Annotated in this window: 50 protein-coding genes and 7 pseudogenes (1 of these 57 only partly in view); 25 read left to right on the top strand and 32 right to left on the bottom strand. The window is 69.6% G+C overall.

The window, feature by feature from the left end:
* The 5 genes from ACWD6R_RS24470 to ACWD6R_RS24450 all read right to left on the bottom strand — a co-directional run.
* On the bottom strand, positions 1-573 hold the 5' portion of the coding sequence (locus ACWD6R_RS24470; RefSeq protein ID WP_451820650.1) for a siderophore-interacting protein. The gene continues 282 nt to the left of window position 1, outside the view; only the first 573 of its 855 coding nucleotides appear in the window; its start codon is at positions 571-573; its stop codon lies beyond the left edge, outside the window.
* A 91-nt stretch (positions 574-664) separates the two neighbouring features.
* Complete coding sequence (locus tag ACWD6R_RS24465) at positions 665-1,825, bottom strand: acyl-CoA dehydrogenase family protein (RefSeq protein ID WP_451820649.1); 1,161 nt, start codon at positions 1,823-1,825, stop codon at positions 665-667.
* A gap of 8 nt (positions 1,826-1,833) precedes the next feature.
* Positions 1,834-2,775, bottom strand: a complete 942-nt coding sequence (locus ACWD6R_RS24460) for a hydroxymethylglutaryl-CoA lyase (protein WP_451820648.1) — start codon at positions 2,773-2,775, stop codon at positions 1,834-1,836.
* On the bottom strand, positions 2,772-4,850 hold the full coding sequence (locus tag ACWD6R_RS24455) for an acetyl/propionyl/methylcrotonyl-CoA carboxylase subunit alpha (protein WP_451820647.1): 2,079 nt from the start codon (positions 4,848-4,850) through the stop codon (positions 2,772-2,774). The genes ACWD6R_RS24460 and ACWD6R_RS24455 overlap by 4 nt, the downstream gene beginning before the upstream one ends.
* Before the next feature lie 13 nt (positions 4,851-4,863).
* The gene (locus tag ACWD6R_RS24450; protein WP_376662685.1) at positions 4,864-6,471 is read right to left on the bottom strand and encodes a carboxyl transferase domain-containing protein; all 1,608 of its coding nucleotides are present in this window, start codon (positions 6,469-6,471) and stop codon (positions 4,864-4,866) included.
* 109 nt (positions 6,472-6,580) lie between these two features.
* Between ACWD6R_RS24450 and ACWD6R_RS24445 the strand changes: the two genes are divergently transcribed.
* Positions 6,581-7,204 carry an SACE_7040 family transcriptional regulator gene (locus ACWD6R_RS24445; RefSeq protein ID WP_451820646.1) on the top strand — a complete coding sequence of 208 codons (624 nt, stop codon included), beginning with the start codon at positions 6,581-6,583 and terminating at the stop codon, positions 7,202-7,204.
* A 221-nt stretch (positions 7,205-7,425) separates the two neighbouring features.
* Here ACWD6R_RS24445 and ACWD6R_RS24440 read toward each other — a convergent pair whose 3' ends face one another.
* Together ACWD6R_RS24440 and ACWD6R_RS24435 are read right to left on the bottom strand one after the other, a co-directional pair.
* The gene (locus tag ACWD6R_RS24440; RefSeq protein ID WP_451820645.1) at positions 7,426-7,845 is read right to left on the bottom strand and encodes a PIN domain-containing protein; all 420 of its coding nucleotides are present in this window, start codon (positions 7,843-7,845) and stop codon (positions 7,426-7,428) included.
* A 2-nt stretch (positions 7,846-7,847) separates the two neighbouring features.
* Positions 7,848-8,471, bottom strand: coding sequence for a type II toxin-antitoxin system VapB family antitoxin (locus ACWD6R_RS24435; protein WP_451820644.1), 624 nt, complete (start codon positions 8,469-8,471; stop codon positions 7,848-7,850).
* Positions 8,472-8,952: 481 nt separating this feature from the next.
* On the opposite strand from ACWD6R_RS24435, the gene ACWD6R_RS24430 reads away from it, so the two are divergent.
* A complete protein-coding gene (locus ACWD6R_RS24430; RefSeq protein ID WP_451820643.1) occupies positions 8,953-9,732 on the top strand; it encodes a phosphatase in 780 nt (259 codons plus the stop codon).
* Between the two features lie 157 nt (positions 9,733-9,889).
* Here ACWD6R_RS24430 and ACWD6R_RS24425 read toward each other — a convergent pair whose 3' ends face one another.
* The 3 genes from ACWD6R_RS24425 to ACWD6R_RS24415 all read right to left on the bottom strand — a co-directional run bounded on the left by ACWD6R_RS24425 (position 9,890) and on the right by ACWD6R_RS24415 (position 12,312).
* The gene (locus ACWD6R_RS24425; protein ID WP_451820642.1) at positions 9,890-10,765 is read right to left on the bottom strand and encodes an acyl-CoA thioesterase; all 876 of its coding nucleotides are present in this window, start codon (positions 10,763-10,765) and stop codon (positions 9,890-9,892) included.
* Between the two features lie 19 nt (positions 10,766-10,784).
* A complete protein-coding gene (locus tag ACWD6R_RS24420; RefSeq protein WP_451820641.1) occupies positions 10,785-11,942 on the bottom strand; it encodes an acyl-CoA dehydrogenase family protein in 1,158 nt (385 codons plus the stop codon).
* A gap of 70 nt (positions 11,943-12,012) precedes the next feature.
* Positions 12,013-12,312 carry a hypothetical protein gene (locus ACWD6R_RS24415; RefSeq protein WP_451820640.1) on the bottom strand — a complete coding sequence of 100 codons (300 nt, stop codon included), beginning with the start codon at positions 12,310-12,312 and terminating at the stop codon, positions 12,013-12,015.
* Here ACWD6R_RS24415 and ACWD6R_RS24410 point away from each other — a divergent pair.
* Together ACWD6R_RS24410 and ACWD6R_RS24405 are read left to right on the top strand one after the other, a co-directional pair.
* Positions 12,295-13,033 (top strand): annotated as a pseudogene (locus ACWD6R_RS24410) (IS200/IS605 family accessory protein TnpB-related protein); the annotation flags it as partial. The gene ACWD6R_RS24415 and the pseudogene ACWD6R_RS24410 overlap by 18 nt on opposite strands.
* A gap of 112 nt (positions 13,034-13,145) precedes the next feature.
* Positions 13,146-13,541 (top strand): VOC family protein, encoded by a 396-nt coding sequence (locus tag ACWD6R_RS24405; protein WP_451820639.1) that lies wholly within the window; start codon positions 13,146-13,148, stop codon positions 13,539-13,541.
* Between the two features lie 228 nt (positions 13,542-13,769).
* Here the strand turns inward: ACWD6R_RS24405 and ACWD6R_RS24400 are convergent, their stop codons facing one another.
* The 3 genes and pseudogenes from ACWD6R_RS24400 to ACWD6R_RS24390 form a co-directional block, all read right to left on the bottom strand.
* Positions 13,770-13,991 carry a DUF397 domain-containing protein gene (locus tag ACWD6R_RS24400; protein ID WP_451820638.1) on the bottom strand — a complete coding sequence of 74 codons (222 nt, stop codon included), beginning with the start codon at positions 13,989-13,991 and terminating at the stop codon, positions 13,770-13,772.
* A pseudogene (locus ACWD6R_RS24395) lies at positions 13,984-14,613 on the bottom strand (DUF5753 domain-containing protein); the annotation flags it as partial. The gene ACWD6R_RS24400 and the pseudogene ACWD6R_RS24395, both read right to left, overlap by 8 nt.
* A 155-nt stretch (positions 14,614-14,768) precedes the next feature.
* On the bottom strand, positions 14,769-16,253 hold the full coding sequence (locus ACWD6R_RS24390) for a PucR family transcriptional regulator ligand-binding domain-containing protein (protein WP_451820637.1): 1,485 nt from the start codon (positions 16,251-16,253) through the stop codon (positions 14,769-14,771).
* A gap of 128 nt (positions 16,254-16,381) precedes the next feature.
* Here ACWD6R_RS24390 and speB point away from each other — a divergent pair, with 128 nt between their 5' ends.
* From speB to ACWD6R_RS24355, 7 genes and pseudogenes are all read left to right on the top strand, one after another.
* The gene (gene speB / locus ACWD6R_RS24385) at positions 16,382-17,359 is read left to right on the top strand and encodes an agmatinase (protein ID WP_345518034.1); all 978 of its coding nucleotides are present in this window, start codon (positions 16,382-16,384) and stop codon (positions 17,357-17,359) included.
* 27 nt (positions 17,360-17,386) lie between these two features.
* Positions 17,387-17,707, top strand: a pseudogene (locus tag ACWD6R_RS24380) (thiamine pyrophosphate-dependent enzyme); the annotation flags it as partial.
* 27 nt (positions 17,708-17,734) lie between these two features.
* The gene (locus ACWD6R_RS24375; RefSeq protein WP_451820636.1) at positions 17,735-18,061 is read left to right on the top strand and encodes a hypothetical protein; all 327 of its coding nucleotides are present in this window, start codon (positions 17,735-17,737) and stop codon (positions 18,059-18,061) included.
* Between the two features lie 143 nt (positions 18,062-18,204).
* Positions 18,205-19,170 carry a serine hydrolase gene (locus ACWD6R_RS24370; protein ID WP_451820635.1) on the top strand — a complete coding sequence of 322 codons (966 nt, stop codon included), beginning with the start codon at positions 18,205-18,207 and terminating at the stop codon, positions 19,168-19,170.
* 156 nt (positions 19,171-19,326) lie between these two features.
* Complete coding sequence (locus tag ACWD6R_RS24365; protein WP_451820634.1) at positions 19,327-23,061, top strand: ABC transporter ATP-binding protein; 3,735 nt, start codon at positions 19,327-19,329, stop codon at positions 23,059-23,061.
* 357 nt (positions 23,062-23,418) lie between these two features.
* Positions 23,419-23,865, top strand: coding sequence for a hypothetical protein (locus tag ACWD6R_RS24360; protein ID WP_451820633.1), 447 nt, complete (start codon positions 23,419-23,421; stop codon positions 23,863-23,865).
* A 101-nt stretch (positions 23,866-23,966) separates the two neighbouring features.
* Positions 23,967-25,451: a S28 family serine protease gene (locus ACWD6R_RS24355; RefSeq protein WP_451820632.1), complete on the top strand. Its 1,485-nt coding sequence runs from the start codon at positions 23,967-23,969 to the stop codon at positions 25,449-25,451.
* Between the two features lie 76 nt (positions 25,452-25,527).
* Here ACWD6R_RS24355 and ACWD6R_RS24350 read toward each other — a convergent pair whose 3' ends face one another.
* Together ACWD6R_RS24350 and ACWD6R_RS24345 are read right to left on the bottom strand one after the other, a co-directional pair.
* Positions 25,528-27,357: a glycoside hydrolase family 3 protein gene (locus tag ACWD6R_RS24350; protein WP_406419621.1), complete on the bottom strand. Its 1,830-nt coding sequence runs from the start codon at positions 27,355-27,357 to the stop codon at positions 25,528-25,530.
* 214 nt (positions 27,358-27,571) lie between these two features.
* Positions 27,572-28,480, bottom strand: coding sequence for a LysR family transcriptional regulator (locus tag ACWD6R_RS24345; protein WP_451820631.1), 909 nt, complete (start codon positions 28,478-28,480; stop codon positions 27,572-27,574).
* 100 nt (positions 28,481-28,580) lie between these two features.
* Between ACWD6R_RS24345 and ACWD6R_RS24340 the strand changes: the two genes are divergently transcribed.
* Positions 28,581-29,489 carry an EamA family transporter gene (locus ACWD6R_RS24340; protein ID WP_451820630.1) on the top strand — a complete coding sequence of 303 codons (909 nt, stop codon included), beginning with the start codon at positions 28,581-28,583 and terminating at the stop codon, positions 29,487-29,489.
* A 14-nt stretch (positions 29,490-29,503) separates the two neighbouring features.
* Here ACWD6R_RS24340 and ACWD6R_RS24335 read toward each other — a convergent pair whose 3' ends face one another.
* Together ACWD6R_RS24335 and ACWD6R_RS24330 are read right to left on the bottom strand one after the other, a co-directional pair.
* On the bottom strand, positions 29,504-30,292 hold the full coding sequence (locus tag ACWD6R_RS24335; protein WP_451820629.1) for a sugar phosphate isomerase/epimerase family protein: 789 nt from the start codon (positions 30,290-30,292) through the stop codon (positions 29,504-29,506).
* Positions 30,293-30,411: 119 nt separating this feature from the next.
* Entirely contained in the window at positions 30,412-31,515 is a 1,104-nt protein-coding gene (locus ACWD6R_RS24330; protein WP_451820628.1) for a LacI family DNA-binding transcriptional regulator, read from the bottom strand.
* Between the two features lie 108 nt (positions 31,516-31,623).
* Here ACWD6R_RS24330 and ACWD6R_RS24325 point away from each other — a divergent pair, with 108 nt between their 5' ends.
* The 3 genes from ACWD6R_RS24325 to ACWD6R_RS24315 are packed head-to-tail and all read left to right on the top strand — an operon-like array spanning position 31,624 to position 34,744.
* Positions 31,624-32,775: a Gfo/Idh/MocA family protein gene (locus ACWD6R_RS24325; RefSeq protein ID WP_451820627.1), complete on the top strand. Its 1,152-nt coding sequence runs from the start codon at positions 31,624-31,626 to the stop codon at positions 32,773-32,775.
* Positions 32,772-33,917 (top strand): dihydrodipicolinate synthase family protein, encoded by a 1,146-nt coding sequence (locus ACWD6R_RS24320; RefSeq protein ID WP_451820626.1) that lies wholly within the window; start codon positions 32,772-32,774, stop codon positions 33,915-33,917. The genes ACWD6R_RS24325 and ACWD6R_RS24320 overlap by 4 nt, the downstream gene beginning before the upstream one ends.
* Positions 33,914-34,744 (top strand): sugar phosphate isomerase/epimerase family protein, encoded by an 831-nt coding sequence (locus ACWD6R_RS24315; protein ID WP_451820625.1) that lies wholly within the window; start codon positions 33,914-33,916, stop codon positions 34,742-34,744. Before ACWD6R_RS24320 ends, ACWD6R_RS24315 begins: the two co-directional genes overlap by 4 nt.
* A 267-nt stretch (positions 34,745-35,011) precedes the next feature.
* Here the strand turns inward: ACWD6R_RS24315 and ACWD6R_RS24310 are convergent, their stop codons facing one another.
* The 4 genes from ACWD6R_RS24310 to ACWD6R_RS24295 form a co-directional block, all read right to left on the bottom strand.
* Positions 35,012-35,491, bottom strand: a complete 480-nt coding sequence (locus ACWD6R_RS24310; protein ID WP_451820624.1) for a transglycosylase SLT domain-containing protein — start codon at positions 35,489-35,491, stop codon at positions 35,012-35,014.
* 530 nt (positions 35,492-36,021) lie between these two features.
* Positions 36,022-36,357, bottom strand: a complete 336-nt coding sequence (locus ACWD6R_RS24305) for a hypothetical protein (protein ID WP_451820623.1) — start codon at positions 36,355-36,357, stop codon at positions 36,022-36,024.
* Positions 36,358-36,598: 241 nt separating this feature from the next.
* Complete coding sequence (locus ACWD6R_RS24300; RefSeq protein ID WP_451820651.1) at positions 36,599-37,351, bottom strand: cache domain-containing protein; 753 nt, start codon at positions 37,349-37,351, stop codon at positions 36,599-36,601.
* 4 nt (positions 37,352-37,355) lie between these two features.
* Positions 37,356-38,177, bottom strand: coding sequence for a FadR/GntR family transcriptional regulator (locus tag ACWD6R_RS24295; protein WP_451820622.1), 822 nt, complete (start codon positions 38,175-38,177; stop codon positions 37,356-37,358).
* Positions 38,178-38,290: 113 nt separating this feature from the next.
* On the opposite strand from ACWD6R_RS24295, the gene ACWD6R_RS24290 reads away from it, so the two are divergent.
* The 4 genes from ACWD6R_RS24290 to ACWD6R_RS24275 all read left to right on the top strand — a co-directional run bounded on the left by ACWD6R_RS24290 (position 38,291) and on the right by ACWD6R_RS24275 (position 42,396).
* Entirely contained in the window at positions 38,291-39,328 is a 1,038-nt protein-coding gene (locus ACWD6R_RS24290) for an ABC transporter ATP-binding protein (RefSeq protein WP_451820621.1), read from the top strand.
* Positions 39,329-39,441: 113 nt separating this feature from the next.
* On the top strand, positions 39,442-40,644 hold the full coding sequence (locus ACWD6R_RS24285; RefSeq protein WP_451820620.1) for an ABC transporter substrate-binding protein: 1,203 nt from the start codon (positions 39,442-39,444) through the stop codon (positions 40,642-40,644).
* Positions 40,645-40,657: 13 nt separating this feature from the next.
* On the top strand, positions 40,658-41,542 hold the full coding sequence (locus ACWD6R_RS24280) for an ABC transporter permease (RefSeq protein WP_406515784.1): 885 nt from the start codon (positions 40,658-40,660) through the stop codon (positions 41,540-41,542).
* 38 nt (positions 41,543-41,580) lie between these two features.
* On the top strand, positions 41,581-42,396 hold the full coding sequence (locus tag ACWD6R_RS24275) for an ABC transporter permease (RefSeq protein ID WP_451820619.1): 816 nt from the start codon (positions 41,581-41,583) through the stop codon (positions 42,394-42,396).
* A 264-nt stretch (positions 42,397-42,660) separates the two neighbouring features.
* Here the strand turns inward: ACWD6R_RS24275 and ACWD6R_RS24270 are convergent, their stop codons facing one another.
* A complete protein-coding gene (locus ACWD6R_RS24270) occupies positions 42,661-42,885 on the bottom strand; it encodes a DUF397 domain-containing protein (protein WP_451820618.1) in 225 nt (74 codons plus the stop codon).
* A pseudogene (locus tag ACWD6R_RS24265) lies at positions 42,872-43,381 on the bottom strand (DUF5753 domain-containing protein); the annotation flags it as partial. The gene ACWD6R_RS24270 and the pseudogene ACWD6R_RS24265, both read right to left, overlap by 14 nt.
* Positions 43,382-43,424: 43 nt before the next feature.
* On the opposite strand from ACWD6R_RS24265, the gene ACWD6R_RS24260 reads away from it, so the two are divergent.
* A complete protein-coding gene (locus ACWD6R_RS24260; protein WP_451820617.1) occupies positions 43,425-43,778 on the top strand; it encodes a hypothetical protein in 354 nt (117 codons plus the stop codon).
* Between the two features lie 87 nt (positions 43,779-43,865).
* The gene (locus tag ACWD6R_RS24255) at positions 43,866-44,519 is read left to right on the top strand and encodes a hypothetical protein (protein WP_451820616.1); all 654 of its coding nucleotides are present in this window, start codon (positions 43,866-43,868) and stop codon (positions 44,517-44,519) included.
* Between the two features lie 86 nt (positions 44,520-44,605).
* Here ACWD6R_RS24255 and ACWD6R_RS24250 read toward each other — a convergent pair whose 3' ends face one another.
* The 4 genes and pseudogenes from ACWD6R_RS24250 to ACWD6R_RS24235 all read right to left on the bottom strand — a co-directional run bounded on the left by ACWD6R_RS24250 (position 44,606) and on the right by ACWD6R_RS24235 (position 46,128).
* Entirely contained in the window at positions 44,606-45,076 is a 471-nt protein-coding gene (locus ACWD6R_RS24250; protein WP_451820615.1) for a hypothetical protein, read from the bottom strand.
* Positions 45,073-45,372: a hypothetical protein gene (locus tag ACWD6R_RS24245; RefSeq protein ID WP_451820614.1), complete on the bottom strand. Its 300-nt coding sequence runs from the start codon at positions 45,370-45,372 to the stop codon at positions 45,073-45,075. The genes ACWD6R_RS24250 and ACWD6R_RS24245 overlap by 4 nt, the downstream gene beginning before the upstream one ends.
* A gap of 119 nt (positions 45,373-45,491) precedes the next feature.
* Positions 45,492-45,623 (bottom strand): annotated as a pseudogene (locus ACWD6R_RS24240) (DUF397 domain-containing protein); the annotation flags it as partial.
* Entirely contained in the window at positions 45,622-46,128 is a 507-nt protein-coding gene (locus tag ACWD6R_RS24235) for a DUF6584 family protein (RefSeq protein ID WP_451820613.1), read from the bottom strand. The pseudogene ACWD6R_RS24240 and the gene ACWD6R_RS24235, both read right to left, overlap by 2 nt.
* A gap of 273 nt (positions 46,129-46,401) precedes the next feature.
* Between ACWD6R_RS24235 and ACWD6R_RS24230 the strand changes: the two are divergent.
* From ACWD6R_RS24230 to ACWD6R_RS24220, 3 genes and pseudogenes are all read left to right on the top strand, one after another.
* Positions 46,402-46,608, top strand: a pseudogene (locus ACWD6R_RS24230) (mycothiol transferase); the annotation flags it as partial.
* Positions 46,609-46,684: 76 nt separating this feature from the next.
* A complete protein-coding gene (gene recD2 / locus ACWD6R_RS24225) occupies positions 46,685-48,985 on the top strand; it encodes an SF1B family DNA helicase RecD2 (protein ID WP_451820612.1) in 2,301 nt (766 codons plus the stop codon).
* A 129-nt stretch (positions 48,986-49,114) separates the two neighbouring features.
* Positions 49,115-50,404, top strand: coding sequence for a citrate synthase (locus ACWD6R_RS24220; protein ID WP_451820611.1), 1,290 nt, complete (start codon positions 49,115-49,117; stop codon positions 50,402-50,404).
* A gap of 512 nt (positions 50,405-50,916) precedes the next feature.
* Here the strand turns inward: ACWD6R_RS24220 and ACWD6R_RS24215 are convergent.
* Positions 50,917-53,343, bottom strand: a complete 2,427-nt coding sequence (locus tag ACWD6R_RS24215; protein ID WP_451820610.1) for a heavy metal translocating P-type ATPase — start codon at positions 53,341-53,343, stop codon at positions 50,917-50,919.
* Between the two features lie 146 nt (positions 53,344-53,489).
* The gene (locus ACWD6R_RS24210) at positions 53,490-53,798 is read right to left on the bottom strand and encodes a heavy-metal-associated domain-containing protein (protein ID WP_406419587.1); all 309 of its coding nucleotides are present in this window, start codon (positions 53,796-53,798) and stop codon (positions 53,490-53,492) included.
* 199 nt (positions 53,799-53,997) lie between these two features.
* Between ACWD6R_RS24210 and ACWD6R_RS24205 the strand changes: the two are divergent.
* Positions 53,998-54,093 (top strand): annotated as a pseudogene (locus ACWD6R_RS24205) (zinc-binding dehydrogenase); the annotation flags it as partial.
* 150 nt (positions 54,094-54,243) lie between these two features.
* Here the strand turns inward: ACWD6R_RS24205 and ACWD6R_RS24200 are convergent.
* The 3 genes from ACWD6R_RS24200 to ACWD6R_RS24190 all read right to left on the bottom strand — a co-directional run bounded on the left by ACWD6R_RS24200 (position 54,244) and on the right by ACWD6R_RS24190 (position 56,086).
* Positions 54,244-54,441, bottom strand: coding sequence for a helix-turn-helix transcriptional regulator (locus ACWD6R_RS24200; RefSeq protein WP_037694159.1), 198 nt, complete (start codon positions 54,439-54,441; stop codon positions 54,244-54,246).
* Positions 54,442-54,659: 218 nt separating this feature from the next.
* A complete protein-coding gene (locus ACWD6R_RS24195; protein ID WP_451820609.1) occupies positions 54,660-55,037 on the bottom strand; it encodes a peptidoglycan-binding domain-containing protein in 378 nt (125 codons plus the stop codon).
* 86 nt (positions 55,038-55,123) lie between these two features.
* Positions 55,124-56,086 (bottom strand): sugar phosphate isomerase/epimerase family protein, encoded by a 963-nt coding sequence (locus ACWD6R_RS24190; RefSeq protein WP_451820608.1) that lies wholly within the window; start codon positions 56,084-56,086, stop codon positions 55,124-55,126.
* Positions 56,087-56,403: the final 317 nt, after the last annotated feature.

Genomic DNA, 56,403 nt, shown 5'->3' with positions numbered 1-56,403 from the left:
GGTGTGCTGGACCTCGAGCCAGACGCGGGCCCGCATGCCGGCGGGCAGCCACTCCAGGGCTGCCGACGCGGCGGGAAGCGCCGTCTCGTCGGCCCAGATCAGCACCCAGTCGGTGCCCTCCGGGGGCCGGAAGCGGACGGCCGTGTTGTCCTCGACGGCCGGGCCGAGTGCCTTGAGGAGATCGCCGGGGGCGGCGGCGGCGGCCCAGCGGCAGGCGGGTCCGCCGTCCTTGTGCAGTGCGAAGTCGATATCGATTTCGGTCGATCCGTCGAGGGCGCGGCGCTGCGCGCGGACGGTGTACGAGCGCATGACGGCCCGTATGTCCTCGGGCAGGGCACGCCAGGCGGCGAACCAGTTGGCGACGGTGGACAGCACATGCCGGTACACGGCCCGGCCGCGTTCGGCGGGCGGGCCGTCGGTCCAGGGCACGGTGAACGGCATGCTGTCCGGCGCGTGCACCCCGTCGGCGGCGACGCCTGCCAGGTCGTCGAGCAACTCCAGGTCCGGAAGGCGGAGTTCCAGGCGGGGCGTGCGGATGCGGAGCCCGTACAAGGGCCAGTACCGGGGGTTCATGAACAGACTCTGCCGCGACGGATGGTGCACCGTCGAATCAATTACACGGGACGGGGAGCGAAGATCCCCGTCCCGTCGGCCTTCCGCCCGCTCAGGCCGGCAGCCCCAGCTCCCGGGCGATCAGTATCCGCTGCACCTCGCTCGTTCCCTCGCCGATCTCCAGGATCTTCGAGTCGCGCCACATCCGCGCCACCGGGTACTCGTTCATGAAGCCGTAGCCGCCGTGGATCTGGGTCGCCTCGCGGGCGTTGTCCACCGCCACCGTCGACGAGTACAGCTTGGCGAGCGCCGCCTCCTTCTTGAACGGTTCGCCCGCCAGCAGCCTGGACGCCGCGTCCCGCCAGCCGATCCGGGCCATGTGCGCCCGCATCTCCATGTCCGCGATCTTGAACTGGATGGCCTGGTTGGCGCCGATCGGCCGGCCGAAGGCGTGCCGCTCCTTGGCGTACTTCACCGACTCGTCCACACAGCCCTGCGCGAGACCCGTGGACAGCGCCGAGATCGCGATCCGTCCCTCGTCGAGGATCCGCAGGAACTGCGCGTACCCGCGGCCCTCCTCGCCCAGCAGGTTCGCCGCCGGGACCCGGACGTCCGAGAAGGACAGCTCACGGGTGTCCGACGCGTTCCAGCCGACCTTGGAGTACGGAGCGGCGACCGTGAAGCCGGGGGTGCCGGACGGCACGATGATGGACGAGATGAGCGGGGCGCCGTTCTCCTTGCGTCCGGTCACCGCCGTGACCGTGACCAGCGCGGTGATGTCCGTACCGGAGTTGGTGATGAAGCACTTGGAGCCGTTGATCACCCACTCGTCCCCGTCGCGCACCGCCGTCGTCCGGGTGCCGCCCGCGTCCGACCCGCCGTCCGGCTCGGTCAGCCCGAAGGCACCCAGCGCCTCGCCCGAGCAGAGCTTCGGCAGCCACTGCTGCTTCTGCTCCTCCGTGCCGAACCGGTAGACCGGCATGGCACCGAGCGAGACCCCGGCCTCCAGGGTGATCGCCACGGACGAGTCGACGCGGGCCAGCTCCTCCAGGGCGATCCCGAGGGCGAGATAGTCGCCGCCCATGCCGCCGTACTCCTCCGGGAACGGCAGCCCGAACAGGCCCATCCGCCCCATCTCGCGCACGATCTCGTACGGAAACTCATGGCGCTCGTAGAAGTCGCCGATCTTCGGGGCGACCACGTCGTGCGCGAACTCCTCGACGGTGCGGCGCAGTTCCTCGTGTTCGGCGGTCAGCCGGTGGTCCAGTGACATGGCGGGGGTCACTCCTTGTGGGAGAGGGCGCGGACGGTACGGGACGGGCTCGGGCGGCCCAGTTGTTCGGCGAGCCACACGCTGGTGGCGGTGAGCGCGTCGAGGTCGACCCCGGTTTCGATGCCGAGGCCGTGGAGCATCCACACGAGGTCTTCGGTGGCGAGATTTCCGGTGGCGCTCTTCGCGTACGGGCAGCCGCCGAGGCCACCCGCGGAGGCGTCCACGGTGGCGACACCGTGCTGGAGCGCGGCGAGGGTGTTGGAGAGCGCCTGGCCGTACGTGTCGTGGAAGTGCACCCCGATGGTGTTGGTGTGCACGCCCTCCTCGTTCAGTTCGGAGAGCAGGTCCTGCACATGGCCGGGGGTGGCGACGCCGATGGTGTCGCCGAGGGAGAGTTCGTCGCAGCCGAGGTCCATCAGCGCCTTGGCGACGCGCACGACCTGGTGGACGGGGACCGGCCCCTCCCACGGGTCGCCGAAGCACATCGACAGATAGCCGCGGACGTGCACCTTGTCCGCTTTGGCGCGGGCGACGACGGGCTCGAACATGGCGAGCGACTCGGCGACCGTGCGATTGAGATTGCGGGCGGCGAACGTCTCGGTCGCCGCCCCGAACACGGCGATCCGGCGCGCACCGAGAGCGAGGGCGCGGTCCAGCCCGCGTTCGTTCGGTACGAGCACGGGGAGCGCGACCCCCTTGATGTCCCCGAGGCGGGGGAACAGGTCCTCCGCGTCGGCGAGTTGGGGCACCCACGTCGGGTGGACGAAGCTGGTCGCCTCGATGGTGGTCAGGCCGGCCGCGGCGAGGCGGTGGATGAACTCCGCCTTCACCTCGGTCGGGACGACCGCCTTCTCGTTCTGCAGCCCGTCGCGGGCGCCGACCTCGTGGATGCGTACCCGGGCGGGCAGATCCGGTGCGGGCACGGGCATGGGCAGGTTGCCGGCGGTCATGCTTCCTCCTCGCTCGGGACCACTACGGCCAGCACCTGGTCCATAACGACGGTGGCACCGGCCGTCACATCGAGCTCGGTGACGGTCCCGGCGTGCGGGGCGGAGATGACGTGTTCCATCTTCATCGCCTCCACGACGAGCAGGCTCTGCCCGGCGACGACCTCGTCCCCGACGGCCACCTTCACCACGGTGACCGTGCCCGGCATGGGCGCGGCGAGCGTGTCCGCGCCGCCGTGTGCGGCGCCGGTGAGGGACGCCTCCACGGGGTCGTGGTCCTGTACGTGCCAGGTGTCGCCGTCGCGGCCCAGCCAGGTCCCCTCCGGGGAGGTGGCGTGGGTGAACGTATGGGTGACACCGGCGAGTTCGAAGGTGAGTCGGTGTGCGGAGACGTCGATGATCCTGGCTGTCTCCATGCCGCCGGGAAGTGGGGCCAGCGGGCCGCAGGTGCCCGTCGCGGGCGCCGGCGGCAGTGTGCCCTCCCCGACATGACCGAATGTCAGCTCGGTGCCCGCCGGGCAGGAGCGCACGGCGACCTGCACCGGGTCGTGGCCCGGCAGCCGGAAGTGGCGGACCGTGCGGGCGGGGGCGCCGCCCAGCCGCCAGCCGTCGGCCACCGAGAACGGGTCGACCCAACCGGAGCTGCCCGCGGGGGAAGTGCTCCCGGCGGCCGGCTGCCGCAGCAGCGCCGCCGCCGCGTACACCTCCTCCGGTACCCCGTCCGGCACCAGGCCGTCCACCGCGCGTTCCACCAGTCCGGTGTCCAGCTCGCCCGCCACCACCTGCGGGTGGGCGAGCAGCCTGCGCAGGAACCCGGCGTTGGTCGGAACGCCCAGGATCACCAGCTCCGACAGGGCGGTGCGCAGCCGCCGCAGAGCCGTGGCCCGGTCGGGTCCGTGGACGATGACCTTCGAGAGCATCGGGTCGTACAGACTGCCGACTTCGACCCCCTCACTGAGACCCGAGTCGGTCCGTACACCCGGGCCGTTCGGCTCGCCGAGGGAGAGCACCGTACCGCCGGACGGCAGAAATCCGCGGGCCGGGTCCTCGGCGCAGATACGGGCCTCGATCGCATGTCCGGTGAGTGTGATGTCCGGCTGCCTGTACGGGAGTTGTTCACCGGAGGCGACCCGCAGCTGCCACTCCACCAGGTCCAGGCCGGTGATCAGTTCGGTGACCGGGTGCTCGACCTGGAGGCGGGTGTTCATCTCCATGAAGTAGTACGAGGCGGGGTCGTTGCCCGGGACGATGAACTCCACCGTGCCCGCGCCGACATACCCGCAGGAGCGGGCCGCCTGGACGGCCGCCTCGCCCATCGCCGCCCGGGTCTCCTCGTCGAGCAGGACGGACGGCGCCTCCTCGATGATCTTCTGGTGGCGGCGCTGGAGCGAACACTCGCGCTCGCCGAGATGCACCACGTTCCCGTGCCCGTCGGCCAGGACCTGGATCTCGATGTGGCGCGGCCGGTCGATCCACCGCTCCACGAGCAGGGTGTCGTCCCCGAACGAGCCGCGTGCCTCGCGCCGGGCGGCGGCGATCTCGTCGGCGAGCAGCGCCTCGTCGCGCACCAGCCGCATGCCCTTGCCGCCGCCGCCCGCCGAGGGCTTCAGCAGCACCGGCATGCCGATCGTGCGCGCCGCCTCCGCGAGCTGTGTGTCGCTGAGCCCGCTGCCGGACGACCCCGGCACGACCGGAACCCCGGCCGCCGCAACGGTCTCCTTGGCCCGGATCTTGTCGCCCATCAGCGAGATCGCGGAAGCGGGCGGCCCGATGAAGACGAGCCCCGCATCCGCGCACGCCTGCGCGAACCCCGCGTTCTCGGCGAGGAATCCGTACCCCGGGTGCACGGCCTGCGCGCCGGTGCGCCGGGCGGCCTCCAGCAGCGCGGGCACGCTGAGATAGCTCTCGGCGGCGGGTGCGGGTCCGATCCGCACCGCCGTATCGGCCTCCCGTACATGCCGGGCGTCGGCGTCCGCGTCGCTGAAGACGGCGACGGACCGCACACCCAGCTCGCGCAGGGTCCGGATCACCCGGACCGCGATCTCGCCGCGGTTGGCGACCAGAACGGTGTCGAACATCGTCATCTGTTCCTCACATCCGGAAGACGCCGAAGCCGGGCTCACCCAGCGGGGCGTTGGCACACGCGGTCAGGGCGAGGCCCAGCACCTGCCGGGTCTCCAGCGGGTCGATCACCCCGTCGTCCCAGAGCCGGGCGGTGGCGTAGTACGCGTTGCCCTGCGTCTCGTACTGCTCGCGGATCGGCGCCTTGAAGGTTTCCTCGTCCTCGGCGCTCCAGTCGTCGCCCAGCTGGTCGCGCTTGACCGTCGCGAGGACGGACGCGGCCTGCTCGCCGCCCATGACGGAGATCTTGGCGTTGGGCCACATCCACAGGAAGCGCGGCGAGTAGGCCCGCCCGCACATGGAGTAGTTCCCCGCCCCGTACGACCCGCCGACCACGACGGTCAGCTTCGGGACCCGGGTGCAGGCGACGGCCGTGACCATCTTGGCGCCGTGCTTGGCGATGCCGCCGGCCTCGTAGTCGCGCCCGACCATGAACCCGGAGATGTTCTGCAGGAAGACCAGCGGGATGCCGCGCTGGTCGCAGAGCTCGATGAAGTGCGCACCCTTCTGGGCGGACTCGGAGAACAGGATGCCGTTGTTGGCGACGATGCCGACCGGGTGCCCGTGGATCCGGGCGAAGCCGGTGACCAGCGTCGTCCCGTACTCCGCCTTGAACTCGGCGAACCGCGACCCGTCGACGACCCGCGCGATGACCTCCCGTACGTCGTACGGCGTCCGCGAATCGACCGGCACGGCCCCGTACAGCCCGGCAGGATCGACCTTCGGCTCCTCCACGGCCTCCACGGACCAGGGCAGAGCCCCGCGCGCGGGCAGCGTGGCCACAATGTTCCGGACGATCCGCAGCGCGTGCGCGTCGTCCTCCGCGAGATGGTCGGTGACGCCCGACGTACGGGAGTGGACCTCGCCGCCGCCCAGCTCCTCCGCCGTGACGACCTCACCGGTCGCGGCCTTCACCAGCGGCGGACCGCCGAGGAAGATCGTCCCCTGGTTCCGCACGATCACGGCCTCGTCGCTCATCGCGGGGACGTACGCCCCACCGGCCGTACAGGACCCCAGCACGGCCGCGACCTGCGGAATCCCGGCCCCCGACATCCGCGCCTGGTTGTAGAAGATCCGCCCGAAGTGCTCCCGGTCGGGAAACACCTCGTCCTGCATCGGCAGAAACGCGCCACCGGAGTCCACGAGGTACAGACACGGCAGCCGGTTCTCCAGCGCCACCTCCTGCGCCCGCAGGTGCTTCTTCACCGTCATGGGGTAATAGGTGCCGCCCTTGACCGTGGCGTCATTGGCGACGATCACGCACTCCCGGCCGCTGACCCGCCCGATCCCGGCGATCACCCCGGCCGCCGGAGCGGCGCCCCCGTACAGCCCCTCGGCCGCGAGTGGTGCCAGCTCCAGGAAGGGCGATCCCGGGTCGAGCAGGGTGTCCACCCGCTCCCGGGGCAGCAGCTTCCCGCGCGCCACATGCCGGGCGCGGGCCTTCTCGCCCCCGCCCAGCCTGGCCGCGGCCAGGCGCGCCCGCAGCTCGTCGCCGAGCGCGCGGTGCGCCTCCTCGTTGGCCAGCCAGCCCTGAGACGCGGGATCCGCCGCACTCGCCAGCACCGGTGCCTGCTGCATCCGTCGAGCCCCCTTGCCCGGTCGACCGGTCCGGCCGATCCGGTTAATGAGCGTTAACACGTTTCCTTTAGGTTAACGCTCGCTAACGCCACTGTCTAGAATCGAATCCATGACCACCAGGACGGACGCCCCCACGCGCCGCGAGCAGATCCTCAAGGAGGCCGCCCGCCTCTTCGCCGAGCGCGGCTTCCACGGTGTGGGCGTCGACGAGATAGGCGCAGCCGTCGGGATCAGCGGTCCCGGCCTCTACCGCCACTTCCCCGGCAAGGACGCGATGCTCGCCGAACTGCTGGTCGGCATCAGCGAGCGACTCCTGGCCGGCGGAAGGCTCCGCGTCACGGAGGACGCGACCTCCGGCGACGGCTCCCCGGAAGCCCTCCTGGACGCGCTCATCGAGGGCCACATCGACTTCGCCCTGGACGATCGCCCCCTGATCACCCTGCACGACCGCGAGCTGGACCGCCTCCGGGACACCGACCGCAAGCGCGTGCGCCAGCTCCAGCGCCAGTACGTGGAGCTGTGGGTCGAGGTGGTCCGCGCCCTGTATCCGCTCCTCGCGGAGAACGAGGCCCGCGCCACCGTCCACGCGGTCTTCGGCCTGCTGAACTCGACCCCGCACCTGGGCCGCCCCGGCGCCCTCCCCGGCCGCACGGCGACGGCGGCGCTGCTGCACCGGCTGGCGCGGGGGGCGTTCGAGGCGGCGGCGAGCAGGCGTGAAGCATCAGACACATAGGGCGGCGCTGGGCCGTGGTGCGAAATCGAGGGGCGAAGGCACGGCCGGATTTAGAGGCCGCGCACATGGGTGGGGCGGCGTCGCGTGTCGATGGGCGGCGCCTGGCGGCGTTGTCGTCGGTCGACGACGCTCCGCGTCGCCTCCCTCCTCCGCCTTGCCAGCCTTGCCAGCCTTGCCCCTCGCCCCGCTCCTTCCTCCACCCCACCCATGTGCGCGGCCTCTTACGACGAGGGTGGGGCGAACACGCTCTGTTCCGTCACATCGGTCAGAACGCGCGCTGCGGCACGGAAGTCGTCGTCGTCATGCAGAACGACCAAGCCGTGGTGCGCGGCTGTGGCGCAGACCAGCCAGTCGACTACGGACAGGCTCCGGTGCTGTCCCCGCTGGGCCAGGCGATATTGAGCAGCTTCGATCCAGCGCCAGACATCCTTTGGTACCTGCACGTCCGGGTGCAGTTCGCCGAACATCGCTGTCATACCGTCGAACTCTTCGATGCTCCTGGCGGACTGCAGGAACTCCGTACGTTGCGGAAGGCACGAGCCGATCGCACCCTCCTCCAGCTCGTGGGACCAGGCGTCATTGAGCTTCCGGTCGCGTTGCAGGCGCCAGACGGCGGTCGAGTCGGCGAGGTAACGGATCACTGTCAGGCGACACCCTTCTCGGAGCGGTCAGCCCCCGGACCGGCCTTGTCCGCCGCGTGGCGACGCCAGAAGTCGTCGTCGTCCCACTCCTGGGCGCTGTCCAGGTGACGGAGCCGGGCTTCTGTACGGCGCCTGCGCTCCGCATACTCGCGAAGCGCGATATTGACCATCTCCTTCTTGGTCTTCGCCCCGGACAGCCGCATGGCTGCAGCGAGGGCCTCGTCGTCGATGTCGATCTGTGTGGCGGACATGGGGGACCTCCATGACATTGACTTCATACAAAGATAGCCAATGTTCCATACATGCGTGCATGACTCGTCGGTCTCCCGGCAATTGCGGCAGTAGCCCGGTCCCGGGGCGCGGAAGACGCGTTGGCAGCCGTCGCAGTCCTGGAAGCGATCGGCGAGGAACTTGATGCCGATCTTGGCCCCGGTGGGCAGCGACTGGATGTGCACGGCCAGCCCGATCGCCACCAGTGACATCTCGCGATGCTGGGCGAGGTGGTTGCCGATGACGGTGTAGCGGTTGGTGTGGCGGGTGTTGACGTGAATGACACCGGAAGGTGTGGCAGGACGGGGATTGCCTGCCGTGGCGCGCGAGGGCGCGGTAATCTGCTGGGTATCCATCGGGAAGGTGCTTCTTCCTCGGTGGTCAGGCCCCCGATCGGGATTGCGAGTCCCGGCCGGGGGCCGACGCATGTCTGGGGTTGTCGCGGCGAGCATATGCCTGCCAATCAGTGCGAAATCCAGCCCAGTTGGCAAACCTCACTCTTGCGGGTAACGGGAGGCAGGGTGGGGTGGGGAAGGGTGATTACCCAAGGAATCAAAAGCATTTGATGGTGTAACGCACCGCGTCGCGACCGGCCAGGCCCTGACCCACCGGGTCGCGACAGTCGCGATCCGGTGAGGGTCACGTCCATCCATACGGTGTGACGCCGAGAGGGCCCCCGCACCACGCCCTACCGGGCGGCAAGAGCACCACTCCACGGCGGAGTGCCGGGATCGGACCGCTCCGCGACGGTCCCGAGGGGGCAGGGCGGTCCGCCCCTCCGCGTCCGTCGTGCAAGACACCCGGCACGCTGCGCACACCTGACGGCACAATGGGTTCATGCCGATACCCAGCCGTGCCGCCCTCGTCGAACATCTCGTCCGTACGCGCATCGCCGGAGACGTCGCCACCCCACGCGACAACAATCTCTCCCACTACCGCCACCTCGCCAACGGCGACCGCCACTACTGGCTGGGGCTGGAGCTCGGCAAGCGGTGGGCCGATGAGCAGGACGTGCTCGCCGTGATGGCCGAGCGCTGTGGGGTCAGTGATGATCCGGAGCACCGGCACGGGCAGGACACCATCGATCCCGAGCTGACCGTCGACGGGCTGGAGCGCATGGCGGCCCGGCTGCGCAAGGCGGCGGCCGGGGCGGAGCGGGTGTTGTTCGCGACCGGGCATCCGGGTGGGCTGCTGGATGTGCACCGGCAGACCGCCGACGCGTTGCGGGCCGCCGGGTGCGAGATCGTACGGATTCCCTCCGGGCTGATGGCGGACGAGGGCATGGTCTTCCAGTTCGCCGACGTGGCCGTGATGGAGCGCGGGGCGACGCTGTGGCACACGCACTCACCGGCGCCGATGGCGGCGATCCTGGACGGTCTGGAGCGCGAGGGGCGGCCGCTGCCGGACCTGGTCGTCGCCGACCACGGGTGGGCGGGGTGCGCCGGGCAGCGGGGGCTCGACGCGGTCGGGTACGCGGACTGCAACGACCCGGCGCTCTTCCTGGGTGAGGCGGAGGGCACCCTGCAGGTGGTGGTGCCGCTGGACGATCACGTGCTCGACCCGCGGTTCTACGACCCCATGACGGAGTATCTGCTGGATGCGGCGGGACTGGTCTGAGCCGTACGCGAGCAGGCCGGTCCGGTACCCGGCCCGCTCGCCCGTCGCTGCTGCCCCAGCCCCGGCGTCGGGTTCAGATAACCGGTCGCGCTGCCGCTGGTGCTGTTCTCGGCGCTCATGGTGGGGAGTATCCATGAACGGGCGGGCCGCGGCCTGTTCAGTCCCGGGGGACCCGGACCACGCCCTCCTGGATGACGGTGATCGCCAGTCGGCCGTCCTGCGTGTAGATACGGGCCTGACCGAGCCCGCGCCCGCCGGACGCGGACGGCGAGGCCTGGTCGTACAGCAGCCATTCGTCGGCCCGGAACGGCCGGTGGAACCACATCGCGTGGTCCAGGCTCGCGCCGACCACGTCGCCGACCGTCCAGCCGCCGCGCCCGTGCGCGAGCAGCACCGAGTCGAGCAGCGTCATGTCGGAGACGTACGTGGCCATGCAGACGTGCAGCAGCGGGTCGTCCGCGAGCTTGCCGTTGGTGCGGAACCACACCTGGGAGTGGGGCTCCTGCGGTGTGCCGACGTTGGCGAACGGCGGGGCGCCGACATAGCGCAGGTCCACCGCGTCCCGCGCCTCCAGCAGCCGGTCCATGACACTCGGGTCGGTGAACGCGCCGGCGTACTGCGGCAGCATCTGCGCCGCCGTGGGCAGTGTCTCCGGGTCGGGAGCGGGCGGCATGTCCGCCTGGTGCTCCAGGCCCTCCTCGTACGTCTGGAAGGACGCCGAGAGATGGAAGATCGGCTGCCCGTGCTGGACGGCCACCACCCGGCGGGTGGTGAAGGAGCGGCCGTCGCGGATCCGGTCGACGCTGTAGACGATCGGCGCGCCCGGGTCGCCCATCCGCAGGAAGTAGGAGTGCAACGAGTGGGCCGTGCGGTCCGCGGGGACGGTGCGGCCCGCGGCAACGAGTGCCTGGGCCGCGACCTGGCCGCCGAAGACCCGGGGCACGATCGCCGAACGGCTCGTACCCCGGAAAATGTCCCGCTCGATCTGCTCCAGGTCGAGCAGATCGAGCAGGGCTTCAAGTGCTGTGCTCATGGAGAAGAACGTAACCGCTCTACAGACCCATGGACTTGGCGATGATCGACTTCATGACCTCGCTCGTGCCGCCGTAGATGCGGTTGACGCGGTTGTCCGCGTACAGGCGGGCGATCGGGTACTCGTTCATGAAGCCGTAGCCACCGTGCAGCTGGAGGCAGCGGTCGATCACGCGGTGCGCGACCTCGGTGCAGAACAGCTTCGCGGAGGCGGCCTCGGCGGCGGTCAGCTCACCGGCGTCGAGGGCCTCCAGCGCGCGGTCGGCGACGGCCTGGGCCGCGTCCACCTCGGCCTGGCAGGCGGCCAGCTCGAACTTGGTGTTCTGGAACGAGGCGACGGTCTTGCCGAAGACCGTGCGGTCCTGCACGTAGCTCTTGGCGAACCGGACGGCGGCAGCAGCCTGCGCGTACGCGCCGAAGGCTATGCCCCAGCGCTCGGACGCGAGGTTGGTGCCGAGGTAGCCGAAGCCCTTGTTCTCCTCGCCGAGCAGGTCCTCGACGGGGACCTTCACGTCGACGAAGGCCAGCTCGGCGGTGTCGGAGACCTTCAGGCCGAGCTTGTCCAGCTTGCGGCCGACTGAGTAGCCCGCCGACGTGGTGTCCACCGCGAACAGCGAGATGCCGAAGCGGCGGTCGTCCTCGCGGGGAGCGGACGTACGGGCGCACACGATCACGCGGTCGGCGTGCACACCACCGGTGATGAAGGTCTTGGCGCCGTTGAGGACGTAGTGCGTGCCGTCCTCGGAGAGCTTGGCGGTGGTCTTCATGCCCGCGACGTCGGAGCCGGTGCCCGGCTCGGTCATCGCGAGGGCCCACATCTCCTCGCCGGTGGTGAACTTCGGCAGCCAGCGCTTCTTCTGCTCGTCGGTGGAGAGCATCTTGATGTACGGCAGGCCGAGCAGGGTGTGCACACCCGAGCCGCCGAAAGAGACACCGGCGCGGGCGGTCTCCTCGTAGATCACGGCCTCGTACTTGTGCGAGTCGATGCCGGCGCCGCCGTACTCCTCGTCCACCTCGATGCCGAAGACGCCCAGCTCACCGAGCTTGTGGTAGAACTCGCGCGGCGCCTGGCCGGCGGCGAACCACTCGTCGTAGACGGGGACGACCTCGGCCGCGATGAAGGCGCGGATGGTCTCCCGGAACGCCTCGTGGTCCTCGTTGAATACCGTACGGCGCACGGGGTGCCTCCTCTGTCGGCTTCGATCAGCTTCGGGCGAGCATCGGCCAGCGGGATGGCTAAGCGCTTGCTCAGTTCTGGTCAAAAGTTACCCGGCAGTCACCAGGGCTGTCCAGGGTGATGCTCAGCACGCTCATCACGCTCTCTCCTTGCCAGGGCTTGAAGGACCGGATCCGGTAGAGGACGACCCCGTCGGCGGCCGGTGTGTCGGCGAGCAGGCGGTCGAGGAGCCGCCGTCCGGCACCGCGGCCCGCCGCGCCGGGCGTGATCCCGATGAAATCCAGCGTCCAGGCCCCCTCGGGCGCACCGGCGCCCATGAACGGCGTGAGGAGGTCACGGTCACCGTGTCCGACGACGCCGCCGCCGACCACTTCGCCGCCTACCGGCTCGACCGGCACGGCAACCCCGTCGGCGGGCCGCACCGCTTCCCCTACGACCTGTCCGGAACCGCCGGCCACCGCGACGCGCAGATCCGCCACGCCCTGACCCGGTTGATCAACTGGGCGAGGCGTGTCGGGGTCGCGGCGATCGGCATCGAAGACCTGGACTTCACCGCCGAGAAGACCCGGGAGAAGCACGGCCGCCGCAAGCGGTTCCGGCAGCTCATCTCCGGCAATGCCGACCGGCAAACTCAAGGCCCGGCTGGTGTCGATGGCCGCCGAACACGGCCTGAGCGTTGTCGCGGTGGGTCCGGCCTACACCTCCCAGTGGGGTGGCCAGCACTGGCAGAAGCCGCTGGCCACCCCACGCCGAAAGATGTCCCGTCACGATGCCGCCAGTATCGCGATCGGACGACGCGCCCTCGTGCACCCGGTCCGGGATGGGGTATCCCCTGCTCGAACGGAGTTGAGAGCTTGGGGAAGGATGGCACCGCCCCCGCACGACCGGAGTGATCGTGCGGGGCATCGGACCGTCCAGGCCGGACCAGGTGACCGGGGGCGTGAGGGAACCCGCCCACCCACAACGGATCACGCCCCTGGAGGCGTGCCGCCGAGCGGGAAGCGAAAGCGGGAACCCAGTGCATCCAACACCGTTCGGGATGCGCCCAGTACGCAACAGTGGGTCCAAGACTCACTCACGCACACTGGTTAGGAACGGTATCCGTGCTGGACGCCGACACCGGCCGGGAAGCGACCTACCGTGCGGACGAGCGTTTCGCGTTGGCGGCATACTCTGAGCCCCGTCCGCACTATCTGGGAGAGTCATGACAAGTAGGTTCACCGAGTTGGCCGTTGACTGCCACGATCCGGAGAGACTCGCGGCCTTCTGGTGCGAGGTCCTGGACTTCAAGGTGATCGACCGGAGCGAGGGCAAGGTCGAGATCGGCTCCTGGGTGCCGACCGTCGAGGATGTTCGGGCCCGCCAGATGCCGCCCACCCTGCTGTTCATCCAGGTGCCCGAGGGCAAGACCGTCAAGAACCGGCTTCACCTCGACGTCAGCCCGATCGACGGCAGCACCGAGGACGAGGTGACCAGACTGCTCGGCCTCGGCGCCACCAAGACGGATGTGGGCCAGGGCTCAGACCGAAACTGGGTGGTCATGGCAGACCCCGAGGGCAACGAGTTCGACGTCCTACGCACCCTGGCGCCGCAGAGCTAGTGCCGTAGCAGGCAACGTTTGCCCTGTTGTGATGTGGCGCGCCGTCCGGGGTCCTTGGCTGGATGCCGTGCGGCGGTCACCGCGTGCGGGTGGCGGAACGAGTACGCGTACGCGAGATCGATGATGACGAGGGCCGGAGGCTGCTGCGGATCATCCGCCGGGGCAACGGGTCGGTGGTGACCTGGCGGCGGGCTGTTGCATGAGGCGAACGCGAACTGGGCCCGCTCATCAGGCTTGAAACATGCCGCCCTTGACAGCCGAGACGAACGATGACCAGCCATCCGTCGCGAAGACCAGGGCGGGGCCGTGCGGGGTCTTGGAATCGCGGACAGGGACGCCTGACGGGTAGTCGTCCAGCACCTCGACGCAGCTGCCCGATTCAGGTCCGCTGTAGGACGACTTGCGCCAGCCGTTCAGCAGGGACGCGTCCGTGATGGTGTGCTCAGTCATGATGCCCGTAGTCCTTAGCTGTTGCGCGCAACACAACAAGTGACTCTTTCAGAGGCAGTGCGTCGCTCAGTGCGAGATCGTAGATGCCTTGCAGCCGTGCGACAACGGCCGGGGAATCGTGGACCCTTCCGATGGACAGGCCCTCGCTGTAGGCGGCGGGGGGTTGGTCCTCGAACCACATGAGTGACACCATGCCCTGGCTGATCGGATGGATACCGACGGCGATAGGCAGAACGTGCACGCGTACCCGCCCGCTCTCGACCAGGCGGACGATGTGCATGATCTGTTCGGCCATGATCTCCGGGCTGCCGACCGGGCGCCGTAGCGCCACCTCATCCAGCAGCGCCCAGACTACGGGCGTGACCGGGTCGGCGAGGATTTTTGCCCGTTCAAGCCGTGCGACAACGTGCCTGTCACGCTCTTCGTCGCTTCTGGGAGGGAACGTCGTACCGAGAACCGCACGGGCGTACCGCTCTGTCTGAAGAATGCCTGGCACGAGAGTCAGGGCGAACTCCCTGATCATCGTTGCCTGTTGTTCGAGTTGGCGCGCCGGCTCGAAGTAGTCGGCAACCGTGTCGTCATCCTCCGGCAAGAAGCTGCTCAGCACGTTCCCCGCCCGCAGATGTACGACCCACGCGCAGCCCGTGACGGGAGCAGTTCACCCCAGCCACAGGGCTGAAGAGCCCGCCGAATCCGGGGGTGCGCCCCCGCATGTCCCCCGTACGCCCCGGCCAACCGTACGCATGTGGATGGAGTGAGCGGCCTGCGGCCGCCCGCTCACCGCTGCCGCAGCGCGAACCACAGTTCCGTCCGTACGTCCATGTCGTCCAGGTCCGCGTCCAGCAGCGTCGCGCAGCGGGCGATGCGCTGGCGGACCGTGTTGCGGTGGACCTGCAGCGCCACCGCCGTGCGGTCCCAGCTGCCGTGCAGCCCCAGCCAGCAGCGGAGCGTCTCCGCGAGTGTGGGGGTGAGCGGGGCGAGCAGGGCGCGGGCGTGCGCCTCCGCCTCGGCGGGCGGGACGAGCGCGGCCAGGCCCTGCCCGGTGCCGGTGTCGTGGTGGGCCAGCGGGGTGCGGGTGGCCACGGCCCGGCCCAGGGCGCGGGCCGCCTGGCCGTCGGCGAGGTCCAGCGCGGTGATGGAGACGGGGGCGGAGGTGCCGAGTGCCCAGCCGGGCTGCGGGGTGACCCGCTCGCCACCCGGGACGAGGACCTTGACAGCGTCGCCGCCCCGGCCCGCGTCGACCAGCGCCGACCCCAGCGCGGCGCCCAGTGCCCCGGCGGTGAGCGGGTCGACGGGGCCGCCGCCGCTGCGCCGGGCATGCACCACCGTCCAGAGTTCGGTGCCGCCGAGCAGCGGGGCGACGTCCGCCGGGTCCGCGCCCAGCAGCATCCGCACCAGTGCCGCGGACCGGCCCGCGGCGTCGGCGCCCTGGTGCGGGGCGGCCAGCAGGGAGAGAAGGACCACCGCGATCCCGGTGACCGTGTGGTCGCCCGCCTCGCGCCGCCCCGTCGACAGCGCCAGGACGAGACCCTGCCCGCCGCCGAGCGCGTACGCGAAGAGATGCGTGTCGCCGACGGCGTCGGTCGCGGATGCGGGGGCGGGGGAGGCGGGAGGCGCGGCGGGGGAGACCACGCGGGTCAGCCGGGTCAGCGCCGCCCGCACCTCGGGGGGTGGGCGGCGGCCCGCCGCGTGCAGCTCCTCGCCGGCCGCGGAGAGCAGGACGGCCCGCCCCGACAGCTGGGCGGCGAGCTGGTGCAGCACCGCGGGGACCGGATCCGGCCGGGCCGCCGCCGTGGCCAGGGCCTGCTGGGCGCGCGTCACCCGGCGCAGCTCCCGGTGCCGGGCCTCGGCCATCAGGCGCCACACCGCTCGGGCGATCGCGGTGAACGGGGTCTCGGGCGGCACCTCCACCAGAGGCAGCCCGTGCCGGTCGCACGCCTCGATCAGCGCCTGCGGCACGGCGTCGTGCACCGGCGTGACCCCGAAACCGAGCGCCGCCGCCCCCGCCTCCACCAGCCGGGCGACATAGGTGTCCGGGTCCTTGAGCAGGACCCCGGCGCTCAGCAGCAGCTCACCGCCGAGCAGATACGGGTACGGGTCGGCCATCTCCGAGGTGTGCACCCACAACAAGTCCGCGTGGTCGGGTCCCGCGATCCGGCGCAGCCGGAGCTCCTCGCGGGCGAGCAGCTCGGCGAGCGGGATGGGCGGGGTGGGGGGAGCGGACCCGGTGGTGGCGGTGGGTCCGGTGGGAGTGTCCGGCATGGATGATCCATCCATTGGCTACGACGAGAATGGATGAAACGTACACTTCAGCGCCGCCGGTGGGCCACTTACCGTCTTCATACGAACGTCCACAAAGTGTGCATCACCCTCTCAGGAAGGCACTCCACATGAGCAGCAACGAAACGCCGCGCGGCCCCGTCGACTCCTCCCGCGTCCCGCGGTACGCCGGTCCCGCGACGTTTGCGCGGCTGCCCCGGCTCGACGAGGTCGGCACCGCCGATGTCGCCGTCGTCGGCGTGCCTTTCGACACGGGTGTCTCCTACCGCCCCGGCGCCCGCTTCGGCGGCAACGCGATCCGTGAGGCGTCGCGCCTGCTGCGCCCGTACAACCCGGCGCAGGACGCCTCGCCGTTCGCCCTCGCGCAGGTCGCCGACGCCGGTGACATCGCCGCCAACCCGTTCAACATCAACGAGGCCGTCGAGACGATCGAGGCCGCGGCCGACGACCTCCTCTCCACCGGTGCCCGCATGATGACGCTCGGCGGCGACCACACCATCGCGCTCCCGCTGTTGCGCTCCGTCGCGAAGAAGCACGGCCCGGTCGCCCTGCTCCACTTCGACGCCCACCTCGACACGTGGGACACCTACTTCGGCGCCGAGTACACCCACGGCACCCCGTTCCGCCGGGCCGTCGAGGAGGGCATCCTCGACACGTCCGCGCTCTCCCACGTCGGTACCCGCGGCCCGCTTTACGGCAAGCAGGACCTCGACGACGACGCCAAGATGGGCTTCGGCATCGTCACCTCCGCCGACGTCATGCGCCGCGGCGTCGACGAGATTGCCGACCAGCTGCGCCAGCGCATCGGCGACCGCCCGCTGTACATCTCCATCGACATCGACGTCCTGGACCCGGCGCACGCGCCCGGCACCGGCACCCCCGAGGCGGGCGGCCTCACCTCCCGCGAGCTCCTCGAGATCGTCCGCGGCCTGTCCTCCTGCAACCTGGTCTCCGCCGACCTGGTCGAGGTCGCCCCCGCGTACGACCACGCGGAGATCACCTCCGTCGCCGCCTCCCACACCGCCTACGAGCTGACGACGATCATGTCCCGTCAGATCGCGGCGGCAAAGGGCACTCAGGGCAAGTGACCCACGACCACCGATGAGCCGTACGAAGCCGGTCCTGGCGGTCTCCTGTACTCCATCGCGGAACTGGCCACGGCCCGTCAGTACGACCTGCCGGTCACCTGGCTGATCGTCGACGACGGCGGCTACGGCATCCTGCGGGAGTGCATGACGGGTGCGTTCGGCGAGGCCACGGCGACGGAACTGTCCCGCCCGGACTTCGTCGCCCTCGCCGAGTCGTTCGGCGTACCGGCGGTCCGTACGACCCCGGAGGCGCTCGCCGACGACCTGGCGAAGTCCTTTGCGGAGCCCGGCCCTTCGGTGGTCGTGCTTCCGGCACTGCTGAAGATGTTCGAGCCGACGCATCTGTAGGCCGCGGCCCCGCTGGGGTCCCGGGGCATGGACTCGGAACCTCCCCTCGTCCGCGAGGTCTTCCCCGACCTCGTGGACGAGTTGGTCGCCCTTCTCGAAGACGAAGAGGAGCGACATCTCGCGATCTGCGCGTGGGATCTTCGCCTCTTTGCGGAATGTCCCTGCACGGACGCCTTCTGCCAGAGCTTCAGCACAGCACCCCTTCGGAAGGGGGAGCCGTACGGAGAGGGGCACCACACCGTCCTGCTCTCCCCGGCGGACGGCATGCTGCTGCTCGACGTGGTGCACGCCCGGATCATGTGCGTCGAGGTGCTCCTGCGGTCTCCGATGCGCGATCGGCGGCCAACCCCCTGAATACGCACCCGGCAGCCGGTGTCCCCGCGTCAGAATCCGGCCGTTCCGGCTGCGGCGCGTACAACTTTTCGACCAGTCGTGAGTCATCCCTGACAGGTGTGCAGGGGGCACACCGTACAGATCACTCAGGGGGGACACGTCTCATGACGGACCAGCCTCGTACATCCCGCCGTGCGCGCACCGCGCTCGCCGTCACGCTCGCCGCGGGCATGCTCGCGCCAGTGACCCTCGCGGCCACGCCCGCCGCAGCCGCGACGCCGACCGTGAGATGCACCTCCGGCAAGGCGGGACTCGCCGCCAAGCTGTCGACCGACATCACCGCCGCGCTCAAGGGGCGCAACTCGACCACGGCGATCGCGCTCTACGACCGGACCACCAAGACGTCCTGCACGATGCGGTCCACGAGCACGTACGACTCCGCGAGCGTCGTGAAGGCGACCGTCCTCGCGACGCTGCTCTGGGACAACAAGAAGCACAATCGCTATCTCACCCAGCGCGAGATCAACCTCGCCACCGCCATGATCACCAAGTCCGACAACAACGCGACCACCAGCCTGTGGAAGCAGCTCGGCGTGACCAAGGTGAAGGCGTTCCTGAAGGCCGCGGGCATGACGCACACCGTGCCCGGCTCCGGTGGCTACTGGGGGCTGACCCAGATCACCGCGCAGGACGAGCTGCGGCTGCTGACGCTGCTGACCGCCAAGAACTCCGTACTCAGCGACAACGCGCGTGCGTACGAACTCGGCCTGATGCGCAAGGTCATCTCCTCGCAGCGCTGGGGAACGCCCGCCGGAGCCCCGTCCGGGGTGACCGTCCAGGTCAAGAACGGCTGGCTGCCGCGTGCCACGCACGGCTGGCGGGTGCACAGCATCGGTGCGTTCACCGGGAAGGGGCACGACTACGGCATCACCGTGCTCACGCAGGACAACAAGACGATGAACGAGGGCATCAACACCATCCAGGCCGTCGCCCGCGCCATCCACAAGGACCTGAATCCGGCCGCCGTGACCGGGACGACCGTCGCCCCGCCGGCCATGCCGCAGGAGGCGGTCCCGGCGGTGCCGGAGGCCCCCGCCGTGCCGATGCTGACGGCGACGCCCAGTTCGTAGGGTGCCCCCGAGCCGCGCCCCCCACCCCCAGGTGCGCTCCGTCGGACGACGTACGCCGGTCCTACTCCGATGGGACCGTCTTTGTAACGGCGGGATGAAATCCGCAGCTGATCGCGTTGGTGCCTTCCGGTAGACCAGGTCGAACGGGAGGCACCAGTGACGGACGGGGACACGGACGCAGCACAGCAGGGCTGGGCGCGGCGGCTGGGCGGTTACGCATGGCGCTACCGGCGCAATGTCCTGCTGGCGCTCGGTTCGTCGCTCGCAGGGATGGCCGTGCTGGCAGTCGTCCCGCTGATCACCAAGGTGATCATCGACGATGTCGTCGGCAACCACACCCGTTCCCTCGGCGTCTGGACCGGCCTCCTGATCGCCACCGCCGTGCTGGTGTACATATCGACGTACATCCGCCGCTACTACGGCGGCCGGCTCGCCCTCGACGTACAGCACGATCTGCGCACCGACATGTACCGGACGCTCACCCGGCTCGACGGGAAGCAGCAGGACGAGCTGTCCACCGGGCAGGTCGTCGGGCGTGCCACCAGCGACCTGCAGCTGATCCAGGGGCTGCTGTTCATGCTCCCGATGACGATCGGGAACGTGCTGCTGTTCCTCATCTCCCTGGTGATCATGGCGTGGCTCTCGCCGCTGCTGACCCTGGTCGCGATCGCCGTCGCCCCCGGGCTCTGGTTCATCGCCCGCCGCTCCCGCTCCCGGCTCTTCCCCGCCACCTGGTACGCCCAGGGGCAGGCCGCCGCCGTCGCCGGAGTCGTCGACGGGGCCGTCTCCGGGGTCCGGGTCGTCAAGGGGTTCGGGCAGGAGGAGCAGGAGACCGGGAAGCTGCGCGAGGTCGGGCGGAAGCTGTTCGCCGGGCGGCTGCGCACGATCCGGCTGAACTCCAGGTACACCCCCGCCCTCCAGGCCGTCCCCGCGCTCGGCCAGGTCGCGATGCTGGCGCTCGGCGGCTGGCTCGCCACCCGCGGCGAGATCACCCTCGGTACGTTCGTCGCCTTCTCGACCTACCTCGCCCAGCTCGTCGGGCCGGTCCGGATGCTCGCCATGGTCCTCACCGTCGGTCAGCAGGCCCGCGCCGGTGTGGAGCGCGTCATCGAACTGATCGACACCGAGCCGACCATGAAGGACGGCACGGTGGAGCTCCCTGCCGACGCCCCGGCGAGCGTCGAGTTCGACGACGTGCGGTTCGGGTATGACCCCGAGCGGCCGGTCCTCGACGGGTTCTCGCTGACCATCGAGCCCGGCGAGACCGTCGCCGTCGTCGGCGCCTCCGGCAGCGGGAAGTCCACCGTCTCCCTCCTCCTGCCCCGCTTCTACGACGTGGCGCACGGCGCCGTCCTGGTCGGCGGCCACGACGTCCGGGAGCTCACCCAGGACTCGCTGCGGGCCGCCATCGGCCTCGTACCGGAGGACAGCTTCCTCTTCTCCGACACGGTCCGCGCCAACATCGCCTACGGGCACCCGGACGCCACCCAGGAACAGATCGAGCAGGCCGCCCGCGCCGCCCAGGCGGACCGGTTCATCGCCGATCTGCCGAACGGCTACGACACCAAGGTCGGTGAGCACGGGCTCACCCTCTCCGGCGGCCAGCGCCAGCGCGTCGCACTCGCCCGCGCCATCCTCACCGACCCCCGGCTGCTCCTCCTCGACGACGCCACATCCGCCGTCGACGCCCGCGTCGAGCACGAGATCCACGAGGCACTCGCCCAGGTCATGGAGGGGCGGACGACCCTCCTCATCGCCCACCGCCGCTCCACCCTCGGCCTCGCCGACCGCATCGCCGTACTCGAAAAGGGCCGACTCGCCGACATCGGCACGCACGAGGAGCTGGAGCGCCGCTCCGCCCTCTACCGGCGTCTGCTCACCGACCCGGACGAGCTGGGCGGCACCTCCCCGGGCCACCAGCCGGTGATGGCCGACACGGCCGTCGAGGACGACCGGGCGCTCCAGGAGGAGCTGGAAGCCGATTTCGACGCCGAGCGCGGCATCAGCCCCGGACTCTGGGTCCGCAAGGAGGAGCCCCGCGACACCGGCGCGGCCGGCATGCCCGCCACGCCCGAGCTGCTCGCCCAGGTCGAGGCGCTTCCCCCGGCCACCGACACCCCCGAGATCGACGAGGCACGCGCCGTCCGGCGTGAGGAGTCGTACGGGCTGCGCCGGCTGCTGCACGGCTTCGGGCTTCCGCTGACGGTCAGCCTGGCGCTCGTCGCCGTCGACGCGGGCATGAGCCTGCTCCTGCCCGTACTGATCCGGCACGGCATCGACCAGGGCGTCACGCAGATGGCACTCGGTGCGGTCTGGGCGGCGTCCGCGCTCGCCCTGCTCGTCGTGCTGGTGCAGTGGGCGGCGCAGATCGGCGAGACCCGGATGACGGGCCGCACCGGAGAGCGGGTGCTCTACTCACTCCGGCTGAAGATCTTCGCGCAGCTCCAGCGGCTCGGTCTCGACTACTACGAGCGCGAGCTCACCGGCCGCATCATGACCCGGATGACGACGGACGTGGACGCGCTGTCCACGTTCCTGCAGACGGGTCTGGTCACGGCCTTCGTCTCCGTTGTCACATTCTTCGGCATCATGGGCGCGCTGCTCGTCCTCGACGTTCAGCTGGCGCTCGTCGTCTTCGCGACCCTGCCGGTGCTGGTCATCGGTACGTTCTTCTTCCGCCGCAAGAGCGTCAAGGCGTACGAGCTGGCCCGGGAGCGGATCAGCGTCGTCAACGCCGACCTCCAGGAGTCCGTCTCCGGGCTCCGGATCGTGCAGGCGTTCCGCCGCGAGAAGGACGGCGCCGAACGGTTCGCCGACCGCAGCGACCACTACCGCGAGGCCCGGGTGCGCGGCCAGTGGCTGATCTCGGTCTACTTCCCGTTCGTACAGCTGCTGTCGTCGGTGGCCGCGGCCGCCGTACTGATCGTCGGCGCGGGCCGCGTCGACAACGGCACGCTCACCACCGGCGCCCTCGTGGCGTATCTCCTCTACATCGACCTGTTCTTCGCGCCCGTGCAGCAGCTCTCGCAGGTCTTCGACGGCTACCAGCAGGCCACGGTCTCCCTCGGCCGCATCCAGGAACTCCTCCGGGAGCCGACCTCCACCGCCGACTCCCAGGAGCCGCTGGACGTGCTGTCGCTGCGCGGCGAGATCGCGTTCGAGGACGTGACCTTCGCGTACGGCTCCGGCGACGACGAGGCACTCACCGGCATCACCCTGCGGATCCCGGCCGGGCAGACCGTCGCGTTCGTCGGGGAGACCGGCGCCGGGAAGTCCACCCTGGTCAAGCTCGTTGCCCGGTTCTACGACCCGACGGGCGGGCGGGTCACGGCGGACGGCACCGATCTGCGCCGCCTCGACCTCACCGCGTACCGGCACCGGCTCGGAGTCGTACCGCAGGAGGCGTACCTCTTCGCGGGTACGGTCCGGGACGCCATCGCGTACGGGCGGCCCGATGCCACCGACGCACAGGTGGAGGCGGCGGCCCGGGCGGTCGGAGCCCATGACATGATCGCCACGCTGGACGGCGGCTATCTGCACGAGGTCGCCGAGCGGGGCCGCAACCTCTCGGCCGGCCAGCGCCAGCTGATCGCACTCGCCCGCGCCGAACTCGTCGACCCCGACATCCTGCTGCTCGACGAGGCGACCGCCTCTCTGGACCTCGCCAGCGAGGCCCTGGTCAACCAGGCGACCGACCGGCTGACCGGCCGGCGCACCACCCTCGTCGTCGCCCACCGGCTGACCACGGCCGCCCGCGCCGACCGGGTCGTGGTGATGGACCACGGCCGGGTCGTCGAGGACGGCACGCATGACGAACTCCTCGCCGGGGAAGGGCATTACGCCGTGCTGTGGCGCACCTTCATCGGGGAGGACGAGCCGGCGGGAGTCTGAGAGGCCGCGCACATAGGTGGGGCGGCGTCGCGTGCCGATGGGCGGCGCCTGGCGGCGTTGTCGTCGGTCGACGACGCTCCGCGTCGCACCTGCGGCGCGGCAGCGGCGGCCGGGACCACGGAGGCGGCGGCGAGGAGAGCGGTCACGAGAAGGGTGCGGCCGGCGGTGCGGCGGCCGCGCGGGCTGGACGCATTGCGGAGTTGAATCACGAAAGTTCCTACCTTTCGTATGACTCTGCCCTATGGGACCCATGGTGTGGAGGTTCGGTTGCGCGGGATGTGGAGCGGGCCGCATGCAACCTTCGGATGGCCCTTCGCGTCGTACGCATGTACGCGTATGAGCCGGGCAGGGGCGAGAGTGTTCGATGGGGTGAGGGAACTGCTGGGAAACAGGAGTGGGGAAACCGCCGGAGACGGCGGCACCGGACGACGGGTGCTGGTCCAGGTGTTCGTACTGGCACTGGTGACCGCCGTCGGGCTGGTGCTCGGCGGTCCCGGGGCGGGCAGCGCCGACGCCGCATCGTCCTGCGGCGGACGGCTCGCGAAGACAGTGACGTTCTCCACGGGCGAGGTGCGCGTCTTCAGGAGCCGCTCCTACGCCTGCGCGATCACGGTCGCGAAGAAGTCGGGCCCGCGCCGCGAGATGTCCGTCATGATCCAGGCGCGCGGCGGCCGGCCCGTCACCGACCGCGGCAGGTTCACCAAGCAGACCGGCCGGGTGACCGTTTACGCACTGCACCGATGTGTCCGGGCCGCGGGTTCGGTCGCCGGAAAATCCGGCGCCACGGGCTGGATACTCTGCTGATATTTCTGACGATGTGGCAGGAGGGGCTGTTCAGCCGGGTGTTACACCGCTAGATTCGCGATGAATCTTGTGAATCCAGGTGAATTCCCCCGGGAGGGTGCATGCGCAAGGCGCTCAGAGGTTTCCTTTCGCTCGCGGTGCTCATAGGCACGGTGAGCGCGACGGGTGCCTCGGTCGGTGCGGCCAGTGCCGCGGACGCGACCGCGATCCGGTCCGCCGGGTCCGACCGGTCCGCCGATGCGACCGCGGACATCAAGGACCGCATCCTGGCGATACCCGGGATGAGTCTGATCGAGGAGAAGCCGTACGCGGGCTACCGCTACTTCGTTCTCAACTACACGCAGCCGATCGACCACCGGCACCCGTCCAAGGGCACGTTCCAGCAGCGCATCACCCTGCTGCACAAGGACACGTCGCGCCCGACGGTCTTCTACACCAGCGGGTACAACGTCTCCACGAACCCCAGCCGCTCCGAGCCGACCCGGATCATCGACGGCAACCAGGTCTCGCTGGAGTACCGCTTCTTCACCCCGTCCCGCCCCGCCCCCGCCGACTGGTCGAAGCTCGACATCTGGCAGGCAGCCAGCGACCAGCACCGCGTCTTCACCGCGCTGAAGCAGATCTACTCCGAGAACTGGCTGAGCACCGGCGGTTCCAAGGGCGGCATGACCGCCACGTACTTCGAGCGCTTCTACCCGAAGGACATGGACGGCGTCGTCGCGTACGTCGCGCCGAACGACGTGGTCAACAAGGAGGATTCGGCGTACGACCGGTTCTTCGAGAACGTCGGCACGAAGGAGTGCCGCGACCGGCTCGAGGGTGTGCAGCGCGAGGCGCTGATCCGCCGCGAGCCGCTGGAGAAGAAGTACAAGGAGTACGCCGACACGAACGGCTACACCTTCAACACCGTCGGATCGCTCGACAAGGCGTACGAAGCCGTTGTCATGGACTACGTCTGGGCGTACTGGCAGTACAGCCTGCTCGCCGACTGCGACACCATCCCCGCCGACGCCAAGACTGCACCCGACCAGGCGATCTGGGACTCGATCGACAACATCTCGGGCTTCTCCGCCTACGCGGACCAGGGCCTGAACACGTACACGCCGTACTACTACCAGGCGGGCACCCAGCTCGGTTCGCCGGACATCAAGCAGCCGTGGCTCGGCAATCTCAGCCGCTACGGGTACCAGCCCCCGCGCGACTTCGTGCCGAGCTCCATCCCGATGACGTTCCAGCCGTCGGCGATGCGGGACGTCGACACCTGGGTGAAGCACAACGCCACCCGGATGATGTGGGTGTACGGGGAGAACGACCCGTGGGGTGCGGAGCCCTTCCGCCTTGGCAGGGGCGCCCATGACAGCTACGTCTACACGGTGGCCGGCGGCAACCACGGTTCCAAGGTGGCCGGTCTCGCCGCCGACGAGCAGGCGCAGGCGACCGCCGACATCCTGCGCTGGGCGGGTGTTGCCCCGGCCGCCGTGCAGTCGGACCCGGCCAAGGCGAAGCCGCTCGCGCCGTACGATGCGCGGCTCGACAAGCGGGACGTGACGAGCGAGCGCAGGCAGGGCCCCGCGCTGCGGCCGTAAAAGGCCGGCACGGTGTGATGCGTGCCGGGTCCGAACCATGCGGTTCGGACCCGGCACGCGCGCGTAGCCCGTCAGGTCAGTACGTCAGGCCGTAGCCGACCGGGTACAGCACCTGCGTCGGATCGTCCGCCCGCTGCACCGGCACCGGCAGTCGGCCCTCCGGTTCGGCGCGGCCCGCGATCACCCGGGCCGCGGCGCGCAGTTCGACATCCGTCCAGGAGTATGCGGCCAGGCTCGCCGCGTGGGCGGGCAGCCGGGCGATGTCGTACGGGTTCCGGATCGCGATCGTGATCACCGGGACGCCGGTCGCCACGAGGGCGCTGACCAGGGTGCGCTGGGAGCTGGTCGCCGAGACGTTGTACGTCCCCACGATCACCGCGTCCTTGCCCTGCGCGGCCGCCACCGCCTCGGCGATCTTCGCCTGGGTGGGCGCGGTGCCGGTGGACAGCGCGGTCGCCGCATACCCCAGTTCGGTGAAGGCGCCGGCGAGGGTGGTGGTCGGCGGTCCGGTGGTGCCGGACGGGGAGGCGGGATCGGCGCCGACCACGAGGAGGTTCTTGTGGGAGCGGCGGGACAGCGGCAGCACCGCACCGGTGTTGGCCAGCAGCGTGGTGGTGTGCTCGGCGATCCGGTCGGCGGCGGCGAGGTGCGACCGGGTGCCGACGGCACGGTCCACGCCCTGGTGGCTGACGAACGGGTCGTCGAACAGCCCCAGCTTCGCCTTCAGCCGCAGGATGCGCAGGATCGATTCCTCGATCCTGGCCTCGCTGATCTCGCCGCTCTTCACGGCCGCCAGAACGGCGTTCCAGGAGACGTCGAGGCTCGGCGGGTTCAGCAGCTGGTCCACACCCGCCTGCAGGGCGAGGACGGGCACGCGGTCGTCGCCGTACTTCGTGCGCACCCCCTCCATGCCGAGCGAGTCGGTGACCACGACACCGTCGTAACCGAGCTCCTCGCGCAGGATGCCGGTGAGGATCGGCCGGGACAGGGTCGCCGGGTCCTCGGCGGCGTCGAGCGCGGGGACGACGATGTGCGCGGTCATGATCGCGTCGATGCCCGCGGCGATCGCGGCGCGGAACGGCGGCGCGTCCAGCTCGTCCCACTGGTCGCGGGAGTGGTGGATGTAGGGCAGACCGGAGTGGCTGTCGGTGTTGGTGTCGCCGTGGCCCGGGAAGTGCTTGGCCGTCGAGGCGATCCCGGCGCTCTGATACCCCTTCACCTGTGCGGCGACCATCCCGGCCACGGCCTGCGGATCGGCGCCGAAGGACCGTACGCCGATCACCGGGTTGGCCGGGTTGACGTTGACGTCGGAGTCCGGGGCGTAGTTCTGGTTGATGCCGATCGCGGCGAGCTCGGCGCCCGCGATCTGCCCGGCCCGGCGTGCGTCGGAACGCGAACCGCCCGCACCGAGCGCCATCGCACCCGGCATCAGCGTGGCGGGCTCGCCGACGCGGCAGACGATGCCGTGTTCCTGGTCGGTGGAGATCAGGAGCGGCAGAGGCGTGGGACCGGCGAGACCGGCGCGCTGGATGCCGTTGGAGAGGTCGGCGATCTGGTGCGGGTCGCGGGTGTTGTGCGCCCAGGCGAAGTAGATGATGCCGCCGACGTGGTACTTGGCGATCATCTCGGCGGCGGTACGGACCCCGATCTCGGCCATGTTCGCGTTGATGTCGGCCTGGTCGGGCTCGGTGGCGGAGTGCCCGTACACCCGCATCACGAAGAGCTGGCCGACCTTCTCCTCCAGGCTCATCCGGGAGATGAGCTGCTTGAGGCGCTCGGTGGTGGAGGCGGAGGAGGCTGCGGAGGCGGCGAATGCCCCGGGGGCGGAGACCGCACCGGTCGCAACCGCTGCGGCGGTCACGGCGGTGGCGGTGAGGAGGGTGCGTCTGGAGGTGCGGTGGTGCACGTGAGCTCCTTCGGCCGTACTCAGGGGAGAGGGGGGCGGTGAAAGTAACTTCCAAAGGGCACGAATATCTAGAAAGTAACTTCCAGTCAAGGGGGTGGTCCGATAATCGGCTCGGCAACCATCAGTCCCGTCGAGGGCGTCCCTCCCATGCCCTTAAGACTATGGGGGAGATTGAGGACAAAGCGCGGCCGCAGGCCGCGCAACCCACCACCCCCTACGTCAGCCCCACCACAGCCCCCCGCGCCAGAAGCGCCCCCACCGCCACCGTGATCGCGGGCCGCCGGGCCGCCTCCGTGCGCCACAACGCGTACAGCCGCCGCACCGGTACGGGGTCCAGCGGCACCGCCACCACTCCCGCCGGCAGCGGTCCCCGCCCCAGCCGCGGGATCATCGCGACCCCGAGACCGGCGGCGAGCAGCGCCAGTTGGGTGTGGTTCTCCTCCGCCTGGTGCCGGATGTCCGGCTCGTAGCCCGCCGCCCGCAGCGTCCGTACGAGCCAGTCGTGACAGACCGTCCCCGGCGGCTGGCAGATCCACCGCTCCTTCGCCAGCTCCTCGCGCCGCACCGCGTCCCGCCCGGCGAGGCGATGCCCCTGGGGCACCAGCAGATCGCACCGGTCGTCACCGATCACCGCCTGCGCGATGCCCTCGGGGGCGGGCAACGGTGCGATGTCCCAGTCGTGCGCGACGGCGAGATCGATCACGCCCTTGGCCACCAGATCGACCGACAGATGAGGGTCGACCTCGGTCAGCCGCACGTCCAGGGCGGGGTGCTCCCGGTCCAGCTCGGCCAGCACGCCGGGCAGCAGACCGCGCGCCGCGGACGCGAAGGCGCCGATCGACAGCCGCCCCGTCGGCAGCCCCCGGCGCTCCTCCAGCGTCGTCTCGGCGCGCTCCACGATCGCCAGCAACTGCTGGGCGGTGGCGGCGAGATGGAGTGCCTCCTCGGTGAGCGCGACACCGCGCCCGCGCCGCTCCAGCAGCGTCGTGCGGGTCTCCCGCTCCAGCTTCGTGATCTGCTGGGAGACCGCCGACGGGGTGTAGCCGAGCGCGGCGGCGGCGCCCGCCACGGACCCGTGGACGGAGATGGCGTGCAGTGCGCGCAGCCGGGAAAGATCGAGCACCGGAACCTCCCGGACCTTTCTGATTCATTAGCAACGCTCAATTTCATCATGAAGAAATCCGCGCTGGTGCTACATGGTCCCGGTGGGCGATCCTCGCTCCATGCGTCCCCTCCACATCGCCCTGGCCGCCCTGGTGGCTGCCGTCTGGGGTGTCAATTTCGTCGTCATCGAGGTCGGCCTCGGGCACTTCCCGCCGCTGCTCTTCTCCGCCCTCCGTTTCCTGGTCGCGGCGCTGCCCGCGGTCTTCTTCGTCGGGCGGCCCAAGGTCGCGTGGAAGTGGATCGTGGGCGTCGGACTCGTCCTCGGAGTGGCGAAGTTCGGGCTGCTCTTCATCGGCATGGACCGGGGGATGCCCGCCGGGCTCTCCTCCCTGGTGCTTCAGGTCCAGGCGGTCTTCACGGCCCTCTTCGCGGCCGTGGCGCTCGGCGAACGGCCGGGCGGAGTACGAGTGTTGGGGATGGGGATCGCGCTGGTCGGTATCGGGGTCGCGGCGGTGGACGAGGGCGCGAGCGGCCCCGTGCTCGCCTTCGTGCTGGTGATCGTGGCGGCGGCCTGCTGGGGCGTGTCGAACGTCCTGACCCGCAAGGCCGCCCCGCCGGACTCCCTCAACTTCATGGCGTGGGTCTCGACCGTGCCCGTCCTGCCGCTGCTCGGTCTCTCCCTCCTCTTCGAGGGCTGGGACCGCGACGCCGACGCGCTGGCCGCACTGGACTGGAGCGGCGTCGGCATCATCGTCTACGTCGCCTGGATCACCACGGTCTTCGGCTTCGGGGCGTGGGGTTTCCTGCTGCGCCACCACCCGGCGTCGTCCGTGGCCCCGTTCACCCTGCTCGTCCCGGTCTTCGGGATGTCCTCGGCCGCGCTGTTCCTCGGCGAGTCGGTGAGCCCGCTGCGGTGGTGCGCCGCGGCGCTGCTGGTGGGCGGGGTGGCGCTGACATCGCTGGCGGGGACGCGACGGCCGCGGGCCGCGGCGGCGGAGACGCCGGAACGGCAGCCCGCGCGCGCCTGAACCCGGGCCGGCCCCTACTGCTTGGGCGCGCCCAGGCGGAGCAGGTGCTCGCGCCCCGCGCTCAGCAGTCCCGGCAGCTCGGCCGCGCCCGGGTGCCAGCGCTTCTCGTACTCCCAGCAGACCCAGCTGTCCGCGTCCAGCATGTCCAGGCAGGCACCCAGCGGCAGCACCCCGGCGCCGAGGGGCAGCGGAGTGACATCGTCCGCCGACGCGACGTCCTTCACCTGGACGTATCCCAGGTGCGGGGCGAGCACCGCATGGCTCGCGACCGGCTCCTCGCCCGCCAGCCAGGTGTGCATGATGTCCCACAGCGCACCGACCTGCCGGTGTCCGACCGTCCCGGCGATCCGGGCCACATCGGCACCGGCCCGGTGCGAGTCATGGGTCTCCAGCAGGATCCGTACGCCCAGGCCGGCGGCGTAGGGGGCGGCGGCGCCCAGCCGGCGGGCGGCGTTCGCATCGGCCACCTCCGGGTCCAGCCCACCGCCACCGGGGAAGACCCGGACGTGGGCGGCGCCCAGATCCCGCGCCAGCTCCACCAGCCCGGCGAGCTCGTCCAGCACCGGCTGGTCGTCCCCCTCGGCGGCGACCCGGACGTACCCGGCGACGGTCAGGATCTCGACGCCGCCCTTCTTGAACTCCTCGGCCACGTCGGCACGTTCGGCCGAGGAGAGCCCCGGGTGCACCGGCTCCTCGGGGTGGGCGCGCAGCTCCACCCCCTGGTAGCCGTGGTCGACGGCGAGCCGGATGACGTCGGCGATCGGCATCCCCGGTACTCCGAGGGTCGAGAAGGCGAGCTTCACGTGTGTTCCTTCCGTCGGTACCTGCCCCTGCGCCGTACGGACCGGACAGCGGCCCGCACATCATCGGCCCATGGCGCGCGGTACGCGTACCCCGGACCGGGGCGCGGAACCCGGCCGCGTCACTTCCGCGGCGGCGCCGTCGACCCCCGCACCATCAGCTCCGCCGCGATCGTCGCGATGCCTCCGGGTGGCGGTGTCTCCCTGCCCATCGCCAGCCGGCCGGCCCGCGCCCCCGCATCGAACAGCGGCAGCCGTACGGTCGTCAGGGCCGGGACCGCGTCCACCGAGAACGGCAGGTCGTCGAAACCGGCCACGGAGATGTCCTCGGGGATACGCAGACCGCGGTCCCGGATCGCCGCGCTCGCGCCCAGGGCCACGGTGTCGTTGGCGGCGACGATCGCCGTCATCTCCGGTTCGCGGCGCAGGAGTTCGAGCGTCGCGTCGTAACCTGACCGGCGGTCGTACGGGCCGTGCACGGTGAGACGGTCCTCGTCCCGGGCATGTGCCAGGCGTCCTTCCGGGGTCGTGTCGTCCCCGTACAGGCCCGCCGCCGCCATCGCGTCGCGGTGCCCTTCCAGCCGGTGGCGCGTCGTCGTCCGCTCCACCGGGCCCGCGACATAGCCGATCCGCCGGTGGCCGAGCGTCAGCAGATGCTCGGTGAGGCGCCGGCCGCCGCCCCGGTTGTCGAAGGCGAGCGCCGCCACGACCGCTTCGCCCTCGGGCAGCGGGGGTCGCCCGCACAGCACCACCCTGGTCCCGGCGTCCGCGAGTTTCGCCAGCTTCGCCGCCATCGCCGCCTGGTGCGCCGGGTCCTCCACCGCGCCGCCGGTGAGAACGACGGCCGCGGCGCGCTGGCGCTGGAGCAGGGTGAGGTAGGTGAGTTCGCGTGCGGGGGAGCCGCCGGTGTTGCAGACAACGGCGAGCTTCTCGCCGCCGGCCCGCCCGGAGCCGTCGCCCGGCCCGCCGATCTCGCTCTGCGCCGCCCCGGCCATGATCCCGAAGAACGGGTCGGCGATGTCGTTGACCAGGATGCCGACCAGGTCGGACGTGGCGGCGGCGAGCGAGCTGGCCGGTCCGTTGAGTACGTAGTCCAGGTCGTCCACCGCGCGCAGCACCCGCTCCCGGGTGGACGCCGCCACCGGGTAGTTGCCGTTGAGCACACGCGACACGGTGGCGGGCGACACCCGGGCGCGAGCCGCCACGTCCGCGAGGGTGACTGTCATCGCTTCCTCCGAGGGTTTTGGACGGAGCCCTCTTGTCCGGGCCGCTGTCGGCAGGCTAGCGTCATACCGCATAGAAAGCGCTTGCTACGGCTGTATGGGGGGAATTTCGTGACACGCAGGACAGTGCGCATCGCCATGAACGGCGTCACGGGTCGCATGGGATACCGGCAGCACCTGGTGCGCTCGATCCTCGCGATCCGCGAGCAGGGCGGCCTCGACCTCGGCGACGGCGAGGTGCTGTGGCCCGAACCCGTCCTCGTCGGCCGCCGCGCCCACGCGCTGGAGGAACTCGCCGGCCGGCACGGTCTGACCGAGTGGTCGACCGACCTCGACGCGGTCCTCGCGGACGAGCGCATCGACATCTACTTCGACGCCCAGGTCACCTCGGCCCGCGTGGAAGCGGTCAAGAAGGCGATCGCCGCGGGCAAGCACATCTACACCGAGAAGCCCACCGCGACGGACGTCGAGGGCGCCCTGGAGCTGGCCCGCCTCGCCGAGGACGCCGGGATCAAGCACGGCGTCGTCCAGGACAAGATCTTCCTGCCGGGCCTGCTGAAGCTGAAGCGCCTCATCGACGGCGGTTTCTTCGGCGAGATCCTTTCCGTGCGCGGCGAGTTCGGCTACTGGGTCTTCGAAGGCGACTGGCAGGAGGCCCAGCGCCCCTCCTGGAACTACCGTGCCGAGGACGGCGGCGGCATCGTCGTCGACATGTTCCCGCACTGGGAGTATGTGCTCCACGAGCTGTTCGGCCAGGTCGAGACCGTTCAGGCGCACGTCCGGACGCACATCCCGCGGCGCTGGGACGAGCAGGGCAAGCCGTACGCCGCCACCGCCGACGACGCCGCCTACGGCATCTTCCAGCTGGCCGGTGGCGCCGTCGCCCAGATCAACTCCTCCTGGACCGTCCGCGTCAACCGCGACGAACTCGTCGAGTTCCAGGTCGACGGAACGCACGGCTCCGCCGTTGCCGGGCTGCGCAACTGCCGCGTCCAGCACCGCTCGGCCACCCCCAAGCCGGTCTGGAACCCCGACCTCCCGGTCACCGAGTCGTTCCGCGACCAGTGGCAGGAAGTCCCCGACAACGCCGTCTTCGACAACGGCTTCAAGGCCCAGTGGGAGCTCTTCCTGCGCCACGTCGTGCTCGACGAGCCGTACACCTGGGACCTGATGGCCGGCGCCCGCGGTGTCCAGCTCGCCGAGCTCGGGCTCAAGTCCTCCGCCGAGGGCCGACGCCTGGACGTACCGGAGCTGACGCTGTGACGATCCATCTCCCGCAGGGCCCGTACGAACCCCGCACCACCCCGCTCGACCTCGCACCGGCCGGGGCTCCGCTCGCCTCCCGCACGGTCTTCTCCGCCGCCCATGTCGTTGCCGACCCGTACGCCGACATCAGCCCCGACGACCCCGCGGCCGTCGACTGGGACGCCACCCTCGCCTTCCGCCGCCACCTGTGGTCGCACGGCCTCGGCGTCGCCGAAGCCATGGACACCGCTCAGCGCGGCATGGGCCTGGACTGGTCCGGCGCCGCCGAGCTCATCTGCCGCTCCGCCGCCGAGGCGAAGGCGGTCGGCGGCCGCCTCGCGTGCGGCGTCGGCACCGACCAGCTCCCCGCAGGGCCCGCCACGCTCGCCGAGGTGAAGGCCGCGTACGAGGAGCAGCTCACCCTCGTCGAGGAGAGTGGTGCCCAGGCCGTCCTGATGGCGTCCCGTGCGCTCGCCGCCGCGGCGAACGGCCCCGAGGACTACCGGGAGACGTACGCACACCTGCTGCGCCAGGCCTCGGAGCCGGTCGTCCTGCACTGGCTCGGCCCGATGTTCGACCCCGCGCTGGAGGGCTACTGGGGCTCGTCGGACCTCGACGCCGCCACCGACACCTTCCTGAAGGTCATCGCCGAACACCCCGACAAGGTCGACGGCATCAAGATCTCGCTCCTCGACGCCGAGCGCGAGATCGACGTACGCCGCCGCCTTCCCGGCGAGGTCCGCTGCTACACCGGCGACGACTTCAACTACCCCGAGCTGATCGCGGGCGACGACCGGGGCTTCAGCCACGCCCTGCTCGGCATCTTCGACCCGCTCGGCCCGCTGGCCGCCCACGCCGTACGCGTCCTGGACACCGGGGACGTGAAGGGCTTCCGCGAACTCCTCGACCCCACGGTCGAGCTGTCCCGGCACCTCTTCCAGGCTCCCACCCGCTTCTACAAGACGGGCGTGGTCCTCCTCGCGTGGCTGGCCGGCCACCAGGACCACTTCACGATGGTCGGCGGCCTCCAGTCCGCCCGCTCACTGCCCCACCTGGCGAAGGCGTACGAACTCGCCGACCGGCTGGGCCTGTTCCCCGACCCGGAGCTGGCCGAATCCCGGATGCGCGCCCTGCTCACGGTCCACGGAGGTGCCCGGTGACGGACCTGTCGCGCCTCAGCATCAACCAGGAGACCATCAAGCAGTGGTCGCTGCCCGAGCTCACCGAGGGCTGCGTCAAGGCGGGCATCGACAAGGTCGGCCTGTGGCGGTCACCTGTCCAGGAGTACGGAATCGAGCGCACCGCGCAGCTCCTGAAGGACGCGGGCCTGACCGTCACCAGCCTCTGCCGGGGCGGCTTCTTCACCGCGCTCGACCCGGCCGAACGGGCGCGTGCCCTGGACGACAACCGCGCCGCGATCGACGAGGCGGCGGCCCTGTCCACCGGCACCCTGGTCCTGGTCTCCGGCGGCCTCCCGCCCGGCAGCCGCGATCTCCACGGCGCCCGCGAACGCATCGCGGAAGCGCTCGCCGAGCTGGGACCGTACGCGCAGGAACGCGGCGTACGCCTGGCGATCGAACCGCTGCACCCGATGTTCGCCTCGGACCGCTGCGTCGTCTCCACCCTGTCCCAGGCCCTGGACATCGCGGAGCGATTCCCGGCGGAGCAGGTCGGCGTGGTCGTCGACACGTACCACATCTGGTGGGACGACCAGGCGGCCGCACAGATCGCGAGGGCCGGGGAGGGCGGCCGTATCCACTCGTTCCAGCTGGCGGACTGGATCACCCCGCTCCCGGCGGGCGTACTCGTCGGGCGGGGGCAACTCGGCGACGGGAGCGTCGACTTCCGCGCATTCCGCGGAATGGTCGAGGCCACCGGCTTCGACGGACCGATCGAGGTGGAGATCTTCAACGAGGACCTGTGGGCGCGCGACGGCGCCGAAGTCCTCGCGGAGGTTGCGGCGCGGTACGCCGAGCACGCCTGCTGAGAGCGGGTTCGAATCGGCTGGGCAAAGACATCGCAAAGGGATGCAACCCTTCTGCCCCCTGACGGGTCGTACCTTGCGTCGGAAGCTTCCGGGGGAGGGATCCGGGGGGATCGGGAAGCTCCGACGGAGGGGAAAAGCGAGAGGGGTCCGGTCTTATGACCGGACCCCATTTCGCTTTACCGGGCCCATCCCGTACGCCTTTTGCAGCAGGTCGGCCCGGACCGGGCCGACTCGGTGGCCGTCGAGACCGGCTTCATCGCAAGCTGATCAGTAGGCCGAGTTGACGTTGTCGATCGAGCCGTAGCGGTGGGCCGCGTAGTTGCAGGCGGCGGTGATGTTGGCGACCGGGTCGTAGATGTTCCACGAGGTGCCGGGGACGTGGTACGCCTTGAAGGTCGGGTCTATGACCTGGAGCAGACCCTTGGACGGGATGCCCTTGGCGGCATTCGAGTCCCAGTTGTTGATGGCGTTCGGGTTGCCGCTCGACTCGCGCATCAGGTTGCGGTGGATCCCGTGGTAGGAGCCCGGGATGCCCTGCGCCCGCATGATCTCCAGTGACTGGTTGATCCAGGTGCTGACACTGCCGCCGGACTGGGCAGGGGCGGCGGCAGGGGCAGCGGCAGAGGCGGCCGGAGCGCCGACGAGAGAACCGGCGACGACTGCGGCGCCGGCGGCGGCCATGCCCAGCGAGATCTTCTTGGTCTGGGTCATGTGAGCGAACTTCTTGGACATCGCGGAGATTTTCATCGGAAATTACCTCTTCCGTGGGGATGCCAAGAATTCTTAAACGGGGTTTAAGTTTCGGTCAATGACCCTCATTACTATCTAGATACGTACATGGAACGGGCAACGGTGTCCGAAATGGCCGTAAATGGGCCGCGGGACCGCCTCTTTGCCCTACTAAGTCGCATCATGGTGACGCGCGTCATATCGCCCATGTCACGCGACAGAAGCGTCAAAGTACCCCAAAACGGACATGGGTGTATTGCCTGCGCCAACCAAAGAGCCCTCTATTTCGCTTCGCCACGCGTAATGAATAAAAAGCGCAATGTAATGAAAGCGCGGTCGGCCCATTCAAAGCGGCCTGGGAGCCCGAGGGAGTAGGCGCCGATCACCTCCGGACCATCCGGCTCGTCCGAAGCAGGTGGCTGTGGATCGGCCTGGCCCCGTATGCGAGCGAGGATGACGTCGCCCAGCTGCTGGACGGCCTCAGGGGCTTCCTGGGCCAGGAGTGCTGAGCCGGACCGAGCCGGCGCCCCGGCACCGGTCTCAGCGGGTCACCACCGGTCGCCGACGCGCACCTTGTTCCACCGGCTCTTGGATATGCACAGCTCGTGTGCGTCGTCGTCCAGCTCGATCTGCCAGCACGCCGGATGCCGGTGCGAGACACGGTGGGTACCGGTCCGCACCGTGCGGCACGACTTCTTGGTCTTGCCGTTGCTCCGGGACGTGGTGCACTCCCTCTTCGTGACCGGCTCGGTCGTCCACGTGGTGCGGGCCGGCTTGTATTCCTTCTCGGTTATGGTGCCGTGCACCTTGCTGCTGCCACAGGAGGCCAGCAGCAGTACGGTCACGGGCACCGCGGCCAGGGCGGCGATCCGGCGGAAAGGCATGGGCAGGTCCTCTGCAGCAAAGGGGGCGATGCCGGGCCGGGTCGGGAAGGTGGCGACGGCGCTGGTCAGCGCAGAATCATAGGGACGGCCGCCTGCGCGCCGCCAGACCACCCGGCGGAACGACGGTCGCTCCCCGGCGGGCAGACCGTGCGGGCTCCGTCTGGGCGGCGTACAGGGACTGGTAGCGGGCGAGCCGGGTGTCCTCGAGCAGCGGTGCCGGCAGCTCCAGCCCGGCCTGCGCTTACGCGGAGCGTGGCGCGGTGGGACTCGCTGTCACCAGGAGGAGCGGAACGCCGTCGCAGGGCCGTAGTTGGAGTCCGCCGTGTTCGATGCCAGTGGTCCGGCCGGTCAGTACCGTCTCGAAGATCGGGTCCTTGGTGAGCGAGCCGACCAGGTGGTGGGGGTCGGTGGAGGCGGCGACCCGGCCGCGTGCGTTCACCAGGCGGGCGGGTTCCGGCAGGCGTTGGAGCAGAGGCATGACGACCGCTTCGAAGCGCCGCAGGTAGACGTCGGCAGCCGTAACTCCCATGAAGCGTCCTTTGACCGTCACCGGTGCGGAGAGGGTGAGGCTGTATTCGTCGGAGCAGAGGTAGTCGACGTACGGCCCGGCGACGGCCCGCTGCCCGGTGTCGCGGGGCAGGGTGTACCAGTCCCAGTGGGTGTAGTCGGAGTACGGCGAGCGCTCCGGGTCCAGGTCGAGCAAGAGCGGATGCACGGCCCCGTCCACGGCGGTCTGCCACCACTCGAGCCACGCCGGTACGTCGTCGAGCAGTCCTGGCGCCGCGACGAAGCCGAGCCCCGAGACCAGTTCGTACCGGGCGAGGCGGGCATGCAGGCCGGGGCGGAGCGCGGCCAGATCGGCCGAGACCGGACGGCGGCCGGCCGCGAAGGCCGGGGCGAGCACCGCCTCGGTGTCCGCAGCAGTCCTGGCCACGGCGTCGAAGACTCCTTCGAGCGCGTCACGGACACGGGTGGCCGCGTCGGCGACGGCCATCTCGTCACGTAGGACCGGTCCGGCCTCGCTTGCGAGACGGGGACTGCTGCCCATCGGGGGCCTCCTTCGGACGTGGACCGCGCGCACCGTCGGCAGAGCCGAGGCGGAGTTCGATCAGGCGCGCCATGGAGGCCTGCACGCATTGTTCGGCCAGGGCCCTGGCACGGTCATCCGCCCCATCATGCACGGCCGAGATTACGGCGCGGTGACGATCCACGGAGTCCTTGAGATGCTCGTCCTCGCCGAGCGGGAGGCGCAGCAGTGCCCCCAGTTCGGTCTGGAGAGTGACCTCTTCCCTGGTCAGCCGGGCGGACTGGGCGGCCGCGGCCAGCTCGACATGGAAGCGCCCGACGATGCGACTGCGCGCCCCGGAGTCCTTGGCGTCCACCAACTCTCCCAGAGACCTGCGCAGTTGCTGCAGATCATCGGGCTCGGTGCGCTGGGCTGCGAGCCGGGCGGCGGTCCCGGACACGGCCGCCCAGTGGTCGGCGAGATCGCGGAGTTCCTCGGTGCTCCACTCGGCGAGACGGGCCAGGAGCCGGTCCTCCGCGGGGCCGTCGGGCACGGTGACGAAGCTGCCTCCGCCGCGCCCTCTGCGGGTGGTGACCAGCCCCTGCTGCCGCAACGCCATCAGGGCTTCCCGCAGGGTCACGGTGGAGACGCCGAGCTGGGCCGCAAGGTCGGTCTCGCCGGGGAGTTGCTCGCCGTCGGCGAGCAGCCCGAGGTCGATGGCGTCACCGAGCCGCCGCACGACGGCGTCCACGCGGGCCAGGGTGTCGACGGGTGTGAAGACGACTCTGCGGGCGCCGGGTTTGTCTCGGTTCACGCTCACCACCTTGCCACTTGGCACAGCCTTTACCTTAGCGGGGTCTTGAAATTAGAACTATGACTTCATATGTTTACGGCCAACTCCCGACAGCACCAGAAAGGTTCCCGCCCATGGAGGGAATGGCCATTCGGCTGCAGAACCTGCGCAAGACGTTCGGCAGGACGGAGGCCGTGGCCGGAGTCGAACTGGAGATCGCGGACGGCGAGTTCTTCTCGATGCTGGGACCGTCCGGCTCCGGCAAGACCACGGTGCTCCGGATGATCGCCGGGTTCGAGGCCCCCACCAGCGGAACCGTCGAGCTCGCGGGCTCCGATGTCACCCGTCTGGCGCCCTTCGAGCGCGACGTGCACACCGTCTTCCAGGACTACGCGCTCTTCCCGCACATGACCGTGGAGCAGAACGTCGCCTACAGCCTCAAGGTCCGCAAAGTGCCCAAGCCCGAGCGCCTGAAGCAGGCCAGGGAGGCTCTGGCGAGCGTACGTCTCGCGGACTTCGGCACCCGCCGCCCGTCCCAGCTCTCCGGAGGCCAGCGCCAGCGCGTGGCGCTGGCCCGCGCCCTGGTCGGCCGGCCGAAGGTGCTGCTGCTCGACGAGCCGCTGGGCGCCCTCGACCTCAAGCTGCGCGAGCAGATGCAGGTCGAGCTCAAGGCGATCCAGCGCGAGGTCGGCATCACCTTCGTCTTCGTCACCCACGACCAGGAGGAGGCGCTGACGATGAGCGACCGGATCGCGGTCTTCAACCAGGGGCGCGTCGAGCAGGTCGGCACTCCGGCCGAGATATACGAACGTCCCGCCACGCCGTTCGTCGCCGGCTTCGTCGGTACGTCGAACCTGCTGACCGACGACGCCGCGGAGCAGGTCGTGGGCGACCGGGCGACGTACAGCATCCGGCCGGAGAAGATCCGCGTACTCAAGGAATCAGCACTCGCCGACGAGCCGCGGCACTCCCGTGCCACCGGCACCGTCGCGGAGGTCGTCTACCTGGGGGACGCCACCCGCTTCCTGGTGGACCTCGACGCAGGCGGCCGGCTCACCGCCCTCCAGCAGAACCTGGAGACCTCGTCCGAGGACGTCGCCGCCTTCCGCGGCTCCCGGGTCACGCTCCAGTGGCACCAACGGCACAACTTCAGGGTCCCTGGGACCCGGTGACCGCGCGGACACGCGCAACACAACCTCCGGGCCCCTGAAGCCCGGTGACCGTACGCACCCGCACAACCCTTCCCCGCCCTTCCCCGCCCTTCCCCCCGTCCGTGGAGATCCCTGTGCGTCTGAACCGAACGTCCCGAGCAGCGGCCGCGCTCGGCGCCCTGCTCCTTGCCACCGCCTGCGGTTCTTCGGACACCGCAGGGACATCGCCCGGCGGCAGCGGCTTCACCCCGCCGAAGCTCACCGCGCAGAAGTCCCTCGGCAAGACGGAGGGGCAGGTGAACCTGATCGCCTGGGCCGGGTACGCCGAGGACGGCTCGAACGACCCGAAGGTCGACTGGGTCACCGACTTCGAGAAGCAGACCGGCTGTCAGGTCAACACCAAGACCGCAGGCACCTCCGACGAGATGGTCAGCCTGATGAAGACCGGCCAGTACGACGCGGTCTCGGCCTCCGGCGATGCGTCGCTGCGCCTGATCGCGTCCGGCGACGCCGCACCCGTCAACACCGAGCTGGTACCCAACTACAAGGACGTCTTCTCCGGGCTCAAGGGCCAGCAGTGGAACTCGGTCAAGGGTGTCTCCTACGGCATCCCGCACGGCCGTGGCGCCAATCTCCTGATGTACAACACGAAGAACGTCTCCCCGGCACCCGACTCCTGGTCCGCGGTCTTCGACAAGTCCTCGGCGCACAAGGGGAAGGTCACGGCGTACGACTCGCCCATCTACATCGCGGACGCCGCCCTGTACCTGATGAAGAGCAAGCCGTCCCTCGGCATCAAGGACCCGTACGCCCTGGACCAGAAGCAGTTCGACGCCGCGGTCGCCCTGCTCAAGGAGCAGAACGCGAACGTCGGCGAGTACTGGAGCGACTACCTCAAGGAGGTCTCCGCCTTCAAGAGCGGTGACTCCGTGGTCGGCACCAGCTGGCAGGTCATCCTGAACACCGCCCAGGCCGAGAAGGTCCCGGTCGAGGCCGTCCTTCCCAAGGAGGGCGCCACCGGCTGGTCCGACACCTGGATGATCTCCGCGAAGGCGAAGCACCCGAACTGCGCCTACAAGTGGATGGACTGGATCGTCTCCCCGAAGGTGAACGCCCAGGTCGCCGAGTACTTCGGCGAGGCCCCCTCCAATGCCAAGGCGTGTGCGGAGACCGCCGACAAGAACCACTGCACCACGTATCACGCGGCCGATGAGTCGTACTGGAAGCAGGTCCACTTCTGGACCACGCCCATCCCGCAGTGCGTGGACGGACGTACGGACACCACGTGCGTGCCGTACACCAAGTGGGTCCAGGCCTGGACCGAGATCAAGGGCTGAGGGTCACCCGCCGATGACCGACACCGCGCATGCCGCCGGACCCGTCCGGCGGCTCGCCGGGATCCTGCACCGACGCCCCCGGCTGCAGCTGTCCCTGCTGCTCTCCGCGCCGCTGGCCTGGCTCGTCCTGGCCTACCTCGGCTCGCTCACCGTGCTGTTCCTGTCCGCGTTCTGGACCACGGACGCCTTCACCTCGAACGTGGTGAAGATCTGGAACACGGACAACTTCACCGCGCTGTTCACCACCGACGTCTACCGGCAGGTCGCCCTGCGCAGTGTCGGCGTCGCCCTCGCGGTCACCGTGCTGTGTGTCCTGATCGCCTTTCCCGTCGCTTTCTACACGGCCCGCATCGCGCAGCCCAGGTGGCGGCCGCTCCTCGTCGTGGCGATCCTTACTCCGTTGTGGGCCAGTTACCTCGTCAAGGCGTACGCCTGGCGACTCATTCTCGCCCAAGGCGGCCTGCTCGACTGGCTGTTGGGGCCGCTCGGCATCAAAGGGCCCGGTTACGGTCTGACCGCGACCGTCCTCGTGCTGACGTACCTGTGGCTGCCGTACATGGTCCTGCCGATCCACGCCGGACTCGAGCAGCTCCCGGCCAACCTCCTGGACGCCTCCGCCGACCTCGGCGCCCGCACCGGCAGAACCTTCCGTGCCGTGGTGCTGCCGATGGTCCTTCCGTCCGTCGCGGCCGGCTCGGTCTTCACCTTCTCGCTCAGCCTCGGCGATTACATCGCCGTGCAGATTGTCGGCGGCAAGACCCAGCTCATCGGCAATCTCGTCTACTCCAACATCACTCTGGACCTGCCGCTGGCCGCCGCGCTCGGCACAGTGCCGGTGGTCATCATCGTGCTCTATCTGCTCGCGGTGCGCCGCACCGGAGCCCTCAGCAGCCTCTGACGGTCCGCATCGCATCACGCACAGCGAAGGTCCCTACGATGAATCTCTCCCGCCCCGCGCGCATCACCGTGCGCATCGCCGCCGGGCTCGGCTTCGCGGTGATTTACGTCCCGCTGCTCTTGGTCCTCGTCAACTCCCTCAACCCGGACCGTAGTTCGGGCTGGCCGCCGCCCGGACTCACCTTCGACTGGTGGGTCGATGCCTGGCACAGCTCCGGCGCCCGCGGCGCGCTGTGGACCTCACTCAAGGCCGGGCTCGGCGCGACCGCGATCGCCCTGGTCCTCGGCACGCTCGTCGCCTTCGCCTGCCAGCGCTACAAGTTCTTCGGACGCGAGGCCATCTCCTTCGTGGTCGTCCTGCCGATCGCGCTGCCCGGCATCGTCACCGGCGTCGCGCTCAACACCGCCTTCCGCACGATCCTCGAACCGCTCGGCGTGGGCCTCGGCCTGTTCACCGTCATCGTCGGACACGCCACCTTCTGCATCGTGGTCGTCTTCAACAACGTGATCGCCCGGCTGCGCCGGATGCCGGGATCGTACGAGGAGGCCGCCATGGACCTCGGGGCGCACACCTTCCGTACGTTCGTCGACGTCACCTTCCCGCTGGTGCGCTCCGCGCTCGTCGCGGGCGGGCTCCTCGCCTTCGCACTCTCCTTCGACGAGATCGTCGTGACGACCTTCACCGCAGGGCCCGGCGTCCAGACCCTCCCCGTCTGGATCTTCTCCAACATGGCCCGGCCCCAACAGGCACCCGTCGTCAACGTCGTCGCCGCCGTCCTGGTCCTGCTCTCCGTCATACCGATCTATCTCGCCCAACGGCTGTCGTCGGACACCGCCTCCGGCAGCCGTATCTGAGAGGAGCAGCTCCCACGTCTCAAGAAGCTTCCTGGGCACCAAGGTCGTCGCCCGGGCTGCCTTCATCGGCTTCGCCGCCGAACTCGCAGGTGATCTCGCGGTCGGCGGCAGTCCGGAGCCGAGATAGCGGCGGATGCCCTGCATCATCGAACAGCAGCCGAAGCGGCTCGTCGAGGTCCCCGGGCTCGGGCCGAAGCGGACGAAGATGATCGTCGCCGACTGGGAGGCCGCTATGGCGAGACCGGTTGCGAGGCACGGCACGGGTCAGATGGTGATGTGGCCGCTTTTGACTGCGCCGACGAACGACGACCAGCCGTCGGCGGAGAAGACGAGGGCGGGGCCGTTCGGGGTCTTGCTGTCGCGGACGGGGACGGCGGCGTAGCCACCGGCCACCTCAAGGCACTCGCCCTGACCGCCACCGCTGTAGCTGGACTTGAACCACCCGGTGAGCGTGGACGAGTCCAAGACAGTGTGCTTACTGTTGACCATGTTCATGTTCCTCCGCTGCTGCCCGCACAAGAGCCACTGATTCCTGGTGCGACATCGCATCGCTCAAGGCGAGATCGTAGGCCGTCCTGCTGGCCTTCACCAGAGCCGGATCGTCCATCAGATGCCCTGTCAAGAAGCCCTCGACATAAGCCACAGGTCCGGCGTCCTCGAAGCCCATCAGCGACAGCAGGCTCTCTTGCAGTGAATGGGCCCCCGCGCTGAACGGCAGCACATGCAGCCGCAGCCGTCCGGCCTCGGCCATGTCCGCGATCTTGCGCAGCTGCTCCGCCATGACCTGCGGCCCGCCGACCTGACGCCTGAGCACGGCCTCGTCCAGCATGGTCCACAGGACAGGGTTCAACGGGCCGTCGAGGATATGGGCACGCTCGGTCCGGATGACGACATCTCTGTCAAGGTCCTCCTGTCGATGGTTCGGCCGGTACGCGCGAAAGAGCGCACGCGCGTAGCCGTCCGTCTGGAGCAGGCCGGGCACCAGAAAACATCAGGCCCCGGCCCGCCCGCGGAGCCGAGGCCGCCGCGTGAACGGGGAGCAGTGCGAAGGCCACACGTTCAGGCTGCTGCCCTGGACGGAGGCGGAGGGCAAGCCGAGTTACGTCCTGGGGGACGGTACGGGCTACGTGTCACGGATGGCCGACGGCATCGAGAGCGTCCAACTCGGCATGGCGGGCGATCTGCTCGACCACGCCGCCGAACTGCTGGCGGACCAAAGGGTCACGGGGCCGGAGCTCCACTTCCTCGCCAGCCGGCTGAGCGAGTCGCTGCGAGAGGTCAAGAGAGTCGCGGAGAGCCGGGGTACGCGACTGGACACGACGGGGCCCGTTCCGGACAACGACAGGCCGAGGCAACGAGAACCGGACATCGATATCCGATGAGTTCGTAAGCCACTTGACGAGCTCCCGGGCTGTCACCAAACCTGTTCACGCAGCTCAGAGAACATGTGGCAGTACGGGGGCTCATCGATGGCCATTCCCAGGCCGCACACCAGCCAGTTCGAGGCGTTCACCACGAACATCGCCTACGCCCGCAAGATGGTCGATGCCGGGCGATACCTGGCCCCCTTTCGACCGGCGGCGGTCGACGTCGACGACTTCTACCGGGCCGCCTGGGTCCAGGCCGTGGCTGCCATCGACCACTGGTTCCACGAGGAGCTCTTCCGTCGCGTCGCCGAACTGGCCGCCAAGGACAGCCCCGACATGCCGCTGCAACTCCAGAACTACGAGATCCCTCTGCACCGGGTCGAGGTCGTGCAGCGAGGTGAGGTCGCGCTGGCCGAGGTGGTCGTCGAGCACGTCAAGGAGAAGTGGGGCAGTGCCTCGCTCCAGAACCCACGCAAGATCTCGGACGTGTTGAAACTGGTCACCGACAAGAACATCTGGCAGGGCGCGGCCGCACAGATCAATGCCTGGCAGGGCAACCGCACCGCGTACACGGAGAAGACGCTGAAGGCCCAGTACGTCACCATCACGGACCGCCGCAACAAGATCGCGCACGACGCTGACCTGGTGGACGGAGACCTCAAGCAGCGACGCCCCATCACCGAGCCCGATGTCACGGATGCGATCAACTGGATCGACCGCATCGCCCTGGCTGTGGCGCACGTGCTCGACACCTGAGCCCGGCGCGGACCGGGGCGAGGGGCGGTCGGCGCCACCACCCCGTCAGGGACCGGAGGTGGGCGGTCCCTGACCGGACCCGCGAGTCAGACCGCTACGGCGGAGACATCGGCTTCGGGCAGTGTGGCGGCGTACGCCTCGATGTCGTCGGTGTCGGAGGTGAGCACGCTGCCTCCTCCGTGGACGGCCGCGATGAGGACGGCCAGGGCATCCACCGGGTCGGGTCGTTTCTTGGCGGGCAGTGCGGCCGCCCCGATCATGTCGCCGATGGTTTTCCAGCCTTCCACGGCCATTCCCCCCGCACAGGGGAGGCAGCGGGGCGCCAGGTCCGCGGGGCAGCGGGCCCTGGCGGCTGGATATACGACAACATCGGCGAGAAGGCGCTTCCAGGCGTAGGCGGTTTTCGGGCTCGTTCGCCAGGCCTGCGAGAGGGCCGGGCCAGGGATGATCGGCTGGTGTCCGCCGGCCGCGATGAAGCCCTTGTGCAGGATGTGCGCCCGACGGTCCTGGCTCACCAGTGCCATCAGCATCCCTGTGTCGTAGACGACGACATTCACGCGGCGGCCTCATCGTGTGAGGGGCGGCCGAGGATCGCGTCGACCTCCGCCCGTTCTTCTCTGGTCAGTTCGATCTCGTCGCCTGCCCAGGTGCCGGTGCCTGCCTGCTCCTCGGCCTCCGTGCGGGCCTCCTCGAACGACTTGAAGATCTTCCTGACGCGGTCCTGCTGGTCCATCTGTGCTTGTGCGGCGATCGTGAGGAACGTGGAGACGTCGAGTCCTGCGTCTGCGGCATGTTCTCTGATCCGGTCCCGAACCTCGGCCGGCATGCTGATCGAAAAACGCTCGGTTGCCATGCCATTACGGTAACACCGAGTGTTACGGGGTGTCCTGGGTCCGGCGGGGGATGTCGTACACGCCCGGTACCGTCGGAGCATGTCCAACACGGCCGTCCTCGAAGGTGTGCTTGAGCGCATCACGTACGCCGACGAGGAGAAAACGACGACCAGCCGTCGGCGGAGAAGACGAGCGCCGGGCCGCGGGGCGCCTTGCTGTCGCGGACAGGGACGGTGGCGTAGCCACGGGCGTCGTCGAGGCACTCGCCGTCAGCGGAAGAGGTCGAGGAATCCGTTCACCCAGATCGCAACGAACACGAGCGCCAGGAGCGCGCAGCCCACGGCCGCCAGGGACCGGCGGAGCGACCCGGCCTCCGGCGCGTCACCCCGCACCTCGGCGAGGGTGTCCCAGGTGACCGGGTGGCCGAGGGCCTTGGAGGCGGCGGTCCGCACGGTTGCCAACTGTTCCTCGACGAAGGGGGAATCGGCCGCCGATTCCGCGCCCTGCCAGGCCAGGGCGCGCATACGGCGCACCGGGTCGCTGTACCTCTTCTCGAACGCGGCGACCTCGTCCGGAAGCCTGTCCTCTTCGAGGTACGTCCAACGGCCGGCCTCGGCAGGGTCGCCGTACATCCGGTAGATGTCGGCCAGGCGTCGGCGCAGAGCCGGGTAGTGCGGGTAGGACGAGACCAGTCCGCGCAGTCGTTGGCGGGCCATGGGCACACGTCCCGCGGCGAGGTCCGCGTCCACGCGCTCCAGCGTCTTCTTCAGTGCCATGCGCACATCATCAGGCGTGCCCGCGGATGTGTGTAAGCGAATTATTTCAAGGTGCCCCGGAGGCCGGCCGGTTGTAGCTTCTGCGCCTGGTCGGGAGTTGACGAAGGATGTCATCCAGCCCGAGCCCTGCCGTGTGTGAGCGCGGCGGCAGCCCCGGTGATCACCGCCGCCGTCAGACCCTCGTGAGCAGCTGTCGAAGACGCGGCGCGCGTCTTCTCCGTCTGCTTCGTCAACCCGCAGGTGTACGAGAACGTCGGCCTGGAAGGGGCGGGCTACGACAAGGCCCTTTCGGCATGGCAGGCCGAGGTGGACCGGGGCAGGGCGAATTGCGCCGCCCGGTCGCTCGACGACACCAGCCCGTTCATGGGCGGCCAGGTCACCCTGCGCTGGATCTACACCCACATGATCGGTGAGTACGCACGCCACTGCGGGCACGCCGACCTCATACGAGAGCGCATCGACGGCCGTACGGGGGTCTGAGAGCCGTCGAGCGGTCGAGCGGTCGCGCGAAGGGGCCGGACCGGGGCTGTCAGCGCGAACCGATAGCGTCGGGTTCATGTCCAACATGGCCGTCCTCGAAGGTGTGCTTGAGCGCATCACGTACGCGAACGAGGAGAACGGGTACACCGTCGCGCGCGTCGACACGGGACGCGGTGCCAACGATCTGCTGACCGTCGTCGGTGCGCTGCTCGGCGCGCAGGTCGGCGAGTCGCTGCGGATGGAGGGGCGTTGGGGTTCGCACTCCCAGTACGGCAAGCAGTTCACGGTGGAGAACTACACGACCGTGCTGCCCGCCACCATCCAGGGCATCCGCCGCTATCTCGGCTCCGGACTGATCAAGGGCATCGGCCCGGTGATGGCCGACCGGATCACCACCCACTTCGGCGTCGACACGCTCGACATCATCGAACAGCAGCCGAAGCGGCTCGTCGAGGTCCCCGGGCTCGGTCCGAAGCGGACGAAGTTGATCGCCGCCGCCTGGGAGGAGCAGAAGGCGATCAAGGAGGTGATGGTCTTCCTCCAGGGTGTGGGCGTCTCCACCTCCATCGCCGTCCGTATCTACAAGAAGTACGAGGACGCGTCGATCTCCGTCGTCAAGAACCAGCCCTACCGGCTGGCCGCGGACGTCTGGGGCATCGGTTTTCTGACCGCCGACAAGATCGCGCAGGCGGTCGGCATCCCGCACGACAGTCCGGAGCGGGTCAAGGCCGGACTGCAGTACGCACTGTCGCAATCCGCCGACCAGGGGCACTGCTTCCTCCCGGAGGAGCGGCTGATCGCCGATGCGGTCAAGCTGCTCCAGGTCGATACGGGGCTGGTCATCGAGTGCCTCGCCGAACTGGCCGAGGATCCTGAGGGCGTCGTACGGGAGAAGGTGCCGTCACCCGAGGGAGGCGAGCCGATCACCGCCATCTACCTCGTACCGTTCTACCGCGCCGAGGTCGCTCTCGCCGCGCAGGTGCAGCGGCTGCTGCGGACGCCCGAGGACCGGATGCCGGCCTTCCAGGACGTGGACTGGGACAAGGCGTTGACGTGGCTCGCCGGTCGTACCGGGGCGACGCTCGCCCCCGAGCAGGAGGCCGCCGTGCGGCTCGCGCTCAGCCGGAAGGTCGCCGTGCTGACCGGCGGACCCGGCTGCGGGAAGTCGTTCACCGTTCGCTCCATCGTCGAGCTGGCCCGTGCCAAACGCGCAAAGGTCGTTCTGGCCGCGCCCACCGGGCGGGCGGCGAAGCGGCTGTCCGAGCTGACCGGGGCCGAGGCGTCCACCGTGCACCGGCTGCTGGAGCTGAAGCCGGGCGGGGACGCGGCGTACGACCGGGACCGTCCGCTGGACGCCGATCTGGTCGTCGTCGACGAGGCGTCGATGCTCGATCTGCTGCTCGCCAACAAGCTGTTCAAAGCCGTGGCACCCGGTGCCCATCTGCTGCTTGTCGGGGATGTCGACCAGTTGCCCTCGGTCGGCGCGGGGGAGGTGCTGCGCGATCTGCTCGCCGAGGGCGGACCCGTTCCCGCGGTCCGGCTGACGACGATCTTCCGCCAGGCCCAGCAGTCCGGTGTCGTCACCAACGCCCACCGGATCAACTCCGGGACGCCGCCGCTCACCCAGGGCCTGAGCGACTTCTTCCTCTTCGTCGAGGACGAGACGGAGGAGGCGGGCGTCCTCGCGGTGGACGTCGCCGCCCGTCGTATTCCTGCCAAATTCGGCCTCGACCCGAGGCGTGACGTCCAGGTCCTCGCCCCCATGCACCGCGGTCCGGCCGGCGCGGGCACGCTCAACGGACTCCTGCAGCAGGCCATCACCCCGGCCCGTCCCGACCTGCCCGAGAAGCGGATGGGCGGCCGGGTCTTCCGGGTCGGCGACAAGGTCACCCAGATCCGAAACAACTACGACAAGGGGGAGAACGGCGTCTTCAACGGCACGGTCGGCGTCGTCACCTCGCTCGACCTCGATGAACAGCAGCTGACAGTCCTCACCGACGAGGACGAGGAGATCCCGTACGACTTCGACGAGCTGGACGAGCTGGCCCACGCGTACGCCATGACGATCCACCGCTCCCAGGGCAGCGAGTACCCGGCCGTCGTCATCCCCGTCACCAAGAGCGCCTGGATGATGCTCCAGCGGAACCTGCTGTACACGGCCGTGACGAGGGCCAAGAAGCTCGTCGTGCTGGTCGGCTCCCGGCAGGCGATCGGCCAGGCGGTCCGCACGGTTTCCGCAGGCAGACGCTGTACGGCGCTGGATTACCGGCTGCGCGGAGGATCGGGCGGAGGATCAGCGGAAAAAATGATCGATCAAATCGGTGGCAAACATCACGGAGCCCTTCCGGAACCGGAGTCAAGGGGGCAGGATGAGTAAGTTCGCGGCACTCAGTGCCGCGAGTAGGTCCAATGGACGACCCCGAGTGCACTCTCCTGAGCCAAATGGAGGAGGGTGGAGACAGTCAGGGAACCTCGAAGAAGAGGCACTACGTCGGTGAGGGATGACGTGAGCGACAACTCTGTAGTACTGCGGTACGGCGATGACGAGTACACCTACCCGGTGATCGACAGCACCGTCGGCGACAAGGGCTTCGACATCGGGAAGCTCCGGGCAAATACCGGCCTGGTGACGCTGGACAGCGGATACGGCAACACCGCCGCGTATAAATCCGCCATCACCTACCTCGACGGTGAGCAGGGCATCCTGCGGTACCGCGGCTATCCCATCGAGCAGCTCGCCGAGCGCTCGACGTTCCTGGAAGTCGCGTACACGCTCATCAACGGTGAGCTTCCCAAGGTCGACCAGCTGTCGACCTTCAAGAACGAGATCACCCAGCACACGCTGCTGCACGAGGACGTCAAGCGGTTCTTCGACGGCTTCCCGCGCGACGCCCACCCGATGGCCATGCTGTCCTCGGTCGTCAGCGCGCTGTCCACGTTCTACCAGGACAGCCACAACCCGTTCGACGAGGAGCAGCGCCACCTCTCGACGATCCGCCTGCTGGCCAAGCTGCCGACGATCGCCGCGTACGCGTACAAGAAGTCGATCGGTCACCCCTTCGTCTACCCGCGTAACGACCTCGGGTACGTCGAGAACTTCCTGCGCATGACCTTCTCGGTGCCGGCCCAGGAGTACGAGCTGGATCCGGTCGTCGTCTCCGCGCTCGACAAGCTGCTCATCCTGCACGCGGACCACGAGCAGAACTGTTCGACCTCCACCGTGCGTCTGGTCGGCTCCTCGCAGGCGAACATGTTCGCCTCGATCTCCGCCGGTATCTCCGCGCTGTGGGGCCCGCTGCACGGTGGCGCCAACCAGTCGGTGCTGGAGATGCTCGAGGGCATCCAGGCCAACGGCGGCGATGTCGACTCCTTCATCCGCAAGGTGAAGAACAAGGAGGACGGCGTCCGGCTGATGGGCTTCGGCCACCGCGTCTACAAGTCCTTCGACCCGCGCGCCAAGATCATCAAGGCTGCGGCCCACGACGTGCTGTCGGCGCTCGGCAAGTCCGACGAGCTGCTCGACATCGCGCTGAAGCTGGAGGAGCACGCGCTCTCCGACGAGTACTTCGTCTCGCGCAACCTCTACCCCAACGTGGACTTCTACACGGGTCTGATCTACCGGGCCATGGGCTTCCCGACCGAGATGTTCACCGTGCTCTTCGCGCTCGGCCGACTCCCCGGCTGGATCGCCCAGTGGCACGAGATGATCAAGGAGCCGGGATCCCGCATCGGTCGCCCGCGCCAGATCTACACCGGCGAGGTCCTGCGCGACTTCGTCCCGGTCGAGGGCCGCTGAACCTCGTAGCACCCCCTGCACCACCCCGGCCGCTGCGGCCGGGCTGCCTTCGCCCCGCGTACCGCGCTTTCGCACAGAGCGCGGTGTCCGGGGCGATTTGCGTGCCCCAGCCCCGTGACGCCGCCCCCCAGTTGCCGGCCGGTCTTAGCGAGAAGCGCCCCGCCGTCGATCCCCCCACGGGCCGACAGCGAGGCGCTTCCCATGTCCCGGAGCGGATTCCCCCCACGGGATCCGGCCGGGCGTCTGCGGGAGCCGAAGCTCCTGGGTATTCCTCGGTATTGCTGCACTACGTCACTGCGGTTGCACGTCTCGCGGTCTGCCGGGGTACGTACCTTCGGGAGGGCCGCTCAAAGCTCCCCGGTGCACGTGCCCCGGCCAGCGCTTGCCTGAAGCATCCCCCAAGACGCTTCGTCGGACGTCCCCCAAGACATCCTTGGCATCGCACTCTTAGACTCACGAACCCATCGGATGGTTACCCTCAAACCGATGTGATCTGGATCTCTTTGTGGAAATCACGTGAAGGCGCGCAACCGCAGGCTGTTCGTCACGACGAAGACCGATGAGAAGGCCATCGCCGCTCCGGCAATCATAGGGTTGAGCAGGCCAAATGCTGCAAGGGGTAGGGCGGCAACGTTGTAGCCAAATGCCCAGAAAAGGTTGCCCTTGATCGTGGTCAGGGTGCGCCGGGAGAGCCGGATGGCATCGGCGGCCACCTTGAGATCTCCACGAACGAGGGTGAGATCGCTCGCCTCGATCGCGGCGTCCGTGCCGGTGCCCATGGCAAGCCCGAGGTCGGCGGTCGCGAGGGCCGCCGCGTCGTTGACACCGTCCCCGACCATCGCGACCGAACGTCCCTCCGCCCGGAGCCGCTCGATGACGTGCACCTTCTCCTCGGGGAGCACCTCGGCGTAGACCTCGTCGATGCCGACGGCACGGGCGACGGCATCCGCCACGGCCCGGTTGTCGCCGGTCAGCAGCACCGGCCTGAGACCGAGGGCGCGCAGCTCGGCGACGGCTGTCGCACTGGAGTCCTTGATCGCGTCGGCGACCCCGAGAACGCCACGCGCCTCGCCGTCCCAGGCGACCGTGATGGACGTACGTCCCTGGGCCGCCGCGTCCGCGAGGGAGCCGGACAGCGCCTCGGGGACGGCGATCCCGGCGTCGGTGAGCAGCTGGGGGCGTCCGACGAGCACCTGGTGCCCGTCGACGGTGCCGCGTACCCCGAGCCCCGGGACGTTGACGAAGGACTGGACGGCGGGGAGCGCGGCCCCGGTGTGTTCGGCGGCGCCGGTGGCGACGGCCTGGGCGATCGGGTGCTCGGAGGCGTGCTCCAGGGCGCCGGCCAGCCGCAGCAGCTGCGTCGCGTCGGTGCCGGGCGTCGGGTGGACGTCCTGGAGAGTCATCCGGCCGGTGGTGACCGTGCCGGTCTTGTCCAGGACGATCGTGTCGATACGCCGGGTGGTCTCCAGGACCTCCGGGCCCTTGATCAGGATGCCGAGCTGCGCGCCGCGCCCGGTCCCCACCATGAGCGCGGTGGGGGTGGCGAGGCCGAGCGCGCAGGGGCAGGCGATGATCAGTACGGCGACGGCGGCGGTGAACGAGGCGGTCACGTCGTCCGTGAGCAGCAGCCAGACGACCAGGGTGACCAGCGCGAACAGCAGGACGACCGGGACGAAGACCGCGGAGATCCGGTCGGCGAGGCGCTGCACCTCGGCCTTTCCGTTCTGGGCGTCCTCGACGAGCCTGGCCATCCGGGACAGCTGGGTGTCGACGCCGACCCGGGTGGCGCGCACGACGAGGCGGCCCGAGACATTGACGGTGGCGCCGGTGACGGAGTCCCCGACGTTCACATCGACCGGAACGGACTCGCCGGTGAGCATCGACGCGTCCACGGCGGAGGCGCCCTCGGTGACGGTGCCGTCGGTGGCGATCTTCTCGCCGGGACGGACCACGAAGTGGTCGCCGACGGTGAGCCGGGCGACGGGGATGCGTACTTCGGTGCCGTCCCTGAGGACGGAGACGTCCTTCGCGCCGAGGTGCATCAGCGCACGCAGCGCGGAACCGGCCTTCCGCTTGGACTTCGCCTCCAGATAGCGGCCCAGCAGGATGAAGGTGATGACCCCGGCGGCCACCTCCAGATAGATGGTGGAGGAGCTTTCCCCGAGCTCTCGGCTCCGCTCGAGCAGGGGAGACCCCATTGCGCGTGAGACCGAGAAGTCGAAGCCGTGCCGCATCCCGGTCATGCCCGCGTCCCCGAAGAACAGCGCCCAGAGCGACCAGCCGAACGCGGCGAGCGTGCCGACGGAGACGAGGGTGTCCATGGTGGCCGCGCCGTGCCGGAGGTTGGTCCAGGTGGCGCGGTGGAAGGGCAGTCCGCCCCAGACGACCACGGGGGCGGCGAGGGTGAGGGAGAGCCACTGCCAGTTGTCGAACTGGAGGGACGGGACCATGGCCAGGAGCACGACGGGGGTGGCGAGGACGGCCGAGACGATCAGCCGCTGCCGCAGAGCGGAGAGGGCGTCGGCCGCGCTGCGCTCGGCTTCGGGTTCCTCCGGCGCGGTGCCGGTGTCCGCCGCCTCTTCGGTTTCCCGGGTCTGTCGGGTCTCTTCGGTCCGCTCGACCTCGGCGGGGCCGGCGGCCTCGGGCGGCGAGAGCGTTTCAGCGGGCAGCGGGGGCGGCGTCGGCGCGGGCCGTTGTACCGGCTGTGCGGTGTATCCGGTCTTCTCGACCGTGGCGATCAGGTCAGCCAGCCGGGTCCCGGCACCGAACGCGACGCGCGCCTTCTCCGTCGCGTAGTTCACGGACGCGGTGACGCCGTCCATCCGGTTGAGCTTCTTCTCGACGCGGGCCGCGCACGAGGCGCAGGTCATCCCGCCGATCGTGAGTTCCGCTTCCGAACTCGCGACTGCCGGGGCTTCGGCCTCTGTTGCGCTGTGCATGTCCGAACTCCTGAATTGCCGACCGGGCCGTGCCCCACCAGTATCTGCTGGTCGGTCCGGCCCGGCGGCGCAAGGGGTGGTGCAGATGATACGGGTGATGCTGGTGGTGCGGATCTGTAGGGTGTCCGGGTGGGCCCGGACGGCGTTCAGGCCTGGCCGGCGAGCTCGTAACCCGCCTCGTCGACCGCGGCGCGGACGGCGTCCTCGGACAGCGGCGCCTCGGAGACGACGGTCACCTCTCCGGTGGAGGCCACGGCCTTCACCGAGGTGACGCCCTCGATGCCGGAGATCTCCTCGGAGACGGCGCCCTCGCAGTGCCCGCAGGTCATGCCCGTCACCCGGTAGACGGTGGTGACTGCACCCGCCGTTGCTTCGGTGCCCGCACCGTCGTGGCAGGAGCCGCCGGGCGAGCAGCAGGAACCGGTGGCCTGGGGGAGCTGGGTCTCGGCGGTCATGGTGTTCTCCTCTTCGACGCGTACAGCTTCAATGTGGCGCCAGGGAGCCCCGGGAAGGCCGGTGCGCCCCAACACGCAGTAACTTTATACCCCTAGGGGGTATAAATGCGAGGGGGGGGTGATGTCGCTTCGCGTGCTATCGGCCATTCGGCGGAGCAGCGGCCGGGGCGGACGAGGGGGGCAGAGGGCCCGGTCGCCGACCAGTGCCGTCCCGCTGGACGCGGCACCGGCCGCACTCGCCGCGATGGGGAAGGCGCCAGGGGCAGGAGTGACGATCATCGACCCCACCAAGTAGCCCGGCCGACCGGGGCGGGCACGACGAGGACCAGGCGCAACGGGAACCAGCGCAACAGGAACCAGGCACGGACGGAGGCCCCGTGCGGCGCCGGGTCGGAGCCGGTTGTCGTACGGGGCCTGGAGCGGACGGAGGAAGGGGGAGGGGGCGTCAGCCCTTGCGGCCCCGGTTGCTCGGGCGGGCAGCGACCCAGGCGCGGACGGTGTCCGCGTACCAGTAGGGCTTGCCGCTCTCCACATGGTCGGGTGCGGGAAGGAGACCGTGCTTGCGGTACGAGCGAACGGTCTCCGGCTGCACCCGGATGTGCGCGGCAATGTCCTTGTAGGACCAGAGCCTTCTGTCCGTCACAAATGACACCTCTCTGCTCCGCAGCGGCAGCCGGGGGGTTGTCGGGGGAGCCGCGGCCCGGACGCTGACGATCACTCAGCCTGTTTCCGGTGAACGACGCGGAGTGACGAGCGGAGAGGGGCTGTTGAACACCTGTGACGGAAGACCCGCGTAGAGCAGACATGTGTGACGAGGGGGTGACATCTGTGACAGAAGGCGTGCATTCGGGCCGGAGTCGGCTACGCGTGCCAGAGCGCGAACCAGGTCTGCGGACCGACCAGGCCGTCCGGGACGAGTGGCGGGTGGTCCGCCTGGAAGCGCTGAACGGCGGCGAGGGTCGTCGTCCCGAAGGTGCCGTCGACGGCACTCCACGGCAGATAGCGGCGGTTGGCCAGAAGGCACTGCACCTCGGAGACCCGTTCGCCCTGCTCGCCGAAGAAGGTCAGCTGATTGCCGTCGTAGAACACGCAGGCCGCGCCGGGCGAGGGGAGCGGCTGCTCCGGGGTCTGCCCGGCGGCCGAGGCGCCGGGGGCGGTGGTGAGGGCGGCGGCCAGGGCGAGTGCGGCCAGGGCCGAGGCCCCTGCCGTCCTCGCGGAGAGAGACGTCTTTCGGATCACGGTGAGTTGCTCCTCGTGCGGTCACGGGGTGCGGAAGGGACCGCACCCGCTTCTCTCCGAGCACACCACCGCACACCGCCAGGACGTCACATCCGTGCCCGGTTCGGTGTGTCCTGCTCGGGCGCGGGTGTCTGCGCCGGTGTGCCGCAGGAGCGGAGGAAGGCGCGGGTGCGACGGGCGATCGGCAGGGGCTTGTCGGGCGGGCACGGATACATGTCCTGCTCGACGATCGCGAACAGATCGACGTCCAGCCGGCGGGCCGCGTCCAGCACAGGGCCCAGGGCGGGTACGCCGTTCGGTGGTTCGCACATGACGCCCCGTGCCACGGCCGGCCCGAACGGCACCTCGTCCGCCACGACTTCGGCCAGGACGTCCGGGTCTACCTGCTTGAGGTGCAGATAGCCGATCCGCTCGCCGTAGGTCTCGATCAGCTTGACGCTGTCCCCACCGCAGTAGGCGTAGTGGCCGGTGTCGAGACAGAGCGAGACCAGGTCGGGATCGGTGGCGTCGAGGAACCGGTTGACGTTCTCCTCGCTGTCGATGTGGGTGTCGGCATGCGGATGGACGACGATCCGCAGTCCGAAACGGTCCCGTACCTCGCGGCCCAGCCGCTCCGTCTGCGTGGTGAGGTGGCGCCACTGTTCCGCGGTGAGGGTGCGGTCCTCAAGGATCTCGCCGGTCTTGTCGTCACGCCAGAACGACGGAATGACCACCAGATGCCCGGCGCTCATCGCCCGGGTGAGTGCCGCGATGTCGGCGACATGCGCCCAGGTCCGTTCCCAGACGTCCGGGCCGTGGTGCAATCCGGTGAAAACGGTGCCCGCGGAGACGGTGAGTCCGCGGCGGCCGGTCTCCTCGGCGAGGCGGGCCGGGTCGGTCGGGAGATAGCCGTACGGGCCCAGCTCGATCCACTCGTAACCCGCCTCGGACACCTCGTCGAGGAAGCGCTGCCACGGCACTTGGCGGGGATCGTCGGGGAACCAGACCCCCCAGGAGTCGGGTGCCGAGCCGATACGGATGCGGGCCGGAGCGGAAGCGGAGGAGGTCATGCGGCCAAGAATTCGGCGCCGGAAGACTAGTGTCAAGAGTACGTCCGTATGTCCGGACAAAATGTTGACAGGGTTCAGGAGAGAGGGCTAGAAGACTGCTGAAAATCTTTTGCGTTCTGGCCCCGGACCGGCAGGTCCGGGGCCAGTCTTGTGAGCATGCAGGGGGAATGGGCTGGGGAGATGGTTGGGCCGGATGTGTGGGAGATCTGCCGGGAGTTGATTCCGGCAGGGAGTGTGTTCGCTTTCCTGGCCGAGCATCGTGAGGTGCTGTTCCCGCCGGAGTTCTTCGCGGACATGTATCCGTCGGCCAACGGACG

Source organism: Streptomyces sp. NPDC005151 (genome assembly GCF_053599875.1).
Note: the sequence above shows the minus strand (reverse complement) of the source record. Positions and strands in the feature narration are given on the sequence as shown.

Bases quoted from the DNA above. Each gene is read 5' to 3' on its own strand.
- ACWD6R_RS24465 (WP_451820649.1), bottom strand. From the start codon at position 1,825: ATGTCACTGGACCACCGGCTGACCGCCGAACACGAGGAACTGCGCCGC.
- ACWD6R_RS24460 (WP_451820648.1), bottom strand. From the start codon at position 2,775: ATGACCGCCGGCAACCTGCCCATGCCCGTGCCCGCACCGGATCTGCCC.
- ACWD6R_RS24455 (WP_451820647.1), bottom strand. From the start codon at position 4,850: ATGTTCGACACCGTTCTGGTCGCCAACCGCGGCGAGATCGCGGTCCGG.
- ACWD6R_RS24450 (WP_376662685.1), bottom strand. From the start codon at position 6,471: ATGCAGCAGGCACCGGTGCTGGCGAGTGCGGCGGATCCCGCGTCTCAG.
- ACWD6R_RS24445 (WP_451820646.1), top strand. From the start codon at position 6,581: ATGACCACCAGGACGGACGCCCCCACGCGCCGCGAGCAGATCCTCAAG.
- ACWD6R_RS24435 (WP_451820644.1), bottom strand. From the start codon at position 8,471: ATGGATACCCAGCAGATTACCGCGCCCTCGCGCGCCACGGCAGGCAAT.
- ACWD6R_RS24430 (WP_451820643.1), top strand. From the start codon at position 8,953: ATGCCGATACCCAGCCGTGCCGCCCTCGTCGAACATCTCGTCCGTACG.
- ACWD6R_RS24425 (WP_451820642.1), bottom strand. From the start codon at position 10,765: ATGAGCACAGCACTTGAAGCCCTGCTCGATCTGCTCGACCTGGAGCAG.
- ACWD6R_RS24405 (WP_451820639.1), top strand. From the start codon at position 13,146: ATGACAAGTAGGTTCACCGAGTTGGCCGTTGACTGCCACGATCCGGAG.
- ACWD6R_RS24400 (WP_451820638.1), bottom strand. From the start codon at position 13,991: ATGACTGAGCACACCATCACGGACGCGTCCCTGCTGAACGGCTGGCGC.
- ACWD6R_RS24390 (WP_451820637.1), bottom strand. From the start codon at position 16,253: ATGCCGGACACTCCCACCGGACCCACCGCCACCACCGGGTCCGCTCCC.
- speB (WP_345518034.1), top strand. From the start codon at position 16,382: ATGAGCAGCAACGAAACGCCGCGCGGCCCCGTCGACTCCTCCCGCGTC.
- ACWD6R_RS24375 (WP_451820636.1), top strand. From the start codon at position 17,735: ATGGACTCGGAACCTCCCCTCGTCCGCGAGGTCTTCCCCGACCTCGTG.
- ACWD6R_RS24370 (WP_451820635.1), top strand. From the start codon at position 18,205: ATGACGGACCAGCCTCGTACATCCCGCCGTGCGCGCACCGCGCTCGCC.
- ACWD6R_RS24355 (WP_451820632.1), top strand. From the start codon at position 23,967: ATGCGCAAGGCGCTCAGAGGTTTCCTTTCGCTCGCGGTGCTCATAGGC.
- ACWD6R_RS24340 (WP_451820630.1), top strand. From the start codon at position 28,581: ATGCGTCCCCTCCACATCGCCCTGGCCGCCCTGGTGGCTGCCGTCTGG.
- ACWD6R_RS24330 (WP_451820628.1), bottom strand. From the start codon at position 31,515: ATGACAGTCACCCTCGCGGACGTGGCGGCTCGCGCCCGGGTGTCGCCC.
- ACWD6R_RS24310 (WP_451820624.1), bottom strand. From the start codon at position 35,491: ATGAAAATCTCCGCGATGTCCAAGAAGTTCGCTCACATGACCCAGACC.
- ACWD6R_RS24305 (WP_451820623.1), bottom strand. From the start codon at position 36,357: ATGCCTTTCCGCCGGATCGCCGCCCTGGCCGCGGTGCCCGTGACCGTA.
- ACWD6R_RS24300 (WP_451820651.1), bottom strand. From the start codon at position 37,351: ATGGCCGTCGCCGACGCGGCCACCCGTGTCCGTGACGCGCTCGAAGGA.
- ACWD6R_RS24290 (WP_451820621.1), top strand. From the start codon at position 38,291: ATGGAGGGAATGGCCATTCGGCTGCAGAACCTGCGCAAGACGTTCGGC.
- ACWD6R_RS24280 (WP_406515784.1), top strand. From the start codon at position 40,658: ATGACCGACACCGCGCATGCCGCCGGACCCGTCCGGCGGCTCGCCGGG.
- ACWD6R_RS24275 (WP_451820619.1), top strand. From the start codon at position 41,581: ATGAATCTCTCCCGCCCCGCGCGCATCACCGTGCGCATCGCCGCCGGG.
- ACWD6R_RS24270 (WP_451820618.1), bottom strand. From the start codon at position 42,885: ATGGTCAACAGTAAGCACACTGTCTTGGACTCGTCCACGCTCACCGGG.
- ACWD6R_RS24255 (WP_451820616.1), top strand. From the start codon at position 43,866: ATGGCCATTCCCAGGCCGCACACCAGCCAGTTCGAGGCGTTCACCACG.
- ACWD6R_RS24245 (WP_451820614.1), bottom strand. From the start codon at position 45,372: ATGGCAACCGAGCGTTTTTCGATCAGCATGCCGGCCGAGGTTCGGGAC.
- ACWD6R_RS24235 (WP_451820613.1), bottom strand. From the start codon at position 46,128: ATGGCACTGAAGAAGACGCTGGAGCGCGTGGACGCGGACCTCGCCGCG.
- recD2 (WP_451820612.1), top strand. From the start codon at position 46,685: ATGTCCAACATGGCCGTCCTCGAAGGTGTGCTTGAGCGCATCACGTAC.
- ACWD6R_RS24215 (WP_451820610.1), bottom strand. From the start codon at position 53,343: ATGCACAGCGCAACAGAGGCCGAAGCCCCGGCAGTCGCGAGTTCGGAA.
- ACWD6R_RS24210 (WP_406419587.1), bottom strand. From the start codon at position 53,798: ATGACCGCCGAGACCCAGCTCCCCCAGGCCACCGGTTCCTGCTGCTCG.
- ACWD6R_RS24190 (WP_451820608.1), bottom strand. From the start codon at position 56,086: ATGACCTCCTCCGCTTCCGCTCCGGCCCGCATCCGTATCGGCTCGGCA.